Consider the following 55,751-nt stretch of genomic DNA (forward strand, 5'->3'; position numbering starts at 1 on the left):
GAGCGCGGCGGCGGTCGCCTTACGCCGGGCGATGACGAGGGTCTCGGGCTCCACGTGGCGCCGGATGCCGCGCTGGATGTCGCGGATCTCCGCCATCTGCCGGTTGGCCCGCCACTCCAGGTCGGCGACCGGCCAGCGACGGCTCCAACGGGACTCCCCGATGGTGACCTCGGGGGCGTGCTCGGTGACGGCCCGCCACAGCGGGCCGAGCCGGCGCAGCCGGCGCCAGGCGGCGGCCCGGGGGCCGACGGCGGGCAGCGAGAACCCGAGGAGGACCAGCAGGGCGGCCACCGAGGCACTCATCGGCGCGACCCCGTTGGAGAGCCAGTACATCTCGTGGCCGGCCCAGCTGAGCACGAACCCGACCAGCTTGCAGGCGCAGTACAGCAGGCCGAGCCAGCAGCCGGCGGCCAGCGTCCGCAGGCCCTTGGCGAGCCAGGAGCGGCCGAGTTGGGCGGCGTAGCGCGGGCACAGGGTGCCGAGCCCGGCGAGGCTGACGCCGAAGATGGTCAGGTACAGCACCAGGAAGGCGACGACACCGGGCGCGTCGGCGTAGGCGGTGGAGAAGTCCCGGGGGTGCTCCACGTCGTCGGGGCGGCCGACGGCGAAGCAGACGATGGCGGCGGTCCACGCCACGGCCACGGTGATCACGGCGAACCGGGACCGGGCGGCCGCGCGGGCCCTGGCCGCCTCGTCGCCCCGGCCGGTCCAGCGCAGCAGCAGCACCGTGGCACCCGACGCGAAGAGCACGACCGCGGAGTACAGGAAGACCATCGCCAGATTGGCCACGCCCGTCAGCCGGTCGAACCAGCGGTAGACGCTGGGCGCGGAGAAGAGGAAGACTACGGGTACGCCCGAGGTCATGAGGGCGGTCAGACCGAGGTCGGTGTTGCCGCGGTCGCGGAACCAGGCACGGGCCTTGTAGCCGACGATGGCCCAGGCGATGGCGCTGAAGGTGAGGTAGAGGACGTCAAACACCGGCGTCCCCTCCCCTGTCCCGCGCGGCGTCGCCGCGGTCGTCGGTGTCGTTCTCCTGCGCGCCCGCACGGGTGTCGTCGCGCGGACCGATGCCCGTCTCGGGGCGTACGGCGCCCCCTTCGCGCAGTTGGCGGCGTACGTGCTGGAGCGCGGGCCCCAGCGAGGCGGCGAGTTCGGCCGCCTGGCCCTCCAGCGGCAGGTCCTGGCCCGGCGGCGGGGGCACCACCCGCTCCATGAGGAGGGTGCCGAGGATCTCGGTCTCGCGCTCGGTGAGGTTGTCGTAGCAGTGGTGACGGGCGAGCCCCATCGTGAGGCCCATCCGGCGCATGGCGGTGGCCACGTCGACGGACGGCGTCCACATCTTGAGCGCGTCCTCGGTGACCGCCGGGTCCTGGTCGTGGCCGAGGATCAGGTGCCCGATCTCGTGCAGCACGATGTGCACCTGGTGCCAGGGCGAGGTCTTCTGCTCGTAGAACACCCAGAACGCGTCGTCGGTGGTGGCCGTCATGCCCGAGACGACCCCGTCCAGGCTCATCGGCACCAGACGGATGGGACGGCCCACACGGCGCGCGACGACGTCGCACATGCCCTGGAGATCGGTCGACGCGGGCAGCGCCAGCTCATGGATGAGCTGCTTGCACCGTCGCCGTATCCGCCCCACACGCATGCTTGCACCGTCCTCGTCCTCGGAACGCCGCCAGGTATAGAAGAGCCGGTCATCCGCCATGACGGTCACGGGCGTTCGTCACCACCCGCGTCGGGCGGGTCGGCGGGCAGATTCATCTGCTGCCGGAACTGACAGATGATCGTGGTGAGGCTGTCCTGCACTTCCGGCGGCAGACCCACCGAACGCAGGGCGATGCCCCTGACGCGCTGATCCCTCATGGCGACGAGGAACCGGACCTCCTCCTCGACCCGCGCGGCCTGGGAGGCCGAGAGGTCGCCCATCAGATAGCCGACCGGCACGGCGAAGAACTTCGCCAGCGCCCGCAGCACATCCGGGCTGGGGTTGGCCCGCCGGCCGTTGCGCAGCATCGACAGATACTGCTCGGTCAGCGTGATCCCGCCGTACTCGTCGGTGCCGCGGCTGATCTCCTCGGCCACGTGCCCGTTGGTGTACGGCGCCCCCGGCGGATGCATGTTCGCGAACAGGTAGTTGAGCCGCTCCGCGAGCGGGCTGCCCACGTCACCTGCCGACCTGTCGCCCCCGACTGCCATCTGCTCCGTCCTTCGGACTCTTCCTCCACGGCGCCTCACGGCCAGTTAAGCCCGACCCGGCCGCGATAGGCATCCTGCCACGGGAAGAAGGCCTCGCACTAGTCCACCCTCCATGAAAAGCGGCTCCGCGACTTAACCAGGAGTTGATAGACCGGTGAACAAGCTGGTCGACAAGGAAGCGTCGAGGGCTGCGAGAACATTCCGAGGCCGGATTTCCGACGCCCCGAAGAGCCGGGGATCCGACGCCCCCAAGAGCCGGGGAGGGCGGGGCAGGGCTCGCGGGCACGCCGGAGGGCGCCCTCGCGGTCACGCGGGGCGTACGGGCCGGTGCGGCGGTGCCGACGGGGTGCTGCGCGTGGGCCACGACCTCAGAGGTCGTGGCCCACGACGTCACCGATGGCGAACCAAAGCCCCGGTGCTAGTTGGACGTCCAGGTGATGTCCCTGCCCTGGACCAGATTGCCGACCTGGGCGTTTCCGGAAACGGTGTTGTTCACCTGGCTGTTGTCGACGGTCAGGTGCGGCCGGGCGCCTTCGGCCCAGGCGCGGAACTCCGCGGCGAAGCCGGGGTTCTGGAGTGCCTGCGCGAAGAGCAGCGCGGAGAGCGACTGGACCTGTTCGTCGTCCCCGGGGTCGAGGGGAAGCACGGCCGTGGCACCGTCGTCGTCCGGCCCTCGGCCGAAGGTCCGGCGGGCAAGAGCCACGAGGGAGCCCCATGCCTGGCGCCCCGCCTCGGTGCCGACGGAACCCGCGGCGGCGGTCACCGCCGTTGTGATCGCGCTCAAAGACAACGGATCGACCATGAGCCAACTCCCCACCCTGCAGTCGGAATCTTCGCGGTCGGACACATCCCAGCCGCGACAGGCTACCGCTTGGCCCTATTCGAACGGGTGACGTCATCCCGTGTGTCGCGTGTCTCGCTTACGCGACCCGGTGGTGTCACGCTCGCCTCGTACGTGTCCGTACTCCCGTACGCCCGTCCGTCATCGGCGTATCAGAGAGGAATCCGTTCATGCACAGACGTTTCGCCCTGCGCGGCCTCGCGACCCTCTTCCTCGGGCTGCTGGCCGCGGCTCTCCCGGGCCCGGCCGCGCTCGCCTCCGGTACGGGCAGCGCGCCCGCGGCGATCGCGGCCGCCTCGGCCGACGCCTACTGGACCTCCGAGCGGATGGCGGCCGCACAGCCGGTGGCCACGGGCGGGAAGCGGCAGCCGGCCGCCGTGGGCGAACCGGTGCCGCCCAGCCGCCCCTTCGACGGGCTTCCGCAGGTGGGCACCTTCTTCTGGACCGACGGGCAGAACGTGGGCCGGTTCTGCGGCGGGACGGTGGTGCGCAGCCCGCACCGCGACCTCGTGGTGAGCGCCGCGCACTGCCTGCGGTCGCCGAGCCCGAAGCTGCGGCTGTCGTTCGTGCCGCAGTACCACGACGGGCTCAAGCCGCACGGCGTCTTCCCGGTCGAGCTGATCTACATCGACCAGCGCTACTACGACCTCGGTACGGGTGGCGGTGCCCGCTGGGACTACACGGTGGTCCGGCTCGGTACCCGCGAGGACGGCGAGGAGGTGCAGAGCGCCGTCGGCGGCTTCGACCTGCTGCCCTATCCGGGCTACCGGCACGAGGACGTGCGACTGATCGGCTACCCGGGCAACAGCGACGCCAAGTACCCCAAGCCCCTGGACTGCCGCTCCGCCACGCACCGCTACACCAGTACGGATCCGGGCGCGCCGGGTGACTTCCTGGAGATCCCCTGCGCGGGCTACGTGGGCGGCACCTCGGGCGGGCCGTTCCTGGTGCGCGGCCTGACCGGGTACGCGCTGGTCGGCGTCATCGGCGGCTACCACACGGGCGGTGACACGCCGGACATCTCCTACAGCTCGTACTTCACCCGCGACCTGCTCGCGCTGTATCTGCACGCCGTCCACGGCGATCCGCCCGCCCGTCCCACGCCTGTGTGACGGACCCGCACAGCGGGACGCGCCCGTGGTCACGAGGACCACGGGCGCGTCGGGTGGGTGAACCGCCGGGACTCAGCTCCCCGCGGGGGGACGGGTGGTCCAGCGGGGCCGTCGGGTGAGGGTGTACCCGCCGACGGCCGCGAGGGCGCCGAGCACGGCGCCGCCCACGGTCCACACCCAGCGGTCGGAGAACCAGCCGCCGTTCCAGCCGCTCTCGGGTTCGGAGACGGCCGCCGCGTGCAGCGGAGCGCCCAGCTCGCCGCCCTCGGCGCGCGGTCCGCCGATGTCGTTCGCGGTCGCCTCGACCTCGGCCCGTACGGGCTGCCCGAGGTCACGGTCGGGAATGTCGGTGACGGTGAGCCTCACGTAGTACGCCCCGGGGAGCGGGTCGTTGGCCCAGCGCTCGGACCAGGGTCGTACGGTCCGCAGGGTGCAGGTCACGGTCACCGTGGCGTCCTGGGCCGACGCCTTGTTGGTCGGCACGCCGGAGGCGCACGCCTGACGGCGGCGCAGGCCGTCGAAGACGTCCAGCTGCCAGGTGGCCGAGCCGTGCCGCGCGGCCGATTCCGGCAGCTTGACCTTCGCCCTGACGGTCGGCTGCTGGCCTGCCCCGGCGGGGAACTGCCAGTAGAGGTAGTCACCGGTGGACGCGTCGGCCGTGGCCTTCTGGCCCTGCTTGACCGCCGTCGCGGTGCGGAAGGTGGTCCCCGCCTCGGTGGGCGCGTCGCGCTCCGCGGAGGAGGGGCTCGGGCTCGCGTCGTCCGCCGTGGCGGACGTCGCGGAGGTGAAGAGGGCGGCCGCGGCGAGCAGCGCGGAGGTCAGCACTCGTGTCGTACGCATCAGTTCGTCCTCCACACCGAGACACGCCAGCGGGACAGCCAGCCCCAGAGCAGACCGGCGATCAGCCCGGTCACGACCAGGACGGCCAGCAGCACCCAGCCCCGGCCGAGGCCGAAGGCGGCCAGGTCGGAGGGGTCGTCCGGGGCATCGACGAGGTCGACGGCCAGCTCGACGGGGAGACCGGGGTCCCGCTTGACGGAGGCGGGGGCGGAGAAGGAGTGCGAGACCTCCAGGCAGACGGTCCGCGCCCGCTCGTCCTCGCCCTTCTTGCCCTCGGCGATCGGGTAGCGCAGACCCGCCGACATGACGTCGGTCCGCCCGCTGCCCGCGTCGGTGCCGCGCACCAGCTCCTGGCCGCCCTCGCCCACGGCGCGTACCAGCACCCCGTAGTCGGGGTCGACCGCACGGTCCGCGCCGACGCTCACCGACGTGCGCAGTTCCTGGCCGGGTGTCACCTTGACGCGGTACCAGCGGTGCTGGCCGAAGGTCGCGCGGTCGGTGTAGACACCGGCACCGAGTTCGGGAGCCTTCGCGCACTCGGCCGCGCCCTGGGTCGCCTTGGGCGTCTCGACGGGGTCGGCGGCGCGCCGCACGAGCTGCTTGACCCGGCCGGACAGCTCCTTGGTGTGCCGCACGGTGGTGTACGTCCCACCGGTGGCCTCGGCGATGCAGCTGAGCTGCTCGCGCGTCTTGTCGTCCTGGGTCAGCCCCAGGGTGTCGACGGTCAAGTGGGTGCCCTTGGCGGCCAGCTCACGGGCCACGTCACACGGGTCGGGCTGCCCGCAGGAGTCCTCGCCGTCGGTGATGAGCACGATCCTGCGGGTGCCGCCCCCGGTGTCGAGGTCGGCGTCCGCACCGCGCAGCGCGTACCCGATGGGCGTCCAGCCCGTGGGCCGCAGCGTGGCGACGGCCGCCTTGGCCTCGGTCCGGTTCACCGGCCCGACGGGGTACAGCTGCTTGCTGTCCTTGCAGCCCAGTTCCTTGTCGTCACCGGGGTAGTTGGCCCCGAGGGTGCGAATGCCGAGCCGTACGTCGTCGGGAACGGCGTCGATCACCTCGTTGAACGCCTGCTGGGCCGCCGCCATGCGCGACTGCCCGTCCACGTCCCGGGCGCGCATCGAGCCGCTGACGTCGAGTACGAGCTCGACCTTCGGGGAGTTCTTCGAGGGTTCGTCGGCGGCGTTCGCCGGCGCGATACCCGCGGCCAAAGCGGCGAGCAGGGCGCACGCCCCCGCCGCCAGCCGTTTTCTGATGATCATCCAAATGATCCTAGTGAGCGCCGGGCGGCAGCCCCAAACGGGAGGTGGGCGGAGCGGGCCGGCCGGGCCGCGTCACGGGCGACCGGAACCTCGCCCACCGTGTCCCGTCCGTTGTCCCGCGCCCCGGCCGCCGCGAGGATGAAGGCCATGGGGAGTCCGGGAGAATCGGCGCCGCACGAGGCACGGGACGCCGCCGAGTTCGTCGCTCTGATGCGGCAGCTCAAGGCGCGGTCAGGGTTGACCTTCCGGCAGTTGGAGGAGCGGGCGGCTGCGCGGGGGGACGTGCTGGCGCGCAGCACGCTGGCCGACGCGTTGCGTCACGATGCGTTGCCGCGAGCGGAGACGCTGACGGCCTTCCTCCGCGCCTGCGGGGAGGAAGGGGACGCCGGGGCCTGGCTGGAGGCCCGGGAGCGGCTCTGCGCCGCGGACGCCCCCGGCGCGGGGGCGGCACGTGAGGAGCGGGGCGGGTTGGCCGACAGGCGTCCTTCCCGGTGGCGTACCCGCTCGTTCCGCATCGCGGCGGCCGCCGGGGTGGTGGTGTTCCTGGCCGCCGGAGGTCTCGCCGGAGCGCGGTATTTCGGCGGTCAGGGACCGGACGGGCCGGCCGCCGCCGGCGAGGTGAAGCGCTGCCGGAACGGCACGTGCAAAGGAAAGGATCCCCAGGAATTCCAGTGCCTCGGTGACGCCCAAGTGGCCTCGGCCGTCAAGAGCGCGGAGGGGCTGATCTACCTGTACCACAGCGCGGATTGCCAGGCGTTGTGGGCGGGAATCGGTTCGGGCGCGGACAAGGTCGTCTCCGTCTATGTGAAATCGGGCAGTGGAGACGCCCTGTCGCTCAAGCGCGACCGGTTGCTGGGGGATCCGGCGGGGCTCGGATCGGCGCGCACGCCGATGCTGCCCTCGAAGGAACTGCCGCGGCATGCCGAGGTCTGCGTCACCTACCGCGAGATGGAGGCGTGTACGGGCAGCGACGGCATGAGCCGAGTGAAGCCGTACCCGTCCGCGTCGTAGTTGCCCCCCTTGTCGACGACTTGTCCACGACGGAGGCCTCCCCGCGGGAGCAGTCCGGGACTGCCCCGCGGGGAGGTCTTCGTACGTCACCGTGAGATGGCCCCGGGCCTACTCCTCGCCCTCCAGGTTGCCCTCGGTCTCCAGGAACGCCTGGCGCAGCCCCTCCAGCGTCTCCGCGTCCGGCTTGGCCCACATGCCGCGGCTCTCCGCCTCCAGGAGGCGCTCGGCGATGCCGTGCAGCGCCCAGGGGTTGGCCTCCTGGAGGAAGGCGCGGTTCTCCGGGTCGAGGACGTAGGTCTGGGCGAGCTTGTCGTACATCCAGTCGGGGACGACACCGGTGGTGGCGTCGTAGCCGAACAGGTAGTCCACGGTGGCGGCGAGTTCGAAGGCGCCCTTGTAGCCGTGGCGGCGCATCGCCTCGATCCAGCGGGGGTTGACCACGCGGGCGCGGAAGACGCGGGAGGTCTCCTCGACCAGGGTGCGGGTGCGGACCGTCTCCGGGCGGGTGGAGTCGCCGATGTACGCCTCCGGGGCCTTGCCCTTGAGGGCCTTCACCGTGGCGACCATACCGCCGTGGTACTGGAAGTAGTCGTCGGAGTCGGCGATGTCGTGCTCGCGGGTGTCGGTGTTCTTCGCCGCGACCGCGATGCGCTTGTAGGCGGTCTCCATCTCCTCGCGGGCCGGGCGGCCCTCGAGTTCGCGGCCGTAGGCGTAGCCGCCCCAGACGGTGTAGACCTCGGCCAGGTCGGCGTCGGTGCGCCAGTCGCGGCTGTCGATGAGCTGGAGCAGGCCCGCGCCGTAGGTGCCGGGGCGGGAGCCGAAGATGCGGGTGGTGGCGCGGCGTTCGTCGCCGTGTTCGGCGAGGTCGGCCTGGGCGTGGGCCCGGACGTAGTTGTCGTCGGCGGGCTCGTCGAGGGCGGCGGCCAGCCGGACCGCGTCGTCCAGGAGGCCGATGACGTGCGGGAAGGCGTCGCGGAAGAAGCCGCTGATGCGCAGGGTGACGTCGATGCGGGGGCGGCCCAGCTCCGCCAGGGGGATCGGCTCCAGGCCGTTGACCCGGCGGGAGGCGTCGTCCCAGAGCGGACGGACGCCCATCAGGGCGAGGGCCTCGGCGACGTCGTCGCCGGAGGTGCGCATCGCGCTCGTGCCCCACAGGGACAGGCCCACCGACTTCGGCCAGTCGCCGTGGTCGGTGCGGTAGCGCTGCAGGAGGGAGTCGGCGAGGGCCTGGCCGGTCTCCCAGGCGAGACGGCTGGGGACGGCCTTGGGGTCGACGGAGTAGAAGTTACGGCCCGTCGGGAGGACGTTGACCAGGCCGCGGAGGGGCGAGCCGGACGGGCCCGCCGGGACGAAGCCGCCGTTCAGGGCGTGCACCGCGTGGTCGATCTCGTCGGTGGTGGCGGCCAGGCGGGGGACGACCTCGCGGGCGGCGAAGTCGAGGATCGCGGCGACCTGTTCGCCGTGCTCCCCCGCCACGGAAGCGACCGCGGCCGGGTCCCAGTCCGCGTCCTCCATCGCCTGGACGAGCGCGCGGGCCTGCTCCTCCGCCTCGTCGGCGGTGGTGCGGGTGGCCGCGGACTCGTCGAGGCCGAGGGCCTCGCGCAGGCCCGGCAGGGCCGCCGTGCCGCCCCAGATCTGGCGGGCGCGCAGGATCGACAGGACGAGGTTGACGCGCGCCTCGCCGGTGGGCGCGCCGCCGAGGACGTGCAGACCGTCGCGGATCTGGGCGTCCTTGACCTCGCACAGCCAGCCGTCGACGTGCAGGAGGAAGTCGTCGAAGCCGTCGTCGTCCGGGCGGTCGTCGAGGCCGAGGTCGTGGTCGAGCTTCGCGGCCTGGATCAGCGTCCAGATCTGGGCGCGGATGGCGGGCAGCTTGGCCGGGTCCATCGCGGAGATGGAGGCGTACTCGTCGAGGAGCTGCTCCAGGCGGGCGATGTCGCCGTAGGACTCGGCGCGGGCCATCGGCGGCACGAGGTGGTCGACGAGGGTGGCGTGGGCGCGGCGCTTGGCCTGGGTGCCCTCGCCGGGGTCGTTGACGAGGAAGGGGTAGATCAGCGGCAGGTCGCCGAGGGCGGCGTCCGGGCCGCAGGCGGCGGACAGGCCGGCGTTCTTGCCGGGCAGCCACTCCAGGTTGCCGTGCTTGCCGAGGTGGACCATGGCGTCGGCGCCGAAGCCGCCGTCCGCCTGGGAGGCGGCGATCCAGCGGTAGGCGGCGAGGTAGTGGTGCGAGGGCGGCAGGTCGGGGTCGTGGTAGATCGCGATGGGGTTCTCACCGAAGCCGCGCGGCGGCTGGATGAGGACGAGGAGGTTGCCGCGGCGCAGCGCCGCGAGGACGATGTCGCCCTCGGGGTTGGCGCTGCGGTCGACGAACATCTCGCCGGGCGCGGGGCCCCAGTGCTCCTCGACGGCCTCGCGCAGCTCGGCGGGCAGCTCGGCGAACCAGCGCCGGTAGTCGGCGGCCGGGATGCGGACGGGGTTGCGGGCGAGCTGCTCCTCGGTGAGCCACTCCTGGTCGTGGCCGCCGGCCTCGATGAGGGCGTAGATCAGCTCGTCGCCGTCGCCGGACGCGAGCCCGGGGACCTCCTCCGTACCGAAGTCGTAGCCCTCCTCGCGGAGTCGGCGCAGCAGCGCCACGGCGCTGGCCGGGGTGTCGAGCCCGACGGCGTTGCCGATGCGGGAGTGCTTGGTGGGGTAGGCGGAGAGGACCAGCGCGAGGCGCTTGTCGGCCGCGGGGATGTGGCGCAGCCGGGCGTGGCGCACGGCGATGCCGGCGACGCGGGAGGCGCGCTCGGCGTCGGCCACGTACATCGGCAGGCCGTCCTCGTCGACCTCCTTGAAGGAGAACGGGACGGTGATGAGACGGCCGTCGAACTCGGGGACGGCGACCTGGGTGGCGGCGTCGAGCGGCGAGAGGCCCTCGTCGTTCTCCTCCCAGGCGCTGCGGGAGCCGGTCAGGCACAGGGCCTGGAGGATCGGCACGTCGAGCGCGGCGAGGGCGCCGGCGTCCCAGGACTCGTCGTCGCCGCCGGCGGAGGCGGCCGCGGGCTTGGTGCCGCCCGCGGCGAGGACGGTGGTGACGACGGCGTCGGCGGTGCCGAGCGCCTCGACGAGCGCGGGCTCGGGGGAGCGCAGCGAGGCGACGTACAGCGGCAGGGCGCGGCCGCCGGCGTCCTCGATCGCCCCGCACAGGGTGTCCACGAAGGCGGTGTTGCCGCTCATGTGGTGGGCGCGGTAGTAGAGCACCGCGATGAGCGGGCCGGTCGCGCCGGGCTTGGCGGTGCGCTCCAGCGGGCCCCAGGTGGGGGCGGCCGCGGGCGCCTCGAAGCCGTGTCCGGTGAGCAGCACGGTGTCGGAGAGGAAGCGCGCGAGCTGTTCGAGGTTGGCGGGGCCGCCGTGCGCGAGGTAGGCGTGGGCCTCGGCGGCGATCCCGATGGGAACGGTGGAGGCCTCCATCAGCTGGGCGTCGGGGGCCTGTTCGCCGGTGAGGACGACGACGGGGCGGTCCCCGGCGAGCAGCAGGTCGAGCCCCTCCTGCCAGGCGCGGATGCCGCCGAGGAGCCGCACGACGACGAGGTCGGTGCCCTCCAGCAGCGCGGGAAGCTCTTCGAGCGCGAGCCGGGCGGGGTTGGCGAGGCGGTACGGGACCGGGCCCTCATGAGCAGCAGCCGCGCGGGCGCTGAGCAGGTCGGTGTCGGACGTCGACAGGAGAAGGATCACGCGGCGCTCCCCAGGGCATCGAGGGTCGCCCGGGGTACGCCGGACCGGATGGTGCGCATGCGGCGGCTGGCCTTCCTCGGGGTCCGCGCCCCGGGCGGTTGGAGGACGGCGGGAGTTCCTGACTCGCCCGGCATCGCTGCCGGGCTCACAGTGGCGGGACCGTGCCGGAGTCTCACCGGCTTCCTCCCCTGACGCCGTCGCTGGCGTTGGCGGACCAGAGGACGAATAAGAGATTCTGGCCACCGCTGAGCATAGTAAGCGCTGGCCGTCCCGCACAGGACGGTGCACCCGGTGTGATCGTCGGTATGCTCGCCGCCATGCCCGTCACCCCCACATCCCCCCCGGAGCGGGATAAACCGGCCGCCGGCGGACGGACCGTCCGCGCGGGCGGCGACGCGTGCCCCGGAGCGCTGCGGCTGCACGCCGCGGACGACGGTTCGCTGGCGCGCGTCCGGTTGCCCGCCGGGTTGTTGACGGCCCGTCAGGCGACGGCGTTGGCGCTGGTCGCCGAGGAGCTGGGCGACGGGAATCTCGACATCACCTCGCGCGGCAACGTCCAGCTGCGCGGGCTGGCCGACGGCTGCGGCGGCGAGCTGGCCGGCCGGTTGCGGGCGGCGGGGCTGCTGCCGTCGGACCGGCACGACCGGGTGCGCAACGTGGCGGCCTCGCCGCTGTGCGGCCTGGACGGGGCGTCGGGGCCGCCCCGCACCGGGGCAACCGATGTGCAGGACTGGGCGCGCGCCCTGGACGCACTCCTCTGCACCCCCGCGGCCGACCCTTCCGACGGCCTGGATTTGTCAGGTTTGTCGGGCCGTTTTCTCTTCGGCCTCGACGACGGCCGCGGCGACATCGTGGCCCTCGGCCCCGATGTGACATTGATCGCAAGCGGCGAGGGGCAGGCCACCCTGTGCTTCGCCGCCACCGGACCCGGTCTGCGGATCGCCGCCTCCGACGCGCCGCGCGCGGCCGTGCTGGCCGCGCGCGAGTTCCTCGCGGCGCCGGCTCGGAGCGGCGCCAAGGCCTGGCGCGTCCGGGACCTGGCCCCCGAACACCGCCCGCGCGTCGACGCGTTGGCGGACCGGCTCACGGCCGCGGGCATCGCTGCCGCACTGCTCCCCGACCCCCGTCTGCCGCACGGGCCCCCGGCCCCGCCGGGCCTGGTCACCGGCCGGGACGGGCGGTGCGCCCTGTCGGTGACCGCGCCGCTCGGGCGGCTGACCGCCGCCCAGTGGCGGCTCATGACTACCGTGGCCGCCCGGGACGGGGCGGGCGAGCTGCGTGTGACACCCTGGCGCGGCATCGTCGTCCCCGGCCTCCCGGCCGGTACGGCCCGCACCCGGCTGACGGCGCTCGCGGACGCCGGGCTCGTCACCTCCACCACGTCCCCCTGGCACCGGGCGGGCGCGTGCGCGGGCCGGCCGGGCTGCGCCAAGTCTCTCGCGGACGTACGGGCGGACGCGGCGGCCTGCCTCACGGGGCTGCCCCCGGCGGGGCTCCCGGTGTACTGGTCCGGCTGCGAGCGGCGGTGCGGCCACCCGGGCGGGAGCTGGGTCGACGTGCTCGCGACCGGTGACGGCTACCGGATCGCGGTACGGGACGGGGAGACGGAAACGGAAACGGTCACCGCACGAGCCACAGCGAGGGGACTGGCCGACGCGGTCGCGGCGGCACGTACCTCCGCAGACTGACCCTGCACGACACCACCAGGCGCAACCCAGCAAGCGAGGCACAGTGTTCGAGTACGAGAAGGACGGCGCGTCCATCTACCGCCAGTCCTTTGCCACCATCAGGGCCGAGGCCGACCTCGGCGGACTGCCGCCGGACGTCAGCCAGGTCGCGGTGCGCATGATCCACGCCTGCGGGATGGTCGATCTCGTACGGGACCTCGCGTACTCCCCCCAGGTGGTGGCGCGGGCCCGCGCGGCGCTGCGCGCCGGGGCGCCGATCCTGTGCGACGCGAACATGGTCGCCAGCGGCGTGACCCGCAAGCGGCTGCCCGCGGACAACGAGGTGCTGTGCACCCTCGCCGACCCGTCGGTGCCGGAGCTGGCACGGCGGATGGGCACGACCCGCAGCGCGGCGGCGCTGGAGCTGTGGCGCGAGAAGCTCGACGGCGCGGTCGTCGCGGTCGGCAACGCGCCGACGGCACTGTTCCGTCTGCTGGAGATGCTCGAAGAAGGAGGGGCGGGCGGGGCGGACGGGCCGCGCCCGGCCGCGGTCATCGGCATACCGGTGGGCTTCATCGGTGCCGCCGAGTCCAAGGACGCCCTGGCCGACAGCCCGCTGGGGCTCGATTATCTGGTGGTGCGGGGCCGTCGCGGCGGCAGCGCCATGGCAGCGGCGGCGATCAACGCGATAGCGAGCGAGGAAGAGTGAACGAGCAGCCTTCGACGACGGGCCGACTGTACGGAGTGGGGCTCGGTCCCGGCGACCCGTCGCTGATGACCGTGCGGGCCGTCGAGGTCATCACCGCGGCCGACGTCGTCGCGTACCACAGCGCCCGGCACGGCCGCAGCATCGCGCGCACCATCGCCGCACGCCATCTGCGCCCCGACCACATCGAGGAGCAGCTGGTCTACCCCGTCACCACGGAGACCACCGACCACCCCGGGGGCTACCGGGGCGCGATGGAGGAGTTCTACGAGGAGGCCGCGGCGCGGCTGGCCGTCCACCTGGACGCCGGGCGCACGGTCGCGGTGCTCGCGGAGGGCGACCCGCTCTTCTACAGCTCGTACATGCACATGCACAAGCGGCTCGCGGACCGCTACCCCACGGAGGTGATCCCCGGGGTCACGTCCGTCAGCGCGGCGGCGGCCCGGCTGGGTGAGCCGCTGGTGGAGGGCGAGGAAGTCCTGACGATCCTGCCGGGCACCCTGCCCGAGGAGGAGCTGACGGCCCGCCTGGCCTCGACCGACTCGGCCGTCGTGATGAAGCTCGGCCGGACGTTCCCCGCCGTGCGGGGCGCGCTGGAGCGCGCGGGGCGGCTCGCGGACGCGCGGTACGTCGAGCGCGCCACGATGCCCGGGGAGCGTACGGGCCTGCTGGCGGAGGTGGACCCCGAGTCGGTGCCGTACTTCTCGGTGGCGGTGCTGCCGAGCCGCATCGACGCGGCTCCGGCCGCCTCGGGCCGGGGCGAGGTCGTGGTCGTCGGGCTCGGCCCGGCCGGCCCGCTGTGGCTGACGCCGGAGGCGCGCGGCGAGCTGGCGGCGGCCGAGGACGTCGTCGGCTACAGCACGTACGTGGACCGGGTGCCCGTCCGGCCGGGCCAGCGGCGGCACCCGTCCGACAACAAGGTGGAGTCCGAGCGCGCCGAGTTCGCGCTCGACCTCGCCCGGCAGGGGCGGCGGGTCGCCGTCGTCTCCTCCGGCGACCCGGGTGTCTTCGCGATGGCGACGGCCGTACTGGAGGTCGCCTCCGAGGACCCGTACCGCGAGGTGCCCGTCCGGGTGCTGCCCGGCATGACGGCGGCCCACGCCGCCGCCTCCCGGGCGGGCGCGCCACTCGGCCACGACTACGCGGTCGTGTCGCTGTCCGACCGGCTCAAGCCGTGGGAGGTCATCGCGGAGCGACTGCGGTCCGCCGCGGCGGCGGACCTGGTCCTCGCCCTGTACAACCCCGGCTCCCGCAGCCGCGTCTGGCAGGTCGGCAAGGCCCGCGACCTCCTCCTGGAACACCGCCCGGCGGACACCCCGGTCGTCCTGGGCCGGGACGTGGGCGGCCCGGAGGAGAGCGTACGGATCGTCCGGCTCGGCGAACTGGATCCGGAGCAGGTCGACATGCGCACGATCCTCATCGTGGGCTCCACGCAGACCCGCGCGGTACGGCGTGGTTCCGGCGACGGCGAGGAGATCGTCTGGACGCCTCGGCGGTATCCGGAGCGGTAACGCCACGGTGCCCTCCGGGCCGGGGACCACCCGGCCCGGAGGGCACCGTGTCCGTTCGCTCGCGGAACACCCCGCCCCGGCGGGGGCCGGGGCCTCACGGAACGGCTCCGTGCCGCCCGTACGCCGGGACAGGGTCCTGAACGGAACGGCCCCAGAAGCCTGTTCGGATGAGGCGGGGAGGACTAGCCTGTAGGGTGCCGCCCCGGTCCCCGGCAGCATCGAGCACCGACCGCGCCCCGGGGCGCACGGCTTGCGCATCGACGCGGCGGCCTTCCCCGCACGACCGGGACCGCTCCCGCGCCCACCGTCACCACACCCCGGCCCGGCCCGGTGCGCCCATCGCGGGCAGCGTTCCGCTGCCCGCCCGCGTCGCACGCATCCGATGGCAGGCGGTACTTCATGTACGCGCTGATCCTCCCCGCTCTGACCCCCTTCGTCCTGCTCGCCGGCGTCATGGGCCTGTCCTGGTGGGAGGACCACATCCTGCCGCCGGCCGACCCGGTGAAACCCGATGAACAGCGCCACAGCCCCGTCACCGTCCCCATCAGCCCCGGGCGGGGGGCCGGAACGCATCGCTCTTGCCAGTTCGTTGACAAGGGATGCCGCCGGGCGTTGACTGACCATTACGGCGTAGGGCTACGACGCTCCGGCATTCTCCGGACGGCGCCCCCCGTCCGGCTTCGCCCGGCCCCCGCGGAACCCAGGGAATCCTCCCTGTGCCCATTGGAGTTCCGGCCGTGATCTTCTGGACTGTTCTCCTCCTGCTGGCCCTGCTTCTCTTCGGGTTCGGCTTCACCATGCACCTGCTGTGGTTCGCCGCGGCTCTCGTGCTGATCGTCTGGATCGTCGGCTTCGGCCGCCGCACCCGCAGTCGTGGCGGATTCCGCTACGGCCACAGCCACGGCCGCCGGTAAGCGGCCTCAGCTTTCGGCCCACCCGCGAACAGTCGGATCGGCTTACGAGCCGGGAAGCAGCGAGGGACGCCATGTCCGCAGTCGTGATCATCGCCTCGATCGTCGTGGCCGTCATGGCCGTGGCCGCCGCCCTCTTCATCGGACGCGGCCGGGCACGTGGCGGCCACGGCCTGAAGAGGCGCTTCGGCCTCGAGTACGACCGTGCCGTCGCCCGTCACGACGGCAACACCGAGGCCGCCGAGCGGGAACTCGGCGAGCGCCTACAACGGCACGGTTCCCTCAAGGAGCAGCCGATGCCGCCCGAGACCCGCGAGCGGTACCTGGTCCTGTGGGCCCGGATCCAGGAGCGGTTCGTCGACGCCCCGCGGGAGGCTGCCGCCGAGGCCGACGCGCTGTTGGCGCGGCTGGCCGAGGACCGGGGCTTCCCCGGCGGTGAGCGGTTCGAGGAACAGCTGGCCGCGCTCTCCGTCCACCACGCCGGGCAGGTCCACGGCTACCGCAGGGTGCACATGGCCGTGCGCGGCAAGGCCGGCACGGAAGAAACGCGGGAGGCCCTGGTCGAAGCCCGGGACCTGTTCGACGAACTGGTCGCACGACGGCCGGACAACTCGGAGCGACGCCGCCCGCACTCCCCCGACCAGTCCACCGGCGACCGCAGCCATGCGCCGAGGGCGCTTGGCCGGCGTCACGCGAAGGGATAGTGGCACCTGATGCTGTACGACCAAGCACGCGCGCAACAACCCCCGGACAAGAACCGGCCCCCCGCCGAGCCGCGCACCCCGCACACACCTCCCCCTGTGCCGACCCGGAACCCCCTGGAACCGGCCATGGGCGCCGACGAACCCGGCCGCGCCCCGGCGCCGCTGTTCCCGCAGGACGCCCGGGACGAACTGGCCACGCGTCTCCAGCGGGCCGTCAGCACCTTCGTCGACAGCCCGCGCCGGGCGGTCGAGGAAGCCGAGGGCGTCTTCCGAGAAACCGTCACCCACCTCACGGACACCCTCGCGGAACGAGAGCGCATGCTCCGCGCGAGCTGGAAGGACCCGGGCACCGAAGCGGAGACGGAGGAGCTACGGCTCGCGCTGCGCCAGTACCGGGAGAGCGCGGAGCGGCTGCTGCGCATGTGAGCCGTCGCCGACCGTGGCCGACCCAACGCTGCGGCACCGGGTCGCCGCAGCAGGAAGCGCCCGGCCGCCACGGGGACGAGGATCGGCGACCCGCCGGTCGTCCTCGCGGGGCTTCACCCACCACAGCCGTACGGTCTCGGGCTCACCCGCACGAGGCCGTACGCCGCAAGGTCGCACCCTCGCTGCGACGGTCGTACCCGGCTGTCGGTCGTACCCGGCTATGGGGACTGCTCGCGGGAGTCCTTCTTCACCGAGGCCTCGGACGCCCTGTCCTCGGCGTCCTCCTTGGCCTGCTTCACTCTGCCTCGCGCCACATGCTCCGCATGCTTCGTGCGGGCTCTCTCGCCGGGGGCGGGATGTTTGGCCTCGTCGGCCAGATGGCGTTCCTTGTCCTGGGACTGATCGGCGTTTCCCATGATCGCTTCTCCCACGGAGGCTCGGTCTGGGGGATCACCCCTCACCATGCCACCAGCGGCCGGGCACCGCACATCGTCGTGTCCCGGGCCCTCACGTCAGTGATGCGCGCAGCCAGCGCACCGCTTCCGCCGGATCCGCCGCGACAGGCACCCCCTCCGGGGCCGGCGGGCGGCGGACGACCACCACCGGGATGCCCGCCTCGCGCGCGGCGACGAGCTTCGCAGCCGTCGCCGCCGCGCCGCTGTCCTTCGTGACCAGGACGTCGATGCCGTAGCGGCGCAACAGGTCCGCCTCGCCCTCCACCGTGAACGGGCCCCGGTCCAGCAGCACCTCCGTGCGCGCCGGCATCGGTGGTTCCGGGGCGTCCACGGAGCGGACGAGGAACCACATATCCTCCAGGTGGGCAAAGGCCGCGAGGCCCATCCTCCCCGTGGTCAGGAAGGCCCGCCCGCCGAGGGCGGGCAGGGCGTCCGCCGCCTCGGTCAGCGAGCCGACCGGGTGCCAGTCGTCGTCCGGCTCCGCGACCCAGCCGGGGCGGCGGAGGGCCAGCAGGGGAACATGGACGTCTGCGGCAGCCCGTGCCGCGTTGAAACTGATCGTGCCGGCGAAAGGATGGGTGGCGTCGATGAGCGCGTCCACCTGCTGCTCGCGCAGCCACCGGGCCAGGCCCTCGGGTCCCCCGAAGCCCCCGATCCGCACCTGCCCCGCGGGCAGTCGCGGTGCGGCGACGCGCCCCGCCAGCGAGCTGGTGACGCGCAGGGCGGGGTCGGCCGCCAGCTCGGCCGCGAGCCGTCGCGCCTCGGTGGTGCCGCCGAGGATCAGGACGTGGCGTGGCCTGTGCACCGCCGGCCTCCCGGGTCGGGCCCGCGGGCGCGGGCCTGTGGGCCGGGCGCACGGCCCGGCCGGTGCCGCGGCGGCACCGAGTGGTCAGGTTAGCCGGACCGGCGGAGCCCCCCGTGACTGACGTCAAGGCCGAACCGACCGCGAGCGGGCGCGGTGCGCAGCTCGCGCACACCGGGCTCCGGCACGGCTGGACCACCGGCGCCTGCGCGACGGCGGCGACGACCGCCGCGTACACCGCGCTGCTCACCGGCGACTTCCCCGACCCCGTGACGATCACCCTGCCCAAGGGGCAGACGCCCGCCTTCGCCCTCGCCGCCGAGGAGCTGCGCGACGAGGGCCGGACGGCCATGGCGGCGATCGTCAAGGATGCGGGCGACGATCCGGACGTCACGCACGGGGCGTTGATCCGGGTCACGGTCCGGGTGCTGCCGCCCGGCTCCGGGGTCGTCTTCCGGGCGGGTCCCGGGGTGGGCACGGTCACCCGGCCGGGGCTGCCGCTGGCCGTCGGCGAGCCGGCGGTCAACCCCGTCCCCCGGCAGATGATGCGCGACCACGTGGCCGAGGTCGCCGCCCGGCACGGGGGTGCCGGGGACGTCGAGATCGAGGTGTCGGTCGATCACGGCGAGGAGATCGCCCGCTCCACCTGGAACCCGCGCCTGGGCATCCTGGGCGGCATCTCCATCCTCGGCACCACGGGCATCGTCGTCCCCTACTCCTGCTCGGCGTGGATCGACAGCATCCGGCGCGGCGTGGACGTGGCCCGCGCGGCGGGGCGCACGCATGTGGCGGGCTGTACGGGCTCGACGTCGGAGAAGGTCGCGGTCGCCGTGCACGGGCTGCCCGAGGACGCCCTGCTGGACATGGGCGACTTCGCGGGGGCGGTCCTGAAGTACGTACGCCGTCACCCGGTCGACCGGCTCACCGTCGCGGGCGGCTTCGCGAAGCTCTCCAAGCTCGCCGCGGGCCACCTCGATCTGCACTCGGCCCGCTCGCAGGTGGACAAGGGCTTCCTCGCCGAGCTGGCCCGCCGGGGCGGCGCGGACGCGGAGCTGGCCGCCGCGGTCGCCGCCGCCAACACCGGGCTGGAGGCCCTGACCCTGTGCGCGGCCCGCGGTGTCCCCCTCGGCGACCTCGTCGCCGCGACCGCCCGTGACGAGGCGCTGGCGGTGCTGCGCGGGGCGCCCGTCGCGGTCGACGTCATCTGCATCGACCGCGCGGGCACGATCGTGGGCCGGGCGGAGTCGCGCGGTCCGGCCGGGCGCTGACCCCGGACCGCTCGCACGGTAGGGTCACGGCGAAGATCGTCAAGGGGGATTTCCGCACATGCACCGCCGCCTCACCACGCCTCCATGGGGGCTTTCGATACTCGTCGGCGCGCTCCTGGCCACGTCCGGTTGCACCACGGGCTCCGTCGGCGCGGCCCCCGCGGCCGGGTCCGGCGAGCGGACCGCCGCCCCGGCGGACCGGCCCGCCGCCCCGGCTCCGACGAAGCCGGCCCGTGTCGCCGAGCTCAGGCGCCTGCTGCTGACCACCGACGACCTCGGCGGCGACTACACCGCGCAGCCCTCGAAGGACGACGCGAAGGACGACGACGAGGCGGTGAGCGGCTGCCCGGCGATGGAGCGGCTCGCCACCAGGATGCCCGGACTGCAGCCGGTGAACCAGGCGGAGGTCCAGTTCATGTACGGCAGCTCGGGCTTCGGGGAAGAGCTCGACAGCGACTCCCCCGCGAAGTTGTCCGCCACGCTGCGGGAGATGCGGGACGCCTTCCGGGCCTGCCCCTCCTACACCGTGACGTCGGGCACCACACCGCTCCCGATCACGCTGGCCGAAGCCGTCGTACCCGAGCTGGGTGACGAGCGGTACGCCTTCACCTTGAAGTTCGTCGGCCCCGGGGGCGCGTCGGAGGTCAAGCAGATCGCCGTCCGCAAGGGCAACATCCTCCTCCATATGAGCGGCTCCCCCGGGCTCGTCGACAAGCACCTCAAGAAGGCGTACGAGAAGGCCACCGCCGGCTGAGTCAGCCCGCGCAGCGGTCGCGCGTGGTGGAGTACAGGTGGCTGTCCGGGAACTGCTCCGCGGTCAGGGTGCGGCCCACGATGATGACCGCCGTCCGGACCACGCCCGCCGCCTTCACCTGGTCGGCGATGTCGGCGAGGGTGCCGCGCAGGACGAGCTCGTCGGGGCGGCTGGCCATGGCGACGACGGCGGCGGGGCAGTCCGGGCCGTAGTGCGGGAGCAGTTCGGCGACGACGCGGTCGGCGTAGCGGGCCGCGAGGTGCAGGACGAGGAGGGCTCCGCTGCGGCCGAGGGTGGCGAGGTCCTCGCCGGGGGGCATCGGGGTGGCCTGCTGGGCGATGCGGGTGAGGATGACGGTCTGGCCGACGGTCGGCACGGTCAGCTCACGGCCGAGCGCCGCCGCGGCGGCGGCGAAGGCGGGCACGCCGGGGACGATCTCGTACGGGATGCCGGCCGCGTCGAGGCGGCGCATCTGCTCGGCGACGGCGCTGAAGACGGCCGGGTCGCCGGAGTGCAGCCGGGCGACGTCGAGGCCCGCCTCGTGGGCGGCGACGAACTCGGCGGTGATCTGGTCCAGGTCGAGCTGTGCGGTGTCGACGAGGCGGGCGTCCGGCGGGCACTCGGCGAGGAGTTCGCGGGGGACGAGGCTGCCGGCGTAGAGGCAGACGCCGCACCGGGCCAGGGTCCGCGCGCCGCGCACCGTGATGAGGTCGGCGGCGCCGGGGCCTGCGCCGATGAAGTACACGGTCATGCGTCGGTTTCTCCTTCTGCGGGTTTGACCACGGACCACTGGGTGACCGGCATGGCCTGCCGCCAGCCGGTGAAGCCGCCGACGGGCACGGCGTGCGCGACGGTCAGGCGGGTCAGGTCGCCGCCGTGGCGGCGGTACCGGTCGGTGAGCAGCGCCTCGGATTCGAGGGTGACGGTGTTGGCGACGAGCCGGCCGCCCGCGGGGAGCGCGTCCCAGCACGCGGTGAGCAGGCCGGGGGCGGTGAGCCCGCCGCCGATGAACACGGCGTCGGGGGTGGGCAGGCCGGCGAGCCCGGCGGGGGCGGCGCCGGTGACGACGCGCAGCGCGGGTACGCCGAGGGCCTCGGCGTTGCGGGCGACGCGCGCGGCCCGTACGGGGTCGCGTTCGACGCTGACGGCACGGCAGGAGCGGTGGGCGCGCATCCATTCGATGCCGATGGAGCCCGAGCCGCCGCCGATGTCCCAGAGCAGCTCGCCGGGGGCCGGGGCGAGTGCGGCGAGGGTCGCCGCCCGCACATGACGCTTCGTCAACTGTCCGTCGTGCTCGAAGGCTTCGTCCGGCAGCCCGGGGGTGAGCGGCAGCCGGAGCGCGTCGTCGGCGCGTCGGCAGTCGACGGCGATGACGTTCAGCGCGTCGCCGGGGGCGTGGTGCCAGTCGTCGGCCGTGCCCTCGACGCGGCGCTCGTGGGCGCCGCCGAGCTGTTCCAGCACGGTCAGCGGGCTCGGTCCGAAGCCGCGGTCGCGCAGCAGGGCGGCGACCTCGGCGGGGGTGTCCGCGCCGGCGCTGAGCACCAGCAGCCGGCGGCCGGGGTGCAGGGCGGCGGACAGCGCGCCGAGCGGGCGGCCGACGAGGCTGCGCACCTCGGTGTCGTCGAGCGGCCAGCCGAGCCGGGCACAGGCGTACGACACGGAGGACGGGTGCGGCAGCACCCGCAGCCCGTCGGCGGTGCCGAGGGCGTCCACGAGCGTGCGGCCGATGCCGAAGAACATGGGGTCGCCGCTGGCGAGTACGCACACCCGCCGTCCGGCGTGCGCGGCCAGCAGCCCGGGGACGGCCGGGCGCAGCGGGGAGGGCCAGGCGACGCGCTCGCCCGCGCAGTCGGGGGGCAGCAGATCGAGCTGGCGGGGGCCTCCGACGATCACCTCGGCCCGGCGCAGGGCCTCCTGGGAGCCGGGGGCGAGGCCCGGCCAGCCGTCGGCGCCGATGCCTACGACCGTCACGGCGGCTTGGCTCACGTGGGCGCACCTCGGGATTCGCGGTGTACAGGGGCATCGGAACTCTACTGACCTGCGACGACGGCGCCACGACCGGGACCTTGTTGCATAGAATGTGCAATTACGTAATCTAGGCAGGAGGTCCGCCGTGAGGCGTTCACCGGTGGTGCTGGGCATCGAGTCGTCCTGCGACGAGACCGGCGCCGGTCTCGTCCGGGACGGGAAGCTGCTGGGTCACGCGGTGGCCTCCAGCATGGACGAGCACGCGCGGTTCGGCGGTGTCGTGCCGGAGATCGCGGCCCGCGCGCATGTGCACGCGGCGGCGCCCGTCGTCCGTGCCGCGCTGGCCGACGCGGGCCTGACGATGCGCGACATCGGGGCGGTCGCCGTGACGACGGGCCCCGGCCTGTCGGGCGCGCTCCAGGTCGGCGTCGCCGCGGCGAAGGGCTTCGCGTACGCGCTGGGGGTGCCGCTGTACGGGGTGCACCACCTCGCCGGGCACGTGGCCGCCGACACCCTGGAGCACGGGCCGCTGCCGAACCCGTGCATGGTGCTGATCGTCTCCGGCGGGCACACCTCGCTGCTGCTCGTCCGGGATCTCGCGCGCGACCCGATCGTCCACCTCGGCGACACCCTGGACGACGCGGCGGGCGAGTGCTTCGACAAGGTGGCCCGGGTCTTCGGCCTGCCCTACCCCGGCGGTCCCGCCGTCGACCGGGCGGCCCGCGAGGGCGACCCGCGCGCGGTGGCGTTCCCCCGTCCGCTGACCGGGCCGCGCGACGATCCGTACGCCTTCTCCTTCTCCGGTCTGAAGACGGCCGCCGCCCGCTGGGCGGAGCGGCACCGGCAGGCCGGGCGGCCGTTGCCCGTCGCGGACGGGGCCGCGTCCCTCCAGGAGGCCGTGGCCGACGTCCTCACCCGCAAGGCCGTCGCGGCGTGCGTCGAGCACGGCGTGGGCACCCTCGTCGTGGTCGGCGGGGTGGCCGCCAACTCCCGGGTGCGGGCGCTGGCCCAGGACCGCTGCGCGGCCGCGGGCATCGAGCTGCGGGTGCCGCCGCTGCGGCTGTGCACCGACAACGGCGCGATGATCGCGGCCGTCGGCGATCTGCTGGTGCGCGCGGGGGCGGAGCCCGCGCCGCTGGAGGTGTCCATCGACCCGTCGGCGCCCCTGGAGTACGCGGCGCTCCACCCGGTGGCGAGCCTCGCCCGCGCCGCCTGAGCCGTGTCCGGCGGGTCAAGTGAACGGGCGCCGCGGCCCGTAGCGCCCCGCACCACCGCTGCGCGGCGGGCACAGCACGGCAGCCCGTCCGGCGATTGAGGACGCGCCCGCAGGGCGCTCGCCGCCGCGGGCGGCAGGACCGGCCGGACACGGCCTAAGACCCCCGGTACGACCGCGCCCGGTGCGCGATGTTGCGGGCCATGCCGCCGAACACGATCGCGTGGAACGGGGCCACGGACCACCAGTAGGCGTGGCCGGCCAGCCCGTGCGGGCGGAACAGCGCCCGCTGGCGGTACGTCGCGCGGGACGGCCCGTCGGGGGTGACGGTCAGCTCCAGCCAGGCCCGGCCGGGCAGCCGCATCTCGGCGCGCAGCCGCAGCAGCCGGCCCGGTTCGATCTCCTCGACGCGCCAGAAGTCGAGGGAGTCGCCGACGCGCAGCGCGTGCGGGTCCCGGCGGCCGCGGCGCAGGCCGACGCCGCCGACGAGGCGGTCGAGGAGGCCGCGCAGCGACCAGGCGAGGGGGAAGGAGTACCAGCCGTTGTCCCCGCCGATGCCCTCGACGACCCGCCAGAGCGCCTCGGGCCCGGCGTCGACGGGCACCTCGCGGCGGTCCTCGTAGAGGCTGCCGCCCGACCAGTCGGGGTCGGAGGGCAGCGGGTCGCTGGGGGCGCCGGGCAGGGACGCGGAGGACCAGCGGGTGGCGACGTCGGCGTCCCGTACGCGTTTGAGGGCCAGGCGCACGGCCTCGTCGAAGCCGATCAGGCCCTGTGGCGGGTCCGGTGCGTAGCGGGCGATGTCGTGCTCCCGGCAGACCACCTCGTGCCGCAGCGACTCCACCAGGGGACGCGCGATGCCGCTGGGGACGGGGGTGACCAGCCCGACCCAGAGGCTGGACAGGCCGGGGGTGAGCACCGGCACGGTCAGGACGATCCGCCGGGGCAGCCGGGCGACGGACGCGTAGCGGTCCATCATCCGGCGGTAGGTGAGGACGTCGGGGCCGCCCACGTCGAAGCTGCGGCTGACGTCGTCGGGCAGCCCTGCCGCCGCCACGAGGCAGCGCAGCACGTCGCGGACGGCGATGGGCTGGATGCGGGTGTTCACCCAGCTCGGGGTGACCATCACCGGGAGCCGCTCGGTGAGGTAGCGGAGCATCTCGAAGGAGGCGGAGCCGGATCCGATGATCACCGCGGCGCGCAGCTGTGCCGTGGGGACCCCGCTGGCGAGGAGGATCCGTCCGACCTCGGCGCGGGAGCGCAGGTGCGGGGAGAGCAGACGTTCGGGCACCTGACGGGGGGAGAGTCCGCCGAGGTAGACGATGCGGCGCACCCCGGCCGCCTTCGCGGCGCGCCCGACGGCGAGCGCCGCCCGCCGGTCGGTCTCCTCGAAGTCCGCGCCGGTGCCGAGGGCGTGTACGAGGTAGTAGAGGACGTCCACGTCGGCGAAGGCGTCGGGGAGGGTGTCCGGGCGGGTCACGTCGGCCTTGACGGTCTCGACCCGGCCGGCCCAGGGCTGGTCGCGCAGCCGCCGCGGGTCGCGCGCCAGGCAGCGCACCCGGTACCCGGCGTCGAGCAGTTCGGGGACGAGCCGGCCCCCGATGTAGCCGGTGGCCCCGGCGACGAGGGCGCGGGGCGACGGCTTCTCCGCACTCCCGCGGTCGCCCCGGATCCGGTCCTGGTCGTTCCCTGTGGTGCCCATGGGTCCACGGTCTCCCGCCCGGCGCACCTCGCGCCAGGCGGGGCTGGTCCTTTAGGGTGCGGCGGCTCCCGTACGGGTGCCGCCGCGGCGCGGTCACCAGTTGGCGGGGGCGTAGTCCTTGAGGAAGCAGCCGTAGAGGTCCTCGCCCTGCTCACCGCGGACGATCGGGTCGTAGACCCGGGCCGCGCCGTCGACGAGGTCGAGGGGGGCGTGGAAGCCCTCCTCGGCGAGGCGCACCTTGTCCGGGTGCGGGCGCTCGTCGGTGATCCAGCCGGTGTCGACGGCGGTCATCAGGATTCCGTCGGCCTCCAGCATCTCCTGGGCGCTGGTGCGGGTGAGCATGTTCAGGGCGGCCTTGGCCATGTTGGTGTGCGGGTGGCCGGCGCCCTTGTAGCCGCGGCTGAACACGCCCTCCATGGCGGAGACGTTCACGACGTACTTGCGGCGGGCAGCGGACGCGGCCATGGCCGGGCGCAGTCGGCTGACCAGCACGAACGGCGCGGTCACATTGCACAGCTGCACTTCGAGGAGCTCGACGGGGTCGACCTCGCTGACCGTCTGGACCCAGGTGTTCGTGGCGTCCAGGTCGGGTACGAGCCCGCCCGCGTCGATCGCGGTGCCCGCCTCGACCCGCGCGAGGGAGGCGGAGCCGCTGGTCAGGGCCAGGTCGGTGAGGGCCTGGGGGGTCAGCTCGTCGTGCCGGCTGCCCGCCGGGGCGGGCAGGGCCGCCTGGGCGCCGCTGCCGAAGGCACCGAAGACGATCGAGGCGGGCAGCTCGCCGGCGGGCAGCGGGGCGGCCTCGGCGGCGACCAGCTCACGGTAGGCGGAGGGGCTGCGACGCACGGTCTGGGCCGCGTTGTTGATCAGGATGTCGAGCGGGCCCTCGGCGGCGACGGAGTCGGCCAGGGCGACGACCTGGGCGGGGTCGCGCAGGTCGATGCCGACGATCTTGAGGCGGTGCAGCCAGTCCGCGCTGTCCGGCATGGCCTTGAACCGCCGGATGGCGTCGTTGGGGAAGCGCGTGGTGACGGTGGTGTGCGCACCGTCGCGCAGCAGCCGCAGCGCGATGTACATGCCGATCTTCGCCCGGCCGCCGGTGAGCAGCGCGCGCTTGCCGGTCAGGTCCGTGCGGGCGTCCCGGCGGGCGCGGTTCTCCGCGGCGCAGGGCTGGCACAGCTGGTGGTAGAAGGCGTCGACCTCGGTGTAACGGGTCTTGCAGATGTAGCAGGAGCGGGGGCGCTCCAGGATGCCGACGATCTGGGCGGCGGAGGTGGCGGCCAGGGGTATGCCGCGCGTCTCGTCGTCGATGCGGTCGGCGGCACCGGTGGCGGTGGCCTCGGTCACGGCCCGGTCGTTGGCGGTCTTGGCGGCCCGGCGCTCCTGGCGGCGGCGCTGCTTGACGGTCCGGTAGATCCCCGCGGTGGCCCGTCGGATCTCGATCGCGTCGGGGTGGTCGACCGGCAGGGCGTCGAGTTCCTCGAGCACGCTCAGGCACATCGCCATGCGCTCCGGATCGATACCGGACTCACCGGACTGGCGACCTGCACCGTCGCGGCTTTCTTCTGTGACCGTCATCGGCGCTGTCGTTTCCCAGTTCGTCTGATCAATTGAAGCTTCGAAGAACTGTACGTAGACAGGGGCGGCCACGCCAAACGCGCACCTTAGAGCATGCCCTCGGCGGAGCGGCACGGGGGTGCGGTGAAGGGGCGGACACCCACGGCCGGTGACGCAGGTCACAGGCCCGGCCGCGCCGGAGAGGGCGCGGCGATCACCCCGGGCCCCCGGCCGACGGCGGGGAAACACCGGCGGAAAACCGAGGAAAAACGCGCCGCAAAAACGTCGGAATATCGACGGAATTCAGAGAAACATCACACCCCGCATTTCATACGACTTATTGGCCTTTCCGGGTTAATCATGCCCTTTGGAGTCCAAATTGACTCAACCGCCGCCATTCCGGCGGTAACAATTGCCGCTCAACGCCCCTTAGAAAGGTTTAGCCATGTCGCGTATCGCCAAGGCAGCCATCCTGACCGTCGCCGCCGGCACCGCCCTCTCGGGTGCGGCGGGCATCGCCGTCGCCGACGCCGGCGCGAAGGGTGTGGCCGTGGGTTCGCCCGGCATCGTCTCCGGCAACGTCATTCAGGTGCCGGTGCACATCCCGATCAACCTCTGCGGCAACACCATTGACATCGTCGCTCTGCTGAACCCGACCTTCGGCAACACCTGCGTCAACGCCGACGGCCACCACGGGAACAAGGGCCACGACGGCCACAACGGGCACAACGGCCACCACTGAGCCCTCCCTTAAGACGCGGGCAGCAGACCGCGTCCGCGCAGCCCGCGCGGGAAGGGAGCCACAGTCAGCCGCCGGAGCCCTTGCTCGCGCGTCCGTGGCGTCCACCATGTTCTTCATGGTGGACGCCACTGCCATGTCCGGACGCCGTCGCCCGCCGTACGGCCGGGCCTCAGTCCGCGGGCGCGCGCTGCCCGGGCGAGCCGTCGGGCGGCTCCTCGCGGCGCGGCTCGCGTTCGCCGTGGTCGGTGCGGGGGTCATGGGGGCGCTGGGCGCCGGGGAGGTCGGGTACCTCGACGATCGGGGGCAGGTCGGGGGTCAGATGCGTATGGCGTGAGGTCATGGTGATGCGCCTGCCTGTCGTTGTAGGGGGAGGAGCGATCAGACGGCGACGACGGCCTCGGCCGTCGGGTACTGCGCCGCGCGCGAGCGCGCGGCGCGCAGGGCGGCGTCGATGTCGCGGGTGCCGGTGGTGACGCACAGGGTGTAGGCGGTGTCCTGGAGCTGCCGGTAGACCTGAGCACGGACGACCCGCTCGCCCGCGACGGCCCGCAGCCTTTCGTACCGGTCGAGCAGGTCGCGCAGAACCGCCGGGTGAGCCATCAGCATGAGGGGGATCCCTTCGACGGTGGACGGGCGGGGGCCGTGACGGCCGGATGGCTTCCGGGTCACCACCGGGGCAGGCCTCACACCGGCGCGAGCAGCTGCTCGCGCAGCCGGGCGCAGGTGCGGGTGAGGATGCGGGAGATCTGCATCTGGGAGACGCCCAGCCGCGCGCCGATCTGTTTCTGGGTGAGGCCCGCGAAGAACCGCCAGTACAGGACGGTCTTCTCCCGTTCGGGCAGCGCGTCCAGCAGGGGCCTGAGCGACTGGCGGTCGATGACCAGGTCCAGGGTGCGGTCGGCGCGGCCGAGGGTGTCGGCGAGCGGCAGCTCCCCCAGCCCGGCCGACGGCTGGTCCAGCGACAGCGTGCGGTGCACCCCGTCGGCGTCGAGCCCGCGCCGCACCTCCCCCTCCGTCAGTCCGGCCTCCACGGCCAGCTCGGCGAGGGTGAACCGGCCCCCGGTGCCGCGCTGTTCCAGCCGCCCCTGGGCGGAGCGGACGGCGGAGCGGAGCTCCTGGTCCCTGCGCGGGATGCGCAGGGACCACACATGGTCGCGGACGTGCCGTTTGAGTTCGCCGTTGATGGTGGGGACGGCGAAGGACTCGAAGGCGAACCCCAGCTCCGGATCGAACCGGTCCACGGCGTTGACCAGCGCCAGGGCCGCCACCTGCCGGAGATCCGCCGGGCTCTCCCCGCTCGCGCGGAACCGCCGGCTGATGCGCTCGGCCATCGGCAGCCACGCGGCGATCGCCTCCTGCCGCAGCCGGTCGCGCTCGGGGCCGTCGGGGAGGGCGGCCATCCGTACGAAGAGGGCTGCCGTGTCGGGTGCGTCGCGCACCCACCGGGGGGACGTCGTCTCGGCCATGGTCACAGTGGTCCCCTCGCTCGTGCGACAAGGAGTGCCGGCCGGAACGCCGTCCGCCCGGCCGCCACCCTCGCGTACCCGTGAACGGATCGGCGCCGGGGCCGGGGCGGCCGGTGTCGGCCACGGCTCTCAGCATGCCGCGCAGGGTCCGAACGCGCGACTCGGAGCAAGCGATCCGTCACACGGGGTGAGTGCGTGGGCAGGGGGGAGAACCGGCCCCGCCCGCCGTACCGCCGTTTCCCCCCGCCCCGGACGGGGTACTCGCGGCAGCGGCAGCTCCGTCCGGCCATCACCGAGGAGACCCCGTGGCCCCGCATCCGCAGCCCTTCGCCCCCTCCGCCGAGCCGGGTGCCCACGACCTCACCGACCGCGACGTCGCGGCCCTGGACGCCCACTGGCGCGCGGCCAACTACCTGTCGGTCGGCCAGATCTACCTGCTGAGCAACCCGCTGCTGGCGGTGCCGCTGGAGCCGGAGCACATCAAGCCACGACTGCTGGGGCACTGGGGCACCTCCCCGGGCCTCAACCTCGTGCACACCCACCTCAACCGTGTCGTCAAGGCACGGGACCTCGACGCGATCTGCGTCTGGGGCCCGGGACACGGCGGGCCCGCCGTGCTCGCCAACTCCTGGCTGGAGGGCAGCTACCGCGAGGTCTACCCGGACGTGAGCCGGGACGCGGCGGGCATGGAAGCGCTCTTCAGGCAGTTCTCCTTCCCCGGCGGGGTGCCCAGCCACGTGGCCCCGGAGACACCCGGTTCGATCCACGAGGGCGGCGAGCTGGGCTACTCCCTCGCCCACGCCTACGGCGCCGCCCTGGACAACCCCGGCCTGCTGGTCGCCTGCGTCGTCGGTGACGGCGAGGCCGAGACCGGCCCGCTCGCCACGTCCTGGCACGCGAACAAATTCCTCGACCCCGTCCACGACGGCGCGGTCCTGCCGATCCTGCACCTCAACGGCTACAAGATCGCCAACCCCACGGTCCTCGCCCGTCTGCCCGAGGAAGAACTGGACAGGTTGCTGCGCGGCTACGGCCACGAACCCCTCTACGTGACCGGCGACGACCCGGCGCAGGTGCACCGGGCGATGGCGCACGCCATGGACCGGGCGCTGGACCACATCGCCGTCGCCCAGCGCGTCGCCCGCGAGGACGGCGTCACCGACCGGCCGCACTGGCCCGTGATCGTGCTGCGCACCCCCAAGGGCTGGACCGGTCCGGCCGAGGTCGACGGGGTGCCCGTCGAAGGCACCTGGCGCTCCCACCAGGTCCCGCTGTCCCAGGTCCGCGACAACCCCGAGCACCTGCGCCAACTCGAGGACTGGCTGCGCTCGTACCGGCCGGAGGAACTCTTCGACGAGCACGGCGGGCCCCGCCCGGAGGTGCTGGCCTGTGTGCCGGAGGGCGAGCGGCGGCTGGGGGCCAATCCGCACACCAACGGCGGCCTGTTGCTGCGGTCCCTGCCGATGCCGCCGCTGGAGCACTTCGCCGTCCCCGTCGACAAGCCCGGGGCGGCGCTGCACGAGCCGACCCGCATCCTCGGCCGGTTCCTCGCCCAGATCATGGCCGACACGGCCGGGAGCCGGAACTTCCGTGTGGTCGGCCCGGACGAGACCGACTCCAACCGGCTGGAGGCGCTCTACGCCGCCACCGGCAAGGCGTGGCAGGCCCTCACCCTCGACACCGACGAGCATCTGGTCCCGGGCGGACGGGTGATGGAGGTGCTCTCCGAGCACCTCTGCCAGGGCTGGCTGGAGGGGTATCTGCTGACGGGCCGTCATGGGGTGTTCTCGTGCTACGAGGCGTTCGTCCACATCGTCGACTCCATGGTCAACCAGCACATCAAGTGGCTGCGGACCTCCCGCGCCCTGCCCTGGCGCCGCCCGGTGGCCTCGCTCAACTACCTGCTCACCTCGCACGTCTGGCGCCAGGACCACAACGGCTTCTCCCACCAGGACCCCGGCTTCGTCGACCACGTCCTCAACAAGTCCCCCGAGGTCGTGCGGGTGTATCTGCCGCCGGACGCCAACACCCTGCTGTCCGTGGCCGATCACGCCCTGCGCAGCCGCGACTACGTCAACGTCATCGTCGCGGGCAAGCAGCCCTGCTTCGACTGGCTCGGCATGGACGAGGCCCGCGCCCACTGCGCGCGGGGCGCGGGGGTGTGGGACTGGGCGGGCACGGAGACCGGCGAGCGGGAACCGGACGTCGTGCTCGGCTGCGCGGGCGACGTCCCCACCCAGGAGACGCTGGCCGCCGCCGACCTGATCCGCCGCCATCTGCCCGAGCTGACCGTACGCGTCGTCAACGTCGTCGACATGACCCGGCTCCTGCCGCAGGGGGAACACCCGCACGGGATGACCGACGCGGAGTACGACGCGCTGTTCACCCCCGACAAACCGGTCGTCTTCGCGTACCACGGCTATCCGTGGCTGATCCACCGCCTCACCTACCGCCGCACCGGCCACGCCCACCTGCATGTGCGCGGCTACAAGGAGAGGGGCGCGACGACCACGCCGTTCGACATGGTCGTCCGCAACGACCTCGACCGCTACCGCCTCGTCATGGACGTCATCGACCGGGTCCCCGGTCTGGGCGTCCGCGCGGCGTCCGTACGGCAGACCATGGCCGACGTCCGCACCCGCCACCACGCCTGGATCCGCGAACACGGGGTGGACCTGCCGGAGGTCGTCGACTGGTCCTGGTCCGGCTGACCCCGCCCGGCACGGACACCGTTTCGGCCAAGCCGCCTGTGCCGCGCGTCACATTGGCGAGTTCTTGACGCCATGGCCGTGTAATCGATTACCTGTCCCCGTCGCGAACGCGCGAAATCGATTACACACCGGCGGCCGGAGGCTCCATGGCGAACATCAAGGACGTGGCCGAGCGGGCCGGCGTATCGGTGGCCACCGTCTCCCGCGTGCTGAACGGCCGCTCTCCCGTGGCCGAAACCCGCGAGCGCGTCCTGGCCGCCGTCCACGAGCTCGGCTACCGCCCCAACGTGGTCGCCCGGTCGCTGCGCACCGCCCGCACCCGCACGCTCGGGCTGGTCATCAGCGATCTGCGGAACCCGTTCTTCACCGAGCTGGCCGACGCCGTGGAGCAGGAGGCCCGGCGGCTGGGGTACAGCCTCATCATCGGTAACGCGGGCGAGAGCCCGCAGCAGCAGGACGACTACATCCGCACCCTGCTGGACCGCCGGATCGACGGGCTGATGGTCAGCTCCGCCGGCACCGGGTCGGAGATGCTCGGCGAGGTCGTCGCCTCCGACACCCCGCTGGTGCTCCTCGACCGCACGGTCCCCGGGATCGCCGCCCCGTGTGTGCGGGCGGCCGGCGGAGCGGCCCTGACCGACCTCGCCGCGCATCTCGCGGCCCTGGGCAGGCACCGGCCCGCCGTGATCGTCGCGCCCGCCGGGACCCCCATCGGCGACGAGCGTCTGGAGCTGTTCGCGACCGCCCTCGCCACGCACGGCATCGCGCTGCCCGCGGAGCGGATCGGCTCGTCGCCCGACCTCGGCCCCGGCGGGGGCCGGCGGGTGATGCGGGAGCTGCTGGATCTGCCCGAACCGCCCGACGCGGTGCTGGCCACCGACAACCTGATGGCGCTGGGCGCTCTGGACGAGGTCCGGGCGCGGGGCCTGCGGGTCCCGGACGACGTGGCGCTCGTGGCCTTCGACGACGTGCCGTGGTTCGCGCACACCGACCCGCCGCTCACCGCCATCGCCCAGCCGACCCGCGACCTCGGCCGGGCCGCCGTGCACGCCCTGCTGGAGCGGATCGAGGGCCGCCCGGCCGACTCGGTGCTGCTGCCCGCGCGGCTCGTCGTCCGCCGCTCGTGCGGCGAGGGCCCCACCCACCCAGGACCGTCCCACTGAGGGACCGACCCACCGACGATCGAGAGGGGCAGCGCATGACCGGCGTCAACGACGACGTACCGGGCGGCCGCGAACTGCTACGGGTGGAAGGAGTCACCAAGTCCTTCCCCGGGGTCCGCGCGCTGGACGGCGTGGACCTGAGCCTGCGCGCGGGCGAGGTGCACGTCCTGCTCGGGGAGAACGGCGCGGGCAAGAGCACGCTCATCAAGATGCTCTCCGGCGCGCACCGCCCCGACGAGGGCCGCATCCTGGTGGACGGCGAGGAGGTGGCCATCCGCTCCGCGCAGGACGCCGAGCGCCTGGGCATCGCCACCATCTACCAGGAGTTCAATCTCGTCCCCGGCCTCACGGTGGCCGAGAACATCTTCCTGGGACGGCAGCCGCGCACCTCCCTCGGCCTGATCGACAAGCGCGCCATGCGCGCCCGGGCCGCGGAGCTGCTGCGCCGGGTCCGCCTGGACGTCTCCCCCACCACACCGGTGGCCGAACTCGGCATAGCCCGGCTCCAGATGGTGGAGATCGCCAAGGCCCTGAGCCTGGACGCACGCGTTCTGATCATGGACGAGCCGACCGCGGTGCTCACCTCCGAGGAGGTGGCCACGCTCTTCGGGATCGTCCGCGAACTGCGCGCGAGCGGCGTCGGGATCATCTTCATCACCCACCATCTGGAGGAGATCGCCGCCCTCGGCGACCGGGTCACCGTCCTGCGGGACGGCCGTTCGGTGACCGAGGTGCCCGCCGGGACGGACGAGGACGAGCTGATCCGGCTGATGGTCGGCCGGGACATCGCCGAGCAGTACCCGCGGCAGCGGCCCGAGCGGCCGGGCGCGCCCCTGCTGCGGGTGCGCGGCCTCACCCGCGACGGCGGCGGTCGGCAGGGCGCCGCCTTCCGGGACGTCGGCTTCGAGGTCCGGGCCGGGGAGGTGGTCGGGCTGGCCGGGCTGGTCGGCGCGGGCCGCACCGAGGTGGCGCGGGCGCTGTTCGGCGTCGACCGGTACGACGCCGGCACCGTCGAGGTGGACGGCCGGGTGCTGCCCCGGGGTGACGTGCGGGCCGCGATGCGGGCCGGCGTCGGGCTCGTGCCCGAGGACCGCAAGGGCCAGGGGCTGTTGCTGGACGCCTCGCTGCGGGACAACCTCACGCTGGCCCGGCTGGAGCGGGACACCCGGGGCGGGCTGGTCGACCGGCGCGGTCAGCGCCGCGCGGCGGCGGAGGTCGCGGCGCGGCTGAAGGTGCGAATGAGCGGGCTGGAGCAGTCGGCGCGCACCCTGTCCGGCGGCAACCAGCAGAAGATCGTCATCGGCAAGTGGCTGCTGGCCGGCACCCGGCTGCTGATCCTCGACGAGCCGACGCGCGGCATCGACGTCGGCGCCAAGGTCGAGATCTACAGAGTCGTCAACGAGCTGACGGCGGCGGGCTGCGCGGTGCTGATGATCTCCAGCGATCTGCCCGAGGTGCTCGGGATGAGCGACCGGGTGCTGGTGATGGCGCAGGGCCGGCTGGTGGGCGAGCTGTCGGGCGACGCGGCCACGCAGGACGCCGTGATGGAACTGGCCGTGCGGCCGGCCACGGATACGAAGAACACGTACGAGAGCGCGATGGAGGGCTCCGATGTCGGCTGAGGTGCTGCGGGCGCCCGGGAGCGTTTCCGGGCAGTGGTTCACGAGGGCGGTGCTGCGCAACGGCCCGCTGGGCGGTCTGATCGCCCTGGTCGTGGTGATGGCGGTGCTGTCCCGGGACTTCCTGAACGGTCAGAACCTCCTGAACGTCGGCGTCCAGGCGTCGGTGACGGCGATCTTGGCCTTCGGTGTGACGTTCGTGATCGTGTCGGCGGGCATCGATCTGTCCGTCGGGTCGGTGGCCGCGCTGTCGGCGACCGTCGTCGCGTGGGCCGCCACCTCCGGGGGCCTGCCCGTGTGGATGGCCGTGCTCCTCGGCCTCGCCGTCGGCGCGGCGGCCGGGCTGGTCTCCGGCGCCCTGGTCGCGTACGGGAGGCTGCCGGCCTTCATCGCCACGCTGGCGATGCTCTCGATCGGCCGCGGTCTCGCCCTGGTGATCTCTGGTGGTTCGCCGATCGCCTTCCCCTCCTCGGTCGGCCGGCTCGGTGACACCCTCGGCGGCTGGCTGCCGGTGCCGGTGCTGGTGATGGTGGCGATGGGGCTGATCGCGGCGCTGGTCCTGGCCCGTACGTACACGGGCCGGGCGATGTTCGCGATCGGCGGCAACGAGGAGGCGGCCCGGCTGTCGGGGATCGACGTCAAGCGCCGCAAGCTTGTCATCTACGCCCTCTCCGGGCTGTTCGCCGCCGTGGCGGGCATCGTGCTGGCCGCCCGGCTGACGTCGGCTCAGCCGCAGGCCGCGGCGGGCTACGAACTGGACGCCATCGCCGCCGTCGTGATCGGCGGGGCGAGTCTGTCGGGTGGCTCCGGCAAGGCGTCCGGCACCCTGATCGGGGCGCTGATCCTCGCGGTGCTGCGCAACGGTCTCAATCTGCTGAGCGTCTCCGCCTTCTGGCAGCAGGTGGCGACGGGCCTCGTCATCGCGCTGGCCGTGCTCCTGGACACCCTGCGCCGCCGGAGCGCCCGATGAGGGGGCGCACGGGAGTGCTCGCCGCGGTGGCGGTGCTGGCCGGGTCGCTGGCGCTGTCCGGCTGCGACCGGGGCGGCCACACGGATCTGGGGCTCGCGCTCTCCACGATGAACAACCCCTTCTTCGTCGGCATCAAGAAGGGTGCGCAGGCAGAGGCCGCCGCGCGCGGCCTGAAGATCAACATCACGGACGCGCAGAACGACCCGACGCAGCAGATCAACCAGATGGAGACGTTCACCAGCCAGAACGTCAAGGCGGCCATCATCAACCCGGTCGACTCCGACGCGGCGGTGCCCGCGGTGGGCGTGGCGAACCGGGCGGACGTGCCGGTGATCTCCATCGACCGGGGGGTGAACGGCGGCCGGGTCGGCTCCACGATCGCTTCCGACAACGTCGCGGGCGGGCGGCTGGCCGCGAGGGCGCTCGCCACGTCGCTCGGCGGCAAGGGGAAGGTGGCTTTCCTGGAGGGCCAGCCGGGTACGTCCGCCGCCCGCGAGCGCGGCAAGGGCTTCGAGGAAGGCATCAAGGCGTACCCGGGCATCGAGGTCGTCGCCCGGCAGCCCGCCGACTTCGACCGCACCAAGGGCATGGACGTGATGGCCAACATGCGCCAGTCGCACCGGGACATCACCGGGGTGTTCGCCGCCAACGACGAGATGGCGCTGGGCGCGGCCAAGGCGCTCGGCTCCGCGGCGGGCAAGGGGGTGAAGGTCGTCGCCTTCGACGGCACGCCGGACGGGATCAAGGCCGTGCGCGGCGGGACCCTGACGGCGACGGTGGCCCAGCAGCCGAGGCTGCTGGGCAAGCAGGCGGTGGACTGGGCGGTCCGGGCATCCGAGGGCGAGCGGCTGCCGCGCCTGGTGAAGGTTCCCGTGGTCCTCGTGACGCGGGAGAACGCGGCGGAGTTCGACCACTGAGACGGTGTGCGACAACGGAGACGACAGGAGGAGGACGACGGTGAGCGATGCGGGGTCCGGCGGCATGCGGACGTACGACGTGCTGGTGATCGGTTCGGCCAACGCGGATCTGACGGTCCGGGTGGACCGGCGCCCGGGAGCGGGCGAGACCGTGCACGGCACGGACCTGGTGGAGTCGGCGGGCGGCAAGGGGGCCAATCAGGCCGCGGCGGCGGCCCGGCTCGGCGCCCGGACGGCGTTGCTGGCGAGGGTCGGTGACGACGCCTACGGCGAACTGCTGCTGGCCGCCCAGCGGGAGGCCGGCACCGAGGTGCGGCACGTGCTGGTCGAGGGGGGCGCGCGGACGGGTACCGCGCTGATCGTGGTGGGCCCGGACGGGGACAACTCCATCGTCGTCTCCCCGGGCGCCAACGACCGCCTCACCCCGGACGACGTCACCTCGGCGCGGGAGACGGTCGCGGCGTCGGCGGTCCTCTCGCTCCAGCTGGAGGTCCCGCCCGCGACCGTACGGGCGGCCGTCGCCGTCGCACGGGAGACCGGCACCCGGGTCGTGCTCAACCCCTCCCCCACGCCGGACCGGCTGGACCCCGAACTCCTTGCCGCCGCAGATCCGTTGGTGGTCAACGAGCACGAGGCACGGCAGCTGTCCGGGCTCACGGACGGCACCCCCGCCGAGTGGGCCCGCGCCCTGCGGGACCGGGGCGCCCGGTCGGTCGTGGTCACGCTGGGCGGCGACGGCGCGCTCGCCCTGGACCACGCGGACGCGAAGCCGGTGACGGTCCCGGGGACCCCGGTGAAGGCCGTGGACACCACGGGCGCCGGGGACGCGTTCACCGGCGCCCTGGCGGTGCGGCTCGCGGCCGGCACCCCGCTGGCCGCGGCCGCGCGGTTCGCGGTGCGGGTCGGCGCCGCGTCCGTCACCAAGGCGGGTGCGCAGCCGTCGTACCCGACCCTCGCGGAGCTGCCCCCGGCGCCCGGATTGTCCGCATAGCGAACGGATCCCGGGTCGTTGTCGTCCCACCGGACGACCGCTTTTCTCTGGCGGGTGATGTTCTGTCGGCGGCGTCGGCCGGGCGGTACGGTCGGGAGTCGAGGTGAACGCGGCGTCGGACGAGGCGGGTGGGGGGAGCCCGGCGGTCCGACGGACCGCCCCCGACTCGATCTGGAGGAACCGATGTTCCGTGACCGATCCCGCCGTACCGTCGCCGCCGCCGTCGCCGTCGCCGCCGCGGCGTCCCTCGGTGCCGTGGCCTTCGGCCTGACGTCCCCGCACGCCGCCTCCGCCGCCCAGGAGGACACGGAGCTGCGGCTGACCACCGTGGAGAAGGCCGACACCCGGACCGAATACCCCAAGGCCGGGGACCACTGGGTGAGTTACTTCGACGTGCACACCACCGAGACCGGCAGGGACGGCAAGGAGAGCGCCGGCCGCCGGGTCGGTGACGGGAGCGACCGCTGCGACGTGGTCCTCGCCCGGTACGAGGGCGTGGTCACGCAGTGCCAGCGGGTGCTGCGCACCGAGAACGGCACCCTGGTGCTGACGTCCATGACCGACCGCTTCGGCCGCGGCCCGCACACCGGTACCGCCGCCGTGACCGGCGGCACCGGTGCGTACGCCAAGGCGCGGGGCGAGGCCTCGCTCACCCAGACCGACAAGCAGGGTTCGTTCCGCATCCGGCTGCGGGACTGACCCCGACTCCCGGCTCCCCGCAGGAGACCCGGGCGCGGGCTCAGGCGCCCTTGCGCTCCAGCTCCAGCGCGAAGCGTTGCCACGCCTCCGCGCAGTTCCGGGCGGCCTGGGCCACCATCGCGGTGCGGTGCGCGGGCACGCTCTCGACGAGCCGCTGCCAACGGTCGCCCCCCATCGCATGGGCACTGAGCAGTTGAAGCAGCGCCCGGCCGCCCTCGGTGAAGCGGAGGGAGGGGTCCCGGCGCAGATTGGGCAGCGGCTGCTCGCCGCCCGTGGCCACCGACGAGGAGGCCACGGGCGTCGCGCGCAGCGCCACGGTGGCGTCGGCGGCGGTCCGGCTCTCGGCCTCCCGCAGCTTCTTCGGCACCGGGTCCTCACCCAGCCGCAGCCGCTGCCGTACGTCCCGCGCGGTGCCGACGGCTATCCCGGCGACGTCGGCGATCTCCCGCAGACTGGCGTGCGGCTTGGCGGTGATCAGCGCGACCGCCCGTCGGCGGCCCTCCGCCGCGTTGAGCGGGCGGACCCGCCCGTCGCGGCCGGTCCTGGCGCTCAACTGCACGCTGCCCGCACTTGAACGCCTGCGCAGCGAGGCGACCGTGCTCGCGGCGAGACCGGTCGCCGAGGCGATCAGCCGGTCCGACCACTGCGGGTGGGTGCCGATGATGCGCTCGGCGGCGGCGGTGCGGTCGGCCGGGCTGAGCGGCAGCCCCTGGAGGGTGTTGAGCCTGACGCCGTAGACGAAGGCGTCCGCCTCGCTGCCCTCGAAGAAGCGGACCGCGATGCGGTCCTCGCCGCGCAGTCGCGCGGCCCGCAGCCGGTGCATGCCGTCGACGACGCGCATCGTCGAGCGGTGCACGATGATCGGCGGGAGACGGACGTCGAGCTTGGCGAGCATGTGGACATGATGGAGGTCCTCCCCGGCCACGCGGGGGGAATCGGCGGGCAGTAACGCGTCGAGGGGGACCACTGCCGTCAGACAGCGGTCCGATCCGCTCTCACCGCGCACGCCCGCCTCACGCACCGCGAACTCCGCGGTCGCCGCGTCCGTTGCCAACTCTCCCGATCGAGCACATTCCGAAGTCGTCACGACACCCTTCCAGGAACTCCTCCGACGGACCGTGGTGGAGATCACGCACACGACGAAGACAGCTACCCGGGGCCCCCGCCTCGCCAACTGGCAGTCGACCGCCGGAGCGGGCGATCCAACACCAGTTGATCCCACCGACAGCAGGGACGCTAGGCAGCGACCGGTACGGCTGTCAACTGCATTGCCGGGTGCGCCTCATGGGGTCGCCGGTGGCCTCTAAGCTAGATTGACCCGCTGGAGGGAGGTGTGATCATGAACGACCCCGACGCCCCTGCCGAGCACACGCTCGCCGACAAGCTCAATCATCTGTTCAACACGGTGGTACCGGCCGGCCGTGAGCCGTACAGCACCGAGGAAGTGGCGCGCTCGATCACCACCGGGGGTGTGTCGATCTCCGGGAGCTACATCTGGCTGCTGCGCAAGGGGCAGCGCGACAATCCGACGCTGCGGCACCTGGAGGCGCTGGCGAAGTTCTTCGGCGTGCCGCCGGCCTATTTCTTCGACGACCGGGTCACCGAGGCCGTCAACGCGGACCTGCGCCTGCTCGTCGCCTTCCGCGACACCCAGGTGCAGCGGGTCGCGCTGCGTGCGGCCGGGCTGTCCCCCAAGAGTCTGCACTCGATCAACGAAGTGATCGAGCGCGTCCGCGAGCTGGAGGGCCTTCCGGCCAACCGGCCCGAGAAGCACCACCCCTAGCAGCGTCGGGAGCGCGGCGCGACAAAGCCACGGGGGGACCCACACCGTGAACTTCAAGAGGCTGCACCGGCGAAGCCTGGAACGGGTTCGCAGCCTGGACATACCCATACCGTTCGACGTCTGGGAGCTGTGCGACAGGGTCGCCGAGCGCCATGGCCGGCCCATCCGGCTGGAGCCCATCCACCTGCCCGTGGACGGGCCGTGCGGGCTGTGGATATCCGGGCCCGAAGTCGACTACATCTTCTACGAATCCGATACCAGCCCGCTCCATCAGGAGCACATCATCGCCCACGAGCTGGGCCACGTGATCTGTGGCCACAAGGAGAACGCGGTACTGGGCGAGGAGACCTCGCGGCTGGTGCTGCCGACGCTCGATCCGCGGATGGTGCAGAGCGTGCTGCAGCGTACGTACTACACCTCGGCCGAGGAGCAGGAGGCCGAGATGATCGCCTCCCTGATCCTCCAGGAGGCCAACCGGCGCCCGTTGGAGCGCAACTGGACCGTGCCCAGCGAGGCAGCCGAAAGCGTCGAGCGGCTGGACCGGTCGCTGCGCAGCTCCACCCAGGACGAGACGTGATCACCTCCCTCCACGCCTTCGGCGCCGTCGCCGCCTGGGCCGGCCTGTTCTACAAGTGGCGTTCCCTGCGGCAGAACCCGGCGGACCCCGCCCTGCTCGCCCTGTGTGCCGTCTTCACCCTCTCGGGCCTGAGCTTCTTCATCTCGCTGCCGGTGGTGTGGGTCCGCGTCGACGATCTCCTGGGGGTGCCGAACATCGCGGCACTGCTCGCCCAGAGCTGTGTGATGGCGCTCCTCGTCGGCCAGCAGCTCGTGCTGACGTACTGGGCCCGGCCGCCCGAGCGGGCCCGGGTGCTGGCCCGGCTGCAGTTGTGCTTCGGGGTGGCGGCCATCGCGTCGCTGGCCACCCTCTTCTGGCTGCTCACCCCGACCGCGCAGCGCCCGAGGGACTTCACGCTCTACTACGTGCACGATCCGTACTACATCGCCTATCTCTCGCTCTACGTCGGTGCGTACCTGATCGGCGAGATCAACGTCGTCCGCGTCTGCTGGGGCTACTCCGCGGTCGCCGGACGGACCTGGCTGCGGCGGGGTCTGCGGGTCACGGCCGTCGGGGCGTTCATCACCCTCGGCTACGGCGGCATCCGGGCCGGCAACATCCTCGGCATCGCGTTCGGCTTCGATCTGCGCCACCTGGAGACCGTCGCCTGGCTGTGCGGGGACCTCGGCTCGGCGATCACCCTGGTGGGCTGGACGCTGCCGGGGTGGGGCCCGCGCGTGGCCGCGGCGGGCCGGTGGGTGACGGCGTACCGCCGGCACCGCCGGCTCTATCCGCTGTGGGCGGCGCTCCACGAGGCCGTTCCCACCATCGCGCTCGCCCCGGCGCGCAGCGAGCTGGCCGACCGGCTGGCGGTGCGGCAGGTGGAGTTCCGGCTCTACCGCCGGGTCATCGAGATCAGGGACGGGCAGCTCGCCCTGCGGGCCCACGCCGACCCCGAGGCGATGGCGGAGGTGACCCGCGCGAGCCATGAGGCGGGGCTGTCCGGGGACGAACTGCGGGCGAGGGTCGAGGCCCTGCGGATCGCCTCGGCCCTGCGGGCGCGGGCGCGGGGCCGGACGGTGGCCGACGCCGACCGCGCGCGGGTCGGCGCCGAGGGCCCGGCGTTCACCGACCTCGCCGCGGAGACCGCCTGGCTGGTGCGGGTGGCGGTCGTCTTCGCGGCCCTGCCGGCCGACGCCTCCGAGCAGGCCGACGGTGCGGCCCGTGCGGCCGCATCGGGTGACGGCCGCGTGCCGGAAGTCGGTTGATAGCGTGACGGCTTGTGAGGTTCCGTTCACGATCGGAAGGTCCGGCATGCCCGTACGTAGCGGTGTCGAGCAGCGGCTCGCCCTGGCGCCCAACGGCAAGTCCATCGACGTCTACCGGCCTTCGAGCGCCCCGGCGGCGTTGCCGACGGTGTTGCTGTGGCACGGCATAGGCCCCGACGAGCGGGACATCCTCATGCCGCTGGCGTGGGAGGTCGCGGCCCTCGGCACGGTCGTCTTCGCACCGGACTGGCGTTCCGACGCGGCCGACGGCGGGCGCGCGGATCTGCTCGGCTCGCTGGAGTTCGTCCGCGCGCGGGCCGCCGAGCACGGCGGCGACGCGGACCGGATCGTGCTCGCCGGCTGGTCGGCGGGGGCCTCCGCCGCGCTGGGGGTCGCGCTGCACCCGGAGGTGGCCGACGGCTGGCGTCCCCGGGCGGTCGTGGGCATCGCCTCGCGGTACGACCGTCCGGCGCGGACGACGGGGCACGTGCCCCTGGTCGATCTGGCCGCCGGCCCCGCCGCGACGCCGGTGCCGGTCCGTCTGGTGCACGGCACGGCGGACGAACAGATCGACGTCGCGTACTCCCGTGACCTGGTGGCGGCCCTGGAGGCGCACGGCTGGGCGGCCCGTCTCGACGAGGTGCACGCCGACCACGCGGGCGCCATCATGGCCGCCTACGACCCGGAGCTCGGCCGCTGCCGTCCGAGCGAGGACGAGCGCGTCCGCCGGGCCGGGGAGCTGACGGCCCGTGCCGTGGCGGAGGCGGCGGGCGCGTAGGCCCGCACCTCCGCTGCGCGGCGGTGTCCTCAAGCGCCGGACGGGCTGGAATCGGCTGAGCTCAGCCGCCAAGCCCGTCCGCCGTTGAGGCCGCAGCGCGTGCCCGGCTCGGATCAGCTCTCGACGAGGTCGCCCCGGCGCAGACCGGACCCGTCCGGGACGGCGGCGGGGTCGCTGCCCAGGTCGACGACGGCGTTGCGCTCGTCGACGAAGACGACCCGGGGTTCGAAGGCGGCAGCCTCCGCGGTGTCCATCGAGCCGTAGGCGATGATGATGACCAGATCACCGGGGCTGATCAGACGCGCGGCGGCGCCGTTGATGCCGATCACCCCGGAGCCGCGGGGCCCCTCGATGACATAGGTCGACAGCCGGGCGCCGTTGTCGATGTCGACGATGTCGACCTTTTCGCCGGGCAGCAGGTCTGCGGCTTCCATCAGATCGGCGTCGATCGTCAGGGAACCCACATAGTGCAGGTCCGCCTGGGTCACGGTGGCGCGATGGATCTTGGACTTCATCATGGTGCGGTACATGGTGTCCGCATTTTACGCGCACAGGCTTTCGAGTGCGCAAGGAAAAGGAACGGCGGCGTCACTCAATGCACCCCCGTGGCTCTGAGTGACCGCCGCACGCAACACCGGGGACGTTAGCCATCCGGATCCGGTCATCGCAACTTGCTGCATCGAAGTTGCAACATAATGCACTCGAACTCGACCTCAAATACGCATGCACCGCCCGTAAGCCGGGCATTCGATCCGCCTGCCGATGCCGTTACCGCAGGAAGGCCGCGTCCTCGGCGACGGAACGGCCGGCCGGGACTGGCTAGGGACTTCACCAGGAAGTTAGAGTCCTCCGGTCGGCACACCGCCGCGCCGCGGCGTCGACGGTGCCGCACATCGACATCCGAGAGGTTGAAGGATGAATCAGGGGGGAGGGGCTCCGGAGGCGTCGGCACGGCCCTCCCTGGAGCAGCGGATCCAGGCGGCGAAGGCCGAAATCGCCCGTCGGCTGCGGTACGTGCGCCAGCACCACCCCGAAGGCCCCTTCACCCTGGCCGGTTTGGCCGAGCGCGCGGGCGTCTCCAAACGCACGCTGTCCCACGCGGAATCCGCGGACGGCTCGAACCTCACCCTGGAGACCCTCCTCAAGGTCTCCTACAGCCTGGGCATTTCACGAGACGCGTACTTCCTGGACGAGCAGGTCTTCCACCAGGTGAACGAGGAACTGGAGACCCTGCGCGTGCTGCGGACCCAGCGCGTGGAGGGCGTGGCCCTGCGCACGTCCTCCCCCGGCTCCCCCGGCTCCCCCGGGACCGGCCACGCGCCGCCCGTGGACCGGCTGTCGGGCCTGCTCCAGGAGATCCTCGCCTCCGCGGCGCAGGCGCAGAACGAGTTACGGGACCTTCCGGCGCCGCCCGGGCCGCCGGTAATGAACGACGACCGTTGATGATGGTGATGCGCTGGCGCCGGAAAGAGCCGGACCGTGAATTCACCTCGTTCCGGCTCGACTGCGAGGAGCGCGTGCGCGCGCTCCGGCTTCCCCCGGGCGAACTGACCATTCAATCGCTCCTCGACCATCTCGGCGAGCGGTTCGGCCGCCCCATTCATCTGGTACCGCTCGCGCTTCCGCCCGGCAGCCCCGACGGGATGTGGGTGTCGGCGGAGGAGCGGGACTTCATCGCGTTCGAGGAGCGGCTCGCACCCATTCACCAACGCCAGGTCATTCTCCATGAGATCGGGCATTTCGTCTGCGACCACGAGGCGGCTCCGGTGATGACCCCCGAGGCGACCCGGTTGCTGCTGCCCTCCCTCGACCCGGAGTTGGTGCAGCGGGTCCTGGGCCGGGAGCACGCGCACTCGCCCGCCGAGCGCGAGGCCGAATTCATCGGCTCCCTCCTCGGCCGGCAGATCGGTAGCTGGACCACACAGCGCGTGTGGGAGGTACCACCGGAGGCCGCGGAACTCGCGGCCCGGCTGTCCGCGCTGGAGCGCCCGGCCCGTGAGCGAGACGAACGGTAAAAGAATGAACAACACCCTGAACAGCGTCATGTATCCGACGTGCGCCGCGGTGAACCTCCTGGCGTTCCTCTACAAGGCGAGAGTCCTGCGCGTCGACCGGTCCCCCGCGCAATGGGCCCTCGCCGGCAACTTCTTCATACCCTTCCTGATCTTCACCGTGTCGACCCCTGCGGTCTGGGTGGCGACCAGCGAGGCGGTGGGCATCCGCAACTTCTCGGGCCTGTTCACCCAGAGCTGTGTCATGCTCCTGACCGCCTGCCAGCAGCTGGTCCTGCTGCACCTCACCTACGAGCGGAACGTCGCCTGGCGCAAGGCGACACCGCGCCTCATCGGCATCGGCGCCACCATCATCGTCATGGTGACGCTGTTCTCCTTGGCCACCGAACTCCACGAGCGCCCCACCGACTTCGCGCTGAGCAGGGCGCAGTTCTACCCCGCGTACCTCAGTGTCTATCTGATCGCCTACGCCTGGAATCAGATCGACGTGTGCATCCTGTGCTGGCGCTACGCCAACATCGCCCCCACCCCGTGGCTGCGCCGCGGCCTGCGGCTCGTGGCCCTCACGCTGCCCGCCGGCCTGCTCTACGCGGGCTGCCGGGCCGCCGACATCGTCGCCGGGCAGTTCGGCACGACGGGCCACGCCTGGGAGCCGATCGTGCCGATCGCGGTCACCGTCAACACGATCGGGAAGACGGCAGGCTGGACGATGCCCGACTGGGGGCGCTCCCTCAGCGCCCTGTGGGCACGGATCGACCTGCGCCGGGCCCACGGTGAACTGCGGCCCCTGCACCGGGTCCTGACCGCCCAGGTGCCCGAGCCGGTGCTCGAACTGGAGCCGGACGCCGACCGCCGCACCCGGGTGTACCGCACGGTGATCGAGATCCGGGACGCCCAGTGGGCCCTGCGGACGTGGATGGACCCCGCCGTCGCCGAGACCGCCGTGGCCCGGGCCGCGGACGCCGGGCTGACGGGCGACGACCTCGCCGCGACCGTCGAGGCCGCACTGCTCGCCGCCGCCCTGCGGGCGAAGGAGCACGGCCTGCGGCCCGCCGAGCACGCGAGCACCCCGCTCGCCGCCGAACCCCAGGACCTGGCCGCCGAGCTGTCCTTCCAGCGCACGCTGGCCCGCGCCTTCGCCACGTCCCCGATCGTGGCGGACACCCTCGCCCGTACCCCGCTCAGCCACGCCTCGTCGGAGCAGACCGCATGACAGACCGGACCACGGCCCCCGCTCTCCCCCAACCCTTCGTGGGGACGTTCTTCACCGACCCCTACCCCGTCTACGCGCGGCTGCGCGAGGCCGCGCCCGTGCACCGCATCGCGCTGCCGGACGGCTCCCCGGTGTGGCTCGTGACCCGGGAGGCCGATGTACGCGCCGGCATCACCGATCCGCGGCTGTCGGTCAACAAGGACCGCTCCGGCGTGGGCTACAAGGGCTTCTCCCTGCCCCCGGCGCTGGACGCCAACCTCCTCAACATCGACCCCGAGGACCATCTGCGGCTGCGCCGCCTGGTCTCGAAGGGCTTCACCCCGCGGCGCGTCGAGGACCTGCGGGGGCGCGTACAGGCCGCGGCAGACCGGCTCGCCGACGAACTCGCGGTCCGCGAAGGCCCCGTCGACGTCGTCGCCGCCTTCGCCAATCCGCTGCCGCTGGTCGTCATCGGGGATCTGCTCGGGGTGCCGGAGCCGGACCGCCGGCCCTTCTCGGAGCGGGTCGCGACCATGCTCGCCCCGGAGCACCCGGGGCAGATCGTGGAGGCCGTGGACCACATCCACCGCTTCCTGGTGGACCTCGTCGCGGCCCGTCGGGCGGATCCCGGCGACGACCTCCTCTCGGCGCTCATCGCGGCCCGCGACGACGGCGACCGGCTCAGTGAGGACGAGCTGGTCTCCCTGGCCTTCCTGATCCTCATGGCCGGCAGCGAGAACGCCCAGCACCTGATCAGCGGCGGTCTGCTGACCCTGCTGAGCCACCCCGGCCAGCTCGCCGAGGTACGGGCCGACCCGGCGCTGCTGCCCGCGGCCGTGGAGGAGCTGCTGCGCTACGCGCACCCCAATCAGATGGCCATCCGCCGCTTCCCCACCGAGCCCGTCGAGTTCGGCGGGGTACGCATCCCGGTCGGCGACACGGTGCTGCTCTGCCTGGCCTCCGCCCACCGCGACCCCGCCCGCTACCCGGACCCGGACCGCTTCGACGTCCACCGGGCGGACAAGGCGCATCTCGCGCTCGGCCAGGGCATCCACTACTGCCTCGGGGCACCGCTGGCCCGGATGGAGATCCAGATCGCCCTGGAGACGCTGCTGCGCCGGTTCCCCCGCCTGGAGCTCACCGTGCCCGCGGACCGGCTGCGCTGGCGCACCTCGTTCCGCTCGCACGCCCTCAGGGAGCTGCCCGTCACGGTGCGGGCGAATCCGGAGAAGCCGGAGAAGGATTAGGCGGTTCGCTGACGGGGTCCGGCTCTGCACGGACCCGTGCGATGAGCAGGGCGACGTCGTCGTCGTTGCCCTCGGGCAGGTCCTTCAGCAGCAGGTCGCAGGTGGCCTCCGGCTCCCGGGGCGGGCCGTCGAGCAGGGCGAGCAGGGCCTCCAGGCGGGAGTCGATGGCCTGGTCGCGGGTCTCCACCAGGCCGTCGGTGTAGAGGATCAGCTGGTCGCCGGGGGCCAGGTCCACGCTGACGCTCTCGAAGGGGATGCCGCCGACGCCGAGCGGGGCCCCGGTGGGGAGTTCGACCAGTTCGGGGCGGTGGCCGGGGCGGAGGACGACGGGCGGCAGATGCCCGGCGTTGGCCACGCAGGCCCGCCCGCGCTCGGGGTCGTAGACGGCGTAGACGCAGGTGGCGATCATCTGGTCGAGCCCGGAGGCGGTGTCGTCGAGGTGGCGCAGCACCTGTGCCGGGTCGATGCCGAGGCCGGTCAGGGTGCGGGCGGCGGTGCGCAGCTGTCCCATCGCCGCGGCGGCGTTGATGCCGCTGCCCATCACGTCGCCGACGACGAGGGCGCTCTTGCCGCCGGGTTGCGGGATGGCGTCGAACCAGTCGCCGCCGACGTTGTTGGCGAGCCCGGCGGGCTGGTAGCGGTAGGCGATGTCCAGGCCCGCCAGCTGCGGGGGCCGGTGCGGCAGCAGATCGCGCTGGAGGGTGAGGGCGGTGGCGCGTTCGCGCTGGTACCAGCGGGCGTTGTCGATGCAGACCGCGGCGCGGGCGGCCAGTTCGCCGGCGAGGACGACGTCGTCCTCGCCGAAGGGCGCCGGGTTGCCGATGCGCTTGAGGTCCAGGGCACCGAGCACCTCGCCCCTGGCGATCAGCGGCACCGCCATGTAGGAGTGCAGCCCGGCGTCGGCCAGCAGGCGGACGGCGGCCTCGTCCCGGGCGATGCGCGGCAGGTCGGCGGCGGTGACGTGGGCGATGTGGACGGGGCGGCCGGTGCTGACGCACTGGGTGACCAGCCGGTCGGCGTCGTACTTCGCGATCTGCCCCGGGGGGTCGGCCGCGCGGACGGCCTCGGCGGCCTCGGCCGTGTCACTCGCCGCCACGGCCAGCGCGCGGAAGACGGCCGCCTGCCCGCCCGGTACGGAACCGGAGCGGGTGCCGCCCAGGACGGTGTCGAGGACGTCGACGGCGGCCACGTCCGCCAGGTCGGGCACGACGACCTCGGCGAGCTCCCGGGCCGTCTGGTCGAGGTCGAGGGTGGTACCGATCAGTACGGAGGCGTCGGCGACGAGGGACAGCCTGCGGCGGGCCTCGGCGGCCGCGCGGTGCCGGTCGGTGACGTCCACGACGGAGGTGGCGAGGCCCAGGGGGCGGCCGCCGGCGTCCTCCAGCCGGTAGTAGGAGACCAGCAGCGCCCGGTCGGGGCCGACGCCGCTGCCCACGGGACGGCCGACGGAGAACTCGTCCAGCAGCGGGATGCCGGTCTCCATGACCCGGCGCATCGCGGACTCGATCTGCTCGGTGTCCGCGAACGGCAGCGCGTCCCGGACGGGCCGGCCGAGGTGCCGCTCGGCGGGCAGGTCGTTGATGCGCTCCAGGGCGGGGTTGACCAGGACGTACCGCAGCTCGGTGTCCAGCACGGCGAGCCCGATCGGGGACTGGGCCACCAGCCGGAGCGACAGCGCAAGGTCCCGTTCGACGTCCCGCAGGACCGCCTGGTCGGTGGACATCCCGAGGGCGTACAGCCTGCCGTCCTCGTCCTCCAGCCGCATGGTGCGCAGCTCGATCAGCCGGGAGCCGCCGTTCTTGTGCCGGGCGGGGAAGACACCGGCCCAGCCCCCGCCCTCGCTGACCACCCGGGCGAACTCCGCGAGGACCGTCTCGAAGTCCTCCTCGGCGACCAGCAGCCGGGCGGCGAACGACCCGAGCGCCTCGGCCGGGGTCCAGCCGAACAGTTCCTCGGCCTGGGGGCTCCACAGCACGATGCGGCCGTCCTGGTCCAGGACCACGGCGGCGACGCTCAGTACGTCCAGCAGGCTGCCCGGCTCGTGCCGGGCGGTGTGCCCGGCCGGGATCCGGCCGGGCTCGGGCCGGAATGTGTCGGCACTGCCCATGCGAGGACCTCCCTCCGCCCGCTCGGGGTGGTGCGGCGGCCTCGTGCCGGTCTGCCTGTCCCTCTTTCCTCGTCCCGTGCGCCGCAGCGACTTCCATGGTCTCTCCGAACCGGCCCACCTCGCAGCCCGCGGCGCCGGGGAAGCACCACCGGCGGCGGCCCGGAAGCGGTCCACGGGAGGTCACCGCCCCGGTCAGGCCCCGGGCGTGCCCGCCGGGATGCGCAGCGTGAACCAGACGGTCTTCCCCTCGTCGCACGCGTGGTGGCCCCACTGGGCGGCGATCTGCTCGACCAGCCACATCCCCCGCCCGTTCTCGCTGTCCGGCCCGGCCTCGGCGCAGTGGGGCAGCAGCCCGCCGGCGTCGGTGACCTGGGCGACCAGGTGGTCGAAGGCGCGGGTGAGGACGAGGCGGACGTCACCGGCCGCCATCGGGACGTGCACGATGGCGTTGGTGACGAGTTCGGAGAGCAGGAGCGTGGTGTCCGCCGCGAGCTCGGCGAGCCCCCACTCGCTCAGCCGGCGCTCGGAGAAGCGCCGCGCGGCCGCGACGGACCGGGTCGAGGAGGGCAGCGAGATGGTGTGCGAGGGCAGACCGGGCGGCAGGTAGTGCGGCGCCCAGCGCGAGGGCGGGCTGTGCATGCACAGCGGCATGCCGCGGCCCCCGTGGCCGAGGAGTCGCTGCGGGTGCGGCGCCCGGGTCCGGAGGGGGTCGGGGACGCCGGGGGCCCCGGGAGCGGGGAAGGCTCCGGGAAAGACATGGGCCGTATGCGAGGAGCTCAGGATGTGGCTACTGGGAGGCATAGGGGGCTCTGGCAATCGACTAGCGCGAAGGGCGCTGAACGAGGACTCGTCTCCGACGCCTGGGCGGCCCTGGGGGCTGTGCGGACCGCTCGTCTTCGCATGGGGATTTCCCACATTCGCTCGATTTCCGCCAGAGGTCTATACCCTATGGGTGACGATGGGCCTGCGGAGCGCTATCCCCGCAGGTGGGGTGGTTGCAAGGGCATAAAGTCCCGGTGTGCAAAAGGCGGGCAAAGACCCTGAACGGCCGCGCGCACCGGGTGCCGCGAGGATCACGAGCGGGCGCGAGCCCGCCGGAACGCCTCCGGCGGACCCGCCGGTCGCCAAAGGCGCCCCCGCGGGTCCGCTGGTCGCCCGCGTCCGCGGGGCGTGACGGCTAGGCCGTTCTCGGGCATTCCTTCCAGGACAGGTGGTAGACGGTGTTGATGTCGCCGTCCGTCGAGTCCATCGTCATGAAGCTCGTCGTCCTGCTCGGGTCCGAGCTGCCGGCGCCGACGCGGAGTTCGGTGTTGATGTTGAAGTTCCGCTTCTCACCGCAGGGCGCCCAGACCAGCGCGCCGACCGGAACCCGGTCGTTCGCCTGCCAGTTGTCCTTGTACGGACCCCTGAAGGCGTGGCTGCTCGGCGTGGTCGCGGACGACCCCTGGAAGTAGTACGACGCCTTCTGGGTGCCGACGGCACCGGACTCCAGGGACGCGAATCCGCGGTAGTCGGCACTGGCGATCGCGTAGGTGAAGCCCTGCGGCACGTGCACGATCAGGTTCAGCTGGCAGTTCTTGCGGAAGTCGGTCGGCTTGGAACCGACGCCCACCTGGGCGAGGTAGTCGCTGTAGGTGACGGTGAAGGCCGTGTTGTCGGGGGCGACGGCCACCGCCGCGGTTCCCGCGGGACATCCCGACCCATTGACGGTCGCTATCTCGATCACGATTTTGTCGGGGGGCGGGGTGATGAGGGACGCGGGGTTGTGCGTGGCGAGCGGCGCGGCGAGTAATGCCGCGATCGCGCTGCCGGTGAGAATGCCGCCGGGCATGGGTTCTCCTGTCGATTGTCTTCGCGCCCTACGGCGCGAGGGGAAGACGAAAGGATCCTGAAGTGCCCGCACCGCGGGAATCACGGCTGTGAATTCACGCTTTCCCCTGAGCGGTAGGGGCGGGTCGATGGGGTGCCGACTCGGCTGCGGGAGCGTCAGGAGTCAGTGGTTCCGGACCGACGAAAGAGCCATGGACCACGGCATTGTCCTTCGAGCACGGTTTTGATACGAGCATGCACATGCCAAGCCACTGTGCTGCCCTCCTGCGGTCCGTAGGACTGGGAGCGTTCGAATAATAGGGAGCGGCACGCGCGTTGGCTAGAGTTCGCACCGGTGATCCGTTTCGGCTCTTTGGCTCAAAAGGAATGGGCCGCCGAACGCCGCTTCCCGGGCGTTTACTTCTCGCTTCAAGCAGTGCCGCCCGAGAGTTTTCCGATCGGGTCCACAACGGGCCTACAACTCGCGCAACCGCACCGACAGGCAGGTCACGCAGCCCTCCAGTTTCTCGAACTCGCCGATGTCCACCACTACCGGCCGATATCCCAGGCCGGCGTAGAGCGCGGCCGTCCTCGGGGCACTGGCGGCCATCAACAGCCGGTCGCCGCCCAGCAGCACGACGTGCGCACCGGACTCCTCGGGCACCGGCAGGAAGCGCGGGAAGAGGGACGGCTCGTCGACGAGCGACGGGTGCCCGACGACCGTGCCGTCGGGGAGCGCGGTCACCGCGGACTTCAGGTGCAGCACCTTGGCGCCGCCCCCGAGGGGGACGGCCACCACCCGGGCGCCCAGCGGGCCGAAGACCGCGCGCAACTGCCGTACGCCGTCCGCGTTCGTACGTCCACCCCGGCCTACGTAGAGGGTGTCGCCGACCTTGAGGACGTCGCCGCCGTCGAGCGTGCCGGGCTCACGGATCCGGTCGACGGAGCAGCCGAGCGCCGCGACGGCCTCCTTCGCCCCCGCCCTCTCGGCCCGGCGCCCGGCCGCGCCGGAACGGGCGATGAGGGCGACGTTCCGGAAGACCACCATGGTGTCCTCGATGAAGACCCCGTCCGGGCAGTCGTCGGCGGGGGTGGCCTCGACGGTCCGCCAGCCGTGCGCGCGCAGCGCCTCGACGTAGCCGTGCCATTGGCGCAGGGCGAGCGCGGCGTCGACGGGGGTGCGTTCGATGTGGGTCACCAGACCCTCGGCGAGCCGGGGCCCCGGGCGGCGCACCAGGGCGGTTTTGCCGGACATACAGTCATCCTCTCGTCAACGGACGGACGGGCCCGGCCTGCGTATCATCGGGCCGGTGATCTCGAACAGCACCCGCCGCGCCCCTTCCGCTCCCGCCCCCTGCCGGATCACGGTCTGCCGCGGCTGCTGCTGCGGCGACCCGGCGAAGATCCCCGGTGTCGACCACGGCGGGCAGATAGCGAGGCTGCGCGGCGCCGTCGACGGGGCCGCGCAGGTGCGCGCGTCGGAGTGCCTGGACGTGTGCGACCAGGCGAATGTGATGGTGGTTCAGCCGTCGGCGGCGGGCCGGGCCGCCGGGGGGCGGCCCGTGTGGCTGGGGCTCGTCAACGACGACGACGCGCTGGCGGACATCGCCGCGTGGGTGCGGGCCGGCGGTCCCGGGCTGGCGGAGCCGCCCGGGGTGCTGGACCTGTACGCGTTCACGGTCTCGCGGCGGGTGAGCCAGGGGCTGGGCGGCTCGGAGGCCTGAGACCGGTCAGCGGCGGGACGACTCGGACAAGGGGGCGGCCGCCGCCTTCTCCAGCAGGAACGCCTCGTTGCCCAGCCCGATCCGGGCGTGCCGCTCCGGCCGCGCGGACTTCAGCACCAGCCCGTAGACCAGCCCGAGGACGACGGCCGCGGCGACGATGCCCGGCAGTACCCAGCGCAGGACGGAACCGGGGTCGGCGCCGAGCAGCACGTCGAAGTCCTTGACCGCGTAGACGAGGATGCCGAGCAGCGCGAGCCCGGCGACGCCGGAGGCCACCAGCCGCGGGGCCTGGGCACGGGCCGCGCCCCGCCGGACGAAGAAGACGATGACCGCGGCGCTCGCGGCGGCCATCAGGACGATGATGCCGAGCGCCCCGACGTTGCCCATCCAGGTGAACAGCCGCTGGACGGGCGCGGTCGGGTCGCCGTGCGGCTTGTCGTCGGTGATCGCGAAGAGCAGGACGGCGAGCAGCGAGACGACGCTCTGGAGCAGCGAGCCGTGGGCGGGCGCGCCACTGGCCTTGGAGGTCCGGCCGAAGGCGGCGGGCAGCAGGCCCTCGCGGCCCATGGCGAAGGCGTAGCGGGCGACGACGTTGTGGAAGCTGAGCATCGCGGCGAACATGCCGGTGACGTAGAAGACGTGCATCACGTCGGTGAAGGTGTTCCCGAACCGGTCGGCGGTGAGGGCGAACAGCAGGTTCGGGCCTTCCTTCCGGGACTCGCCGACGATCTGCGAAGGCCCGGCGGCGACGCTCAGCGCCCAGGAGCTGACGGCGTAGAAGAGGGTGACGAAGCCGACGGCGAGGAAGGTCACCCGGGCGACGACCTCCTGCGGACGGGTGGTCTCCTCGGCGTACACGGCGGCCTGCTCGAAGCCGACGAAGGAGGCGATGGTGAAGCAGAGCGCGGTGCCCAGGCCGGCGCCACCGAGGGTCTCGGGGTTGAACGCGTGCAGCGAGAAGCCGTCCTTGCCGGGGCTCGCGACACCCGCGACGTCGAAGACGGCGACCATGGCGCACTCGACGAGCAGCAGCACGCCGAGGACCTTGGCGTTGAGGTCTATCTTGAGCCAGCCGAGGGCACCGACGATCAGCACGGCGCCCAGCGCGGGCAGCCACCACGCGACGTCGACGTGCAGGTACGTGGCGAGCAGCCCGGAGAGTTCGTAGCCGAAGATGCCGTAGATCGCGAACTGCATGGCGCTGTAGGCGACCAGCGCGACGACGGAGGCGGCGGCGCCGGCCGTGCCGCCGAGGCCGCGGGCGATGTAGGCGTAGAAGGCCCCGGCATTGTGGACGTGGCGGCTCATCTCGGCGTAGCCGAAGCCGAACAGCGTCAGCACCACGCCGAGGATGACGTAGAGGAGGGGCTGCCCGACGATGCCCATGGTCCCGTAGGTGGTGGGCATGACGCCGGCCGTGACCATCAGGGGCGCGCTGGCGGCGACCACCGACAGCAACAGTCCGGCCAGGCCTATCCGGTCGGCGCGCAGGCGTCTGTCCTGGCCCTTGAAGGTGCTGATCTCGCTCGTGGTGCCCGTCGACATGGCGGGGGTCGTCCTTCCCGTGGGGGGTGAGCGGGGTTGGGGGTGCGCACGCGACCGGCGGGGACGCGCGCGGGTGGCGCGGGGTCCGCGCGGGTCACGCCGCGCCGAGGGCGGCGCGGCGAGCGGCGTGGAACGCCTTGGCGGGATCCCGGTCGGGGTAGGACCAGGGGGCGCGGACGGCGTGCGGGCCGATGCGGGTGAGCAGGGCCGCGGCCTCGGCCATCCGGCCCTCGTGGAGCTTGGCGTGGGCGAGGTAGTTGAGGTCGACCTTGCGGCGGGGGTGGGCGGTGGCGGCCGCGTCCTCGTCGACGTCCCATTCGAGCCACCAGTCGAAGGCCGCCTTCATCACCTGCCGGGCCCGCCGGGTGGCCCAGTGCCCGGAGCGGGCGGGGTCGCGGGGTTCGAGGCCGGCCTGGGCGAGGACGCGGTAGCGCTCGGCGTGGGCCACCACGGGCAGGACGGCCAGGGGCGAGTCGGCGGGGGCCTGCTCGGCGGCCCAGGAGGCGAAGTCGTAGACCTCGTGCAGCGGGTCGTCCCGGTCGTCCCTCTGGTGTTCGGCCAGGCAGGCGGCCATCAGGTGGTGCGCGTGGTGGTGGTCGCGGTGGCGGGCGCGCACCTGGTCGAAGGCGCGGACGCGCTCGTCGTCGGTGCCGGTCCGGCGGGCGAGGACGAGGATGGCGAGCCAGGGGGACGGATCGGCCGGGGCCATCCTGGCCGCGGTCAGCGCGCACGCGCGGGCCGCCTCGGGGCTGCCCTTGCCGCGCACGGCCCGGAAGACGGTGGCGCAGGCGAGGAGGGCGGCGGCGTCGGGACTGTCGGGCTCGGCGAGCTGCCACTCCCGGGCCCAGGCGACGCTGGTGGAACCTTCGCCGAGGACGGTGAGGCGGTGGCCGCGGCGGTCCCAGTCGTCGCCGGTCTCGGCGAGGAGCTTACGGGCGTCCGCCCAGCGGCCCCTCGCCAGCGCGTCGCGGACGGTGGCGAGTTCGGTGTCGTCGAGGGCGGGGTCGAAGGTCAGCCCGTCCTTGTTCCGGGGGCGGCCCAAGGGGGGTGGGGGCGTCATCGTCGGGCTTCCTCCACGGCGTACGTCCCCTCCGGGCGCCGGGTCAAGGCGTCCGCAAACAAGCTGTCGCAATCACGCACAGCAAAGCGGTAGTCACGGCTCCGAGTCAAGACCGATCTTGAGCTGACACTTCATCAATTGACGTAGCGTCAGATCCCCTTACCGAGGGACAGCATGTCCGATCGACGAACGACTGTTCGGTCGTGAGAGTGGAGGCCGGGACACCGTTCGGCCGTTTGCCCGCCCGGCGAGCCGAAAGACCGGCACCCGGCCGTCGCACCGCCCTACGGCGGTTAGCCTCGTCCCGTCAAGTCTCCTACGACCCGCTGGTCTTGAGGTGCACGGCGTGTTGGTCTTCGTCTTCGCCCTGAGTGCGGCGTTCTGCCTGGGTGTCGGATTCGTTCTCCAGCAGAACGCGGCCCAGCACGCCCCGATGAGCGACTTCCTGTCCTTGCGGCTGCTGCTGGACCTCGCCCGGATGCCCCGCTGGCTGGCCGGCATCGGGCTGATGGTGTGCGGCATGGCCCTCGGCGCGGTGGCGCTCGGCCGGGGCGAGGTCTCGCTGGTGGAGCCGCTGCTGGCAACGAATCTGCTGTTCGCGATGGCCCTGTCCCGCCGGCAGACCGGGCAGCCGCTCGGACCGGCGGGCTGGGGCGGGCTGTGGCTGCTGGCGGGCGGGGTGACGGCGTTCATCGTCGCGGGCCGCCCGCACGGCGGGGACACCACCGCCGACCCCTTGCGCCAGTGGCTGTTCATCGGCCCGATGGTGGGCACGGCG

General features: G+C 73.1%; 51 protein-coding genes, 1 pseudogene and 1 riboswitch (2 of these 53 cut by a window edge). Of the genes and pseudogenes, 28 read left to right on the plus strand and 24 right to left on the minus strand.

The genetic code is table 11. The features are described from left to right. The 4 genes from FHS38_RS27030 to FHS38_RS27045 form a co-directional block, all read right to left on the minus strand. On the minus strand, positions 1 to 978 hold the 5' portion of the coding sequence (locus tag FHS38_RS27030; RefSeq protein WP_184737826.1) for an MAB_1171c family putative transporter. Its footprint begins 234 nt before the window's first position; 978 of the gene's 1,212 nt are visible here — the first part of the coding sequence; its start codon is at positions 976 to 978; its stop codon lies beyond the left edge, outside the window. Beyond that, entirely contained in the window at positions 971 to 1,645 is a 675-nt protein-coding gene (locus FHS38_RS27035) for a hypothetical protein (protein WP_229822776.1), read from the minus strand. The genes FHS38_RS27030 and FHS38_RS27035 overlap by 8 nt, the downstream gene beginning before the upstream one ends. A 65-nt stretch (positions 1,646 to 1,710) precedes the next feature. Beyond that, positions 1,711 to 2,196 carry a helix-turn-helix domain-containing protein gene (locus tag FHS38_RS27040; protein WP_184737827.1) on the minus strand — a complete coding sequence of 162 codons (486 nt, stop codon included), beginning with the start codon at positions 2,194 to 2,196 and terminating at the stop codon, positions 1,711 to 1,713. Between the two features lie 418 nt (positions 2,197 to 2,614). Beyond that, positions 2,615 to 2,998: a hypothetical protein gene (locus FHS38_RS27045; protein ID WP_184737829.1), complete on the minus strand. Its 384-nt coding sequence runs from the start codon at positions 2,996 to 2,998 to the stop codon at positions 2,615 to 2,617. A 209-nt stretch (positions 2,999 to 3,207) separates the two neighbouring features. Here FHS38_RS27045 and FHS38_RS27050 point away from each other — a divergent pair, with 209 nt between their 5' ends. Then, positions 3,208 to 4,149: a trypsin-like serine peptidase gene (locus tag FHS38_RS27050; RefSeq protein ID WP_184737831.1), complete on the plus strand. Its 942-nt coding sequence runs from the start codon at positions 3,208 to 3,210 to the stop codon at positions 4,147 to 4,149. 72 nt (positions 4,150 to 4,221) lie between these two features. Here FHS38_RS27050 and FHS38_RS27055 read toward each other — a convergent pair whose 3' ends face one another. After that, positions 4,222 to 4,989: a hypothetical protein gene (locus FHS38_RS27055; protein ID WP_184737833.1), complete on the minus strand. Its 768-nt coding sequence runs from the start codon at positions 4,987 to 4,989 to the stop codon at positions 4,222 to 4,224. Beyond that, positions 4,989 to 6,248, minus strand: coding sequence for a VWA domain-containing protein (locus FHS38_RS27060; RefSeq protein WP_184737836.1), 1,260 nt, complete (start codon positions 6,246 to 6,248; stop codon positions 4,989 to 4,991). Before FHS38_RS27060 ends, FHS38_RS27055 begins: the two co-directional genes overlap by 1 nt. Positions 6,249 to 6,395: 147 nt before the next feature. On the opposite strand from FHS38_RS27060, the gene FHS38_RS27065 reads away from it, so the two are divergent. After that, positions 6,396 to 7,259 (plus strand): DUF2690 domain-containing protein, encoded by an 864-nt coding sequence (locus FHS38_RS27065; protein ID WP_229822777.1) that lies wholly within the window; start codon positions 6,396 to 6,398, stop codon positions 7,257 to 7,259. A gap of 108 nt (positions 7,260 to 7,367) precedes the next feature. On the opposite strand, the gene cobN is transcribed toward FHS38_RS27065, so the two are convergent. After that, positions 7,368 to 10,976, minus strand: coding sequence for a cobaltochelatase subunit CobN (cobN, locus tag FHS38_RS27070; RefSeq protein WP_184737839.1), 3,609 nt, complete (start codon positions 10,974 to 10,976; stop codon positions 7,368 to 7,370). Between the two features lie 90 nt (positions 10,977 to 11,066). Then, positions 11,067 to 11,210: riboswitch (cobalamin riboswitch) on the minus strand. 71 nt (positions 11,211 to 11,281) lie between these two features. Here cobN and FHS38_RS27075 point away from each other — a divergent pair. The 6 genes from FHS38_RS27075 to FHS38_RS27100 all read left to right on the plus strand — a co-directional run bounded on the left by FHS38_RS27075 (position 11,282) and on the right by FHS38_RS27100 (position 16,901). Then, positions 11,282 to 12,664 (plus strand): ferredoxin-like domain-containing protein, encoded by a 1,383-nt coding sequence (locus FHS38_RS27075; RefSeq protein WP_184738070.1) that lies wholly within the window; start codon positions 11,282 to 11,284, stop codon positions 12,662 to 12,664. Positions 12,665 to 12,707: 43 nt separating this feature from the next. After that, the gene (locus FHS38_RS27080) at positions 12,708 to 13,352 is read left to right on the plus strand and encodes a precorrin-8X methylmutase (RefSeq protein ID WP_184737841.1); all 645 of its coding nucleotides are present in this window, start codon (positions 12,708 to 12,710) and stop codon (positions 13,350 to 13,352) included. Further along, positions 13,349 to 14,860, plus strand: coding sequence for a precorrin-2 C(20)-methyltransferase (locus FHS38_RS27085; RefSeq protein WP_184737843.1), 1,512 nt, complete (start codon positions 13,349 to 13,351; stop codon positions 14,858 to 14,860). The genes FHS38_RS27080 and FHS38_RS27085 overlap by 4 nt, the downstream gene beginning before the upstream one ends. 737 nt (positions 14,861 to 15,597) lie before the next feature. Continuing rightward, complete coding sequence (locus FHS38_RS27090; RefSeq protein WP_184737845.1) at positions 15,598 to 15,774, plus strand: hydrophobic protein; 177 nt, start codon at positions 15,598 to 15,600, stop codon at positions 15,772 to 15,774. A 71-nt stretch (positions 15,775 to 15,845) separates the two neighbouring features. Then, complete coding sequence (locus FHS38_RS27095) at positions 15,846 to 16,475, plus strand: hypothetical protein (protein WP_184737847.1); 630 nt, start codon at positions 15,846 to 15,848, stop codon at positions 16,473 to 16,475. Positions 16,476 to 16,484: 9 nt separating this feature from the next. Beyond that, on the plus strand, positions 16,485 to 16,901 hold the full coding sequence (locus tag FHS38_RS27100; protein ID WP_184737849.1) for a hypothetical protein: 417 nt from the start codon (positions 16,485 to 16,487) through the stop codon (positions 16,899 to 16,901). Between the two features lie 218 nt (positions 16,902 to 17,119). On the opposite strand, the gene FHS38_RS27105 is transcribed toward FHS38_RS27100, so the two are convergent. Both FHS38_RS27105 and FHS38_RS27110 read right to left on the minus strand, forming a co-directional pair. Next, entirely contained in the window at positions 17,120 to 17,317 is a 198-nt protein-coding gene (locus FHS38_RS27105) for a hypothetical protein (protein ID WP_184737850.1), read from the minus strand. 91 nt (positions 17,318 to 17,408) lie between these two features. Continuing rightward, positions 17,409 to 18,161 carry a cobalt-precorrin-6A reductase gene (locus FHS38_RS27110; RefSeq protein ID WP_184737852.1) on the minus strand — a complete coding sequence of 251 codons (753 nt, stop codon included), beginning with the start codon at positions 18,159 to 18,161 and terminating at the stop codon, positions 17,409 to 17,411. A 113-nt stretch (positions 18,162 to 18,274) separates the two neighbouring features. On the opposite strand from FHS38_RS27110, the gene FHS38_RS27115 reads away from it, so the two are divergent. Together FHS38_RS27115 and FHS38_RS27120 are read left to right on the plus strand one after the other, a co-directional pair. Beyond that, positions 18,275 to 19,426 (plus strand): cobalt-precorrin-5B (C(1))-methyltransferase, encoded by a 1,152-nt coding sequence (locus FHS38_RS27115; RefSeq protein WP_184737854.1) that lies wholly within the window; start codon positions 18,275 to 18,277, stop codon positions 19,424 to 19,426. A 58-nt stretch (positions 19,427 to 19,484) separates the two neighbouring features. Then, complete coding sequence (locus FHS38_RS27120; protein WP_184737856.1) at positions 19,485 to 20,180, plus strand: hypothetical protein; 696 nt, start codon at positions 19,485 to 19,487, stop codon at positions 20,178 to 20,180. Position 20,181: 1 nt separating this feature from the next. Here the strand turns inward: FHS38_RS27120 and cobM are convergent, their stop codons facing one another. Together cobM and cbiE are read right to left on the minus strand one after the other, a co-directional pair. Beyond that, entirely contained in the window at positions 20,182 to 20,931 is a 750-nt protein-coding gene (gene cobM / locus FHS38_RS27125) for a precorrin-4 C(11)-methyltransferase (protein WP_184737858.1), read from the minus strand. Beyond that, the gene (cbiE, locus tag FHS38_RS27130; RefSeq protein ID WP_229822779.1) at positions 20,928 to 22,166 is read right to left on the minus strand and encodes a precorrin-6y C5,15-methyltransferase (decarboxylating) subunit CbiE; all 1,239 of its coding nucleotides are present in this window, start codon (positions 22,164 to 22,166) and stop codon (positions 20,928 to 20,930) included. Before cbiE ends, cobM begins: the two co-directional genes overlap by 4 nt. Before the next feature lie 142 nt (positions 22,167 to 22,308). Between cbiE and tsaD the strand changes: the two genes are divergently transcribed. Further along, positions 22,309 to 23,364 carry a tRNA (adenosine(37)-N6)-threonylcarbamoyltransferase complex transferase subunit TsaD gene (gene tsaD / locus FHS38_RS27135; RefSeq protein WP_184738072.1) on the plus strand — a complete coding sequence of 352 codons (1,056 nt, stop codon included), beginning with the start codon at positions 22,309 to 22,311 and terminating at the stop codon, positions 23,362 to 23,364. Between the two features lie 154 nt (positions 23,365 to 23,518). On the opposite strand, the gene FHS38_RS27140 is transcribed toward tsaD, so the two are convergent. Both FHS38_RS27140 and FHS38_RS27145 read right to left on the minus strand, forming a co-directional pair. Continuing rightward, on the minus strand, positions 23,519 to 25,060 hold the full coding sequence (locus FHS38_RS27140) for an SDR family oxidoreductase (protein ID WP_184737862.1): 1,542 nt from the start codon (positions 25,058 to 25,060) through the stop codon (positions 23,519 to 23,521). A 93-nt stretch (positions 25,061 to 25,153) separates the two neighbouring features. Continuing rightward, a complete protein-coding gene (locus FHS38_RS27145; protein WP_184737864.1) occupies positions 25,154 to 26,635 on the minus strand; it encodes an SDR family NAD(P)-dependent oxidoreductase in 1,482 nt (493 codons plus the stop codon). A 424-nt stretch (positions 26,636 to 27,059) separates the two neighbouring features. Between FHS38_RS27145 and FHS38_RS27150 the strand changes: the two genes are divergently transcribed. Next, on the plus strand, positions 27,060 to 27,356 hold the full coding sequence (locus FHS38_RS27150; RefSeq protein WP_184737866.1) for a chaplin: 297 nt from the start codon (positions 27,060 to 27,062) through the stop codon (positions 27,354 to 27,356). Between the two features lie 169 nt (positions 27,357 to 27,525). Here FHS38_RS27150 and FHS38_RS27155 read toward each other — a convergent pair whose 3' ends face one another. The 3 genes from FHS38_RS27155 to FHS38_RS27165 all read right to left on the minus strand — a co-directional run bounded on the left by FHS38_RS27155 (position 27,526) and on the right by FHS38_RS27165 (position 28,822). Further along, positions 27,526 to 27,696 carry a hypothetical protein gene (locus tag FHS38_RS27155; RefSeq protein ID WP_184737868.1) on the minus strand — a complete coding sequence of 57 codons (171 nt, stop codon included), beginning with the start codon at positions 27,694 to 27,696 and terminating at the stop codon, positions 27,526 to 27,528. 38 nt (positions 27,697 to 27,734) lie between these two features. Then, a complete protein-coding gene (locus FHS38_RS27160; RefSeq protein WP_184737870.1) occupies positions 27,735 to 27,962 on the minus strand; it encodes a DUF5133 domain-containing protein in 228 nt (75 codons plus the stop codon). Positions 27,963 to 28,039: 77 nt separating this feature from the next. After that, a complete protein-coding gene (locus FHS38_RS27165; RefSeq protein WP_184737873.1) occupies positions 28,040 to 28,822 on the minus strand; it encodes a sigma-70 family RNA polymerase sigma factor in 783 nt (260 codons plus the stop codon). Positions 28,823 to 29,127: 305 nt separating this feature from the next. Between FHS38_RS27165 and FHS38_RS27170 the strand changes: the two genes are divergently transcribed. From FHS38_RS27170 to FHS38_RS27200, 6 genes and pseudogenes are all read left to right on the plus strand, one after another. Next, positions 29,128 to 31,533, plus strand: a complete 2,406-nt coding sequence (locus FHS38_RS27170) for a phosphoketolase family protein (protein ID WP_184737875.1) — start codon at positions 29,128 to 29,130, stop codon at positions 31,531 to 31,533. Between the two features lie 146 nt (positions 31,534 to 31,679). Further along, on the plus strand, positions 31,680 to 32,696 hold the full coding sequence (locus tag FHS38_RS27175; RefSeq protein WP_184737877.1) for a LacI family DNA-binding transcriptional regulator: 1,017 nt from the start codon (positions 31,680 to 31,682) through the stop codon (positions 32,694 to 32,696). Between the two features lie 35 nt (positions 32,697 to 32,731). Then, positions 32,732 to 34,318, plus strand: coding sequence for a sugar ABC transporter ATP-binding protein (locus FHS38_RS27180; RefSeq protein ID WP_184737878.1), 1,587 nt, complete (start codon positions 32,732 to 32,734; stop codon positions 34,316 to 34,318). Then, positions 34,308 to 36,202, plus strand: a pseudogene (locus FHS38_RS35685) (ABC transporter permease/substrate-binding protein). Before FHS38_RS27180 ends, FHS38_RS35685 begins: the two are co-directional and overlap by 11 nt. A gap of 64 nt (positions 36,203 to 36,266) precedes the next feature. Beyond that, entirely contained in the window at positions 36,267 to 37,193 is a 927-nt protein-coding gene (gene rbsK / locus FHS38_RS27195) for a ribokinase (RefSeq protein WP_184738074.1), read from the plus strand. A gap of 183 nt (positions 37,194 to 37,376) precedes the next feature. Next, positions 37,377 to 37,892 carry a hypothetical protein gene (locus FHS38_RS27200; protein WP_184737885.1) on the plus strand — a complete coding sequence of 172 codons (516 nt, stop codon included), beginning with the start codon at positions 37,377 to 37,379 and terminating at the stop codon, positions 37,890 to 37,892. Positions 37,893 to 37,932: 40 nt separating this feature from the next. Here FHS38_RS27200 and FHS38_RS27205 read toward each other — a convergent pair whose 3' ends face one another. Then, complete coding sequence (locus FHS38_RS27205) at positions 37,933 to 38,946, minus strand: ParB N-terminal domain-containing protein (protein ID WP_229822780.1); 1,014 nt, start codon at positions 38,944 to 38,946, stop codon at positions 37,933 to 37,935. Between the two features lie 285 nt (positions 38,947 to 39,231). Here FHS38_RS27205 and FHS38_RS27210 point away from each other — a divergent pair, with 285 nt between their 5' ends. The 4 genes from FHS38_RS27210 to FHS38_RS27225 are packed head-to-tail and all read left to right on the plus strand — an operon-like array spanning position 39,232 to position 42,277. Further along, entirely contained in the window at positions 39,232 to 39,675 is a 444-nt protein-coding gene (locus FHS38_RS27210) for a helix-turn-helix domain-containing protein (protein ID WP_184737887.1), read from the plus strand. A 46-nt stretch (positions 39,676 to 39,721) separates the two neighbouring features. Next, positions 39,722 to 40,252, plus strand: a complete 531-nt coding sequence (locus tag FHS38_RS27215; RefSeq protein WP_184737890.1) for an ImmA/IrrE family metallo-endopeptidase — start codon at positions 39,722 to 39,724, stop codon at positions 40,250 to 40,252. Further along, positions 40,249 to 41,499, plus strand: coding sequence for an MAB_1171c family putative transporter (locus FHS38_RS27220; protein WP_184737892.1), 1,251 nt, complete (start codon positions 40,249 to 40,251; stop codon positions 41,497 to 41,499). The genes FHS38_RS27215 and FHS38_RS27220 overlap by 4 nt, the downstream gene beginning before the upstream one ends. Positions 41,500 to 41,545: 46 nt before the next feature. Beyond that, entirely contained in the window at positions 41,546 to 42,277 is a 732-nt protein-coding gene (locus FHS38_RS27225; RefSeq protein ID WP_184737894.1) for an alpha/beta hydrolase, read from the plus strand. Positions 42,278 to 42,390: 113 nt separating this feature from the next. Here FHS38_RS27225 and panD read toward each other — a convergent pair whose 3' ends face one another. Continuing rightward, positions 42,391 to 42,807 (minus strand): aspartate 1-decarboxylase, encoded by a 417-nt coding sequence (gene panD, locus FHS38_RS27230; RefSeq protein WP_184737896.1) that lies wholly within the window; start codon positions 42,805 to 42,807, stop codon positions 42,391 to 42,393. Positions 42,808 to 43,192: 385 nt separating this feature from the next. On the opposite strand from panD, the gene FHS38_RS27235 reads away from it, so the two are divergent. Genes FHS38_RS27235 through FHS38_RS27250 form a run of 4 tightly spaced genes read left to right on the plus strand, consistent with a single transcriptional unit; the run spans position 43,193 to position 46,728 of the window. Next, positions 43,193 to 43,720, plus strand: a complete 528-nt coding sequence (locus FHS38_RS27235) for a helix-turn-helix domain-containing protein (RefSeq protein ID WP_184737898.1) — start codon at positions 43,193 to 43,195, stop codon at positions 43,718 to 43,720. Next, positions 43,720 to 44,292 carry an ImmA/IrrE family metallo-endopeptidase gene (locus FHS38_RS27240; RefSeq protein ID WP_221495392.1) on the plus strand — a complete coding sequence of 191 codons (573 nt, stop codon included), beginning with the start codon at positions 43,720 to 43,722 and terminating at the stop codon, positions 44,290 to 44,292. Before FHS38_RS27235 ends, FHS38_RS27240 begins: the two co-directional genes overlap by 1 nt. A gap of 4 nt (positions 44,293 to 44,296) precedes the next feature. Continuing rightward, the gene (locus FHS38_RS27245; RefSeq protein WP_229822781.1) at positions 44,297 to 45,502 is read left to right on the plus strand and encodes an MAB_1171c family putative transporter; all 1,206 of its coding nucleotides are present in this window, start codon (positions 44,297 to 44,299) and stop codon (positions 45,500 to 45,502) included. Further along, the gene (locus tag FHS38_RS27250; protein ID WP_184737902.1) at positions 45,499 to 46,728 is read left to right on the plus strand and encodes a cytochrome P450 family protein; all 1,230 of its coding nucleotides are present in this window, start codon (positions 45,499 to 45,501) and stop codon (positions 46,726 to 46,728) included. The genes FHS38_RS27245 and FHS38_RS27250 overlap by 4 nt, the downstream gene beginning before the upstream one ends. Here FHS38_RS27250 and FHS38_RS27255 read toward each other — a convergent pair. The 4 genes from FHS38_RS27255 to ddaH all read right to left on the minus strand — a co-directional run bounded on the left by FHS38_RS27255 (position 46,688) and on the right by ddaH (position 51,899). Continuing rightward, the gene (locus FHS38_RS27255) at positions 46,688 to 48,835 is read right to left on the minus strand and encodes a SpoIIE family protein phosphatase (protein WP_184737904.1); all 2,148 of its coding nucleotides are present in this window, start codon (positions 48,833 to 48,835) and stop codon (positions 46,688 to 46,690) included. The two genes, FHS38_RS27250 and FHS38_RS27255, sit on opposite strands and share 41 nt — an antisense overlap. A gap of 192 nt (positions 48,836 to 49,027) precedes the next feature. Next, positions 49,028 to 49,474, minus strand: coding sequence for an ATP-binding protein (locus tag FHS38_RS27260; RefSeq protein WP_184737906.1), 447 nt, complete (start codon positions 49,472 to 49,474; stop codon positions 49,028 to 49,030). Positions 49,475 to 50,012: 538 nt separating this feature from the next. Continuing rightward, entirely contained in the window at positions 50,013 to 50,666 is a 654-nt protein-coding gene (locus tag FHS38_RS27265) for a DUF4360 domain-containing protein (protein WP_184737908.1), read from the minus strand. Between the two features lie 453 nt (positions 50,667 to 51,119). Beyond that, on the minus strand, positions 51,120 to 51,899 hold the full coding sequence (ddaH, locus tag FHS38_RS27270) for a dimethylargininase (RefSeq protein WP_184737910.1): 780 nt from the start codon (positions 51,897 to 51,899) through the stop codon (positions 51,120 to 51,122). A gap of 58 nt (positions 51,900 to 51,957) precedes the next feature. On the opposite strand from ddaH, the gene FHS38_RS27275 reads away from it, so the two are divergent. Further along, a complete protein-coding gene (locus FHS38_RS27275; RefSeq protein ID WP_184738080.1) occupies positions 51,958 to 52,368 on the plus strand; it encodes a (2Fe-2S) ferredoxin domain-containing protein in 411 nt (136 codons plus the stop codon). 6 nt (positions 52,369 to 52,374) lie between these two features. Here FHS38_RS27275 and FHS38_RS27280 read toward each other — a convergent pair whose 3' ends face one another. Both FHS38_RS27280 and FHS38_RS27285 read right to left on the minus strand, forming a co-directional pair. Beyond that, complete coding sequence (locus FHS38_RS27280; RefSeq protein WP_184737912.1) at positions 52,375 to 53,913, minus strand: APC family permease; 1,539 nt, start codon at positions 53,911 to 53,913, stop codon at positions 52,375 to 52,377. A 94-nt stretch (positions 53,914 to 54,007) separates the two neighbouring features. Beyond that, a complete protein-coding gene (locus tag FHS38_RS27285; protein WP_184737914.1) occupies positions 54,008 to 54,973 on the minus strand; it encodes a hypothetical protein in 966 nt (321 codons plus the stop codon). A gap of 346 nt (positions 54,974 to 55,319) precedes the next feature. Between FHS38_RS27285 and FHS38_RS27290 the strand changes: the two genes are divergently transcribed. Continuing rightward, positions 55,320 to 55,751, plus strand: partial view of a DMT family transporter gene (locus FHS38_RS27290; protein WP_184737916.1) — the start only. It continues 456 nt past the right edge of the window; the window shows 432 of its 888 coding nt (coding positions 1-432); it begins with the start codon at positions 55,320 to 55,322; the stop codon falls past the right edge of the window.

This window comes from Streptomyces netropsis (assembly GCF_014203545.1).
Classification (GTDB): Bacteria; Actinomycetota; Actinomycetes; order Streptomycetales; family Streptomycetaceae; genus Streptomyces; species Streptomyces netropsis.

What these genes read in the sequence shown, in the direction of transcription:
- FHS38_RS27155 (WP_184737868.1), bottom strand. Translation starts at nt 27,696, where the DNA reads ATGACCTCACGCCATACGCATCTGACCCCCGACCTGCCCCCGATCGTC.
- FHS38_RS27280 (WP_184737912.1), bottom strand. Translation starts at nt 53,913, where the DNA reads ATGTCGACGGGCACCACGAGCGAGATCAGCACCTTCAAGGGCCAGGAC.
- FHS38_RS27260 (WP_184737906.1), bottom strand. Translation starts at nt 49,474, where the DNA reads ATGCACAGCCCGCCCTCGCGCTGGGCGCCGCACTACCTGCCGCCCGGT.
- FHS38_RS27065 (WP_229822777.1), top strand. Translation starts at nt 6,396, where the DNA reads ATGGGGAGTCCGGGAGAATCGGCGCCGCACGAGGCACGGGACGCCGCC.
- panD (WP_184737896.1), bottom strand. Translation starts at nt 42,807, where the DNA reads ATGTACCGCACCATGATGAAGTCCAAGATCCATCGCGCCACCGTGACC.
- FHS38_RS27250 (WP_184737902.1), top strand. Translation starts at nt 45,499, where the DNA reads ATGACAGACCGGACCACGGCCCCCGCTCTCCCCCAACCCTTCGTGGGG.
- FHS38_RS27210 (WP_184737887.1), top strand. Translation starts at nt 39,232, where the DNA reads ATGAACGACCCCGACGCCCCTGCCGAGCACACGCTCGCCGACAAGCTC.
- FHS38_RS27040 (WP_184737827.1), bottom strand. Translation starts at nt 2,196, where the DNA reads ATGGCAGTCGGGGGCGACAGGTCGGCAGGTGACGTGGGCAGCCCGCTC.
- FHS38_RS27240 (WP_221495392.1), top strand. Translation starts at nt 43,720, where the DNA reads ATGATGGTGATGCGCTGGCGCCGGAAAGAGCCGGACCGTGAATTCACC.
- FHS38_RS27160 (WP_184737870.1), bottom strand. Translation starts at nt 27,962, where the DNA reads ATGCTGATGGCTCACCCGGCGGTTCTGCGCGACCTGCTCGACCGGTAC.
- FHS38_RS27255 (WP_184737904.1), bottom strand. Translation starts at nt 48,835, where the DNA reads ATGGGCAGTGCCGACACATTCCGGCCCGAGCCCGGCCGGATCCCGGCC.
- FHS38_RS27045 (WP_184737829.1), bottom strand. Translation starts at nt 2,998, where the DNA reads ATGGTCGATCCGTTGTCTTTGAGCGCGATCACAACGGCGGTGACCGCC.
- FHS38_RS27140 (WP_184737862.1), bottom strand. Translation starts at nt 25,060, where the DNA reads ATGGGCACCACAGGGAACGACCAGGACCGGATCCGGGGCGACCGCGGG.
- FHS38_RS27175 (WP_184737877.1), top strand. Translation starts at nt 31,680, where the DNA reads ATGGCGAACATCAAGGACGTGGCCGAGCGGGCCGGCGTATCGGTGGCC.
- FHS38_RS27200 (WP_184737885.1), top strand. Translation starts at nt 37,377, where the DNA reads ATGTTCCGTGACCGATCCCGCCGTACCGTCGCCGCCGCCGTCGCCGTC.
- FHS38_RS27060 (WP_184737836.1), bottom strand. Translation starts at nt 6,248, where the DNA reads ATGATCATCAGAAAACGGCTGGCGGCGGGGGCGTGCGCCCTGCTCGCC.
- ddaH (WP_184737910.1), bottom strand. Translation starts at nt 51,899, where the DNA reads ATGTCCGGCAAAACCGCCCTGGTGCGCCGCCCGGGGCCCCGGCTCGCC.
- FHS38_RS27285 (WP_184737914.1), bottom strand. Translation starts at nt 54,973, where the DNA reads ATGACGCCCCCACCCCCCTTGGGCCGCCCCCGGAACAAGGACGGGCTG.
- rbsK (WP_184738074.1), top strand. Translation starts at nt 36,267, where the DNA reads ATGCGGACGTACGACGTGCTGGTGATCGGTTCGGCCAACGCGGATCTG.
- FHS38_RS27265 (WP_184737908.1), bottom strand. Translation starts at nt 50,666, where the DNA reads ATGCCCGGCGGCATTCTCACCGGCAGCGCGATCGCGGCATTACTCGCC.
- FHS38_RS27165 (WP_184737873.1), bottom strand. Translation starts at nt 28,822, where the DNA reads ATGGCCGAGACGACGTCCCCCCGGTGGGTGCGCGACGCACCCGACACG.
- FHS38_RS27120 (WP_184737856.1), top strand. Translation starts at nt 19,485, where the DNA reads ATGCACCGCCGCCTCACCACGCCTCCATGGGGGCTTTCGATACTCGTC.
- FHS38_RS27035 (WP_229822776.1), bottom strand. Translation starts at nt 1,645, where the DNA reads ATGCGTGTGGGGCGGATACGGCGACGGTGCAAGCAGCTCATCCATGAG.
- FHS38_RS27225 (WP_184737894.1), top strand. Translation starts at nt 41,546, where the DNA reads ATGCCCGTACGTAGCGGTGTCGAGCAGCGGCTCGCCCTGGCGCCCAAC.
- FHS38_RS27100 (WP_184737849.1), top strand. Translation starts at nt 16,485, where the DNA reads ATGCTGTACGACCAAGCACGCGCGCAACAACCCCCGGACAAGAACCGG.
- FHS38_RS27075 (WP_184738070.1), top strand. Translation starts at nt 11,282, where the DNA reads ATGCTCGCCGCCATGCCCGTCACCCCCACATCCCCCCCGGAGCGGGAT.
- FHS38_RS27145 (WP_184737864.1), bottom strand. Translation starts at nt 26,635, where the DNA reads ATGACGGTCACAGAAGAAAGCCGCGACGGTGCAGGTCGCCAGTCCGGT.
- FHS38_RS27150 (WP_184737866.1), top strand. Translation starts at nt 27,060, where the DNA reads ATGTCGCGTATCGCCAAGGCAGCCATCCTGACCGTCGCCGCCGGCACC.
- FHS38_RS27235 (WP_184737898.1), top strand. Translation starts at nt 43,193, where the DNA reads ATGAATCAGGGGGGAGGGGCTCCGGAGGCGTCGGCACGGCCCTCCCTG.
- FHS38_RS27095 (WP_184737847.1), top strand. Translation starts at nt 15,846, where the DNA reads ATGTCCGCAGTCGTGATCATCGCCTCGATCGTCGTGGCCGTCATGGCC.
- FHS38_RS27055 (WP_184737833.1), bottom strand. Translation starts at nt 4,989, where the DNA reads ATGCGTACGACACGAGTGCTGACCTCCGCGCTGCTCGCCGCGGCCGCC.
- FHS38_RS27180 (WP_184737878.1), top strand. Translation starts at nt 32,732, where the DNA reads ATGACCGGCGTCAACGACGACGTACCGGGCGGCCGCGAACTGCTACGG.
- FHS38_RS27105 (WP_184737850.1), bottom strand. Translation starts at nt 17,317, where the DNA reads ATGGGAAACGCCGATCAGTCCCAGGACAAGGAACGCCATCTGGCCGAC.
- FHS38_RS27245 (WP_229822781.1), top strand. Translation starts at nt 44,297, where the DNA reads ATGAACAACACCCTGAACAGCGTCATGTATCCGACGTGCGCCGCGGTG.
- FHS38_RS27050 (WP_184737831.1), top strand. Translation starts at nt 3,208, where the DNA reads ATGCACAGACGTTTCGCCCTGCGCGGCCTCGCGACCCTCTTCCTCGGG.
- cobM (WP_184737858.1), bottom strand. Translation starts at nt 20,931, where the DNA reads ATGACCGTGTACTTCATCGGCGCAGGCCCCGGCGCCGCCGACCTCATC.